Genomic DNA, 56,817 nt, shown 5'->3' on the forward strand with positions numbered 1-56,817 from the left:
CGGAATTGCTGCTGCATGCCGGCGCTGGTCTGGCTGGCGATTTCCGAGGATTGGTCGGCGGTGGCGCGGGCGTCCTGCACCGAGGATTTCACGTCGCGGATGATCGGCTGCAGCTTGTCGAGGAAGCGGTTGAACCAGCCGGCCAGCTCGCCCAGTTCGTCCTTGCCGGCGTAGTCCAGACGCTTGGTCAGGTCGCCTTCGCCGCTGGCGATGTTGCGCAGCATGGCGGCGACGTTGAGGATCGGCCGGGTCACCCCACGGGCGGTGAGCCACATGGCGAACAGGCCGATCAGCGCGGCAATCAGGCCGAAGCCGAGTTGCGAGACGGTGCCCTGCACGCGCTGGTTGTCCAGCTCGTTCTGCAGTTCGATGGCCGGGCCGAGCAGGACGTTCTGCGGGACTTCCAGCAGCACGCCCCAGGGCTTGGAGCCTGGGATCGGTTGCAGCGGCTCGACCACGCGCAACTGGTCATCCTGGCGGAACACCTGCTCATGGTTGGCGGCAATCGCCTGCAGCAGGTCGGCGCCCTGGTTCGGGTAGACCTCCTTGAGGTTCTTGCTCAGCTTGGAGGCATCGGCGCTGTGCCCGGCCAGCAGGCCGGCGGCGCTGACGATGCTGACGCGGCCCTGGCCGTCGTACAGCTCCTGGCTGCCCTGGACGCTGATTTCCTGCAGCTTCTCCATGCTGATGTCCAGGCCCATGACGCCGATGACCTTGCCGTCCAGTTCCAGCGGGAAGGCGATGCTGGTCATCAGCATGCGCTTGGTGCCCACATCGTCGAAGTACGGGTCGAGCACGCAGGGCTGGCCGGTGGTCTTGGGGCAGGTGAACCAGGCGTTATAGGCACTGCCGCTGGGGCCGGGACTGGTGTCCTGCAGCAGCGACTCGGCCATGGCTTCGGATTCGAGGTGGCCCGGCGTGGCCTGGGACCAGTAGATGGAGAAGCGCCCGGTGTCGTTGCTGCCCAGCTCGCCCTGGCCGGCGAAGAGCTTGTCCTTGCCGTCCAGCGCGTCGGGTTCGAAGGCGACGTAGAGGCCCAGCAGTTCCGGGTTGCCTTCCAGGGCGGTCTTCACCTGGCGGGTCAGGTCCTCGCGCAGGTCATAGGCGTCGAGGAAGCGCTTCTGCGCCTGGTCGCGGAGGAACAGAACTTGCCGCGAGAAGCCCTTGCCGTACTGGTAGGCATCCATGATGTAGCGCTGGATGCGCATGGCCTGCACTTCGCCGCGCGATTGCAGGCGCGCCTTGGCGGCCTCGTCGAGCATCTGCGTGCTCGATTGCTTGACCAGCGCGGTGCTGGTTTGTGTGCGGTAGACGGAAAGGCCGGAAAGCAGAGACACGACGCCGAGCAGGCACAGGCCGGCGAGCAACGTGATCTTCCACTGGATGGAGAGACGGCGCAGCAGCATGGAGGGGAATCCTTGTTTGAACTAAGCCCTGGGATGCCCTGGATATCGGCCTTTCCCGGAGTTTCTTGACTCGTGACGGGGCGAAACGCCAGAAAACAGGCGATTCTGGCGTGCCTGGCCGACGGGCGGCAGAAAGCTGGGCAAAATGCGTGCGCAACGCGCTGAAAATCTCGCTGGCCGGCTGCGGAAACGTCTTGATTCGACAGGGCTTTTGACACCCCGCCAGGTGTTTGGCAGAGTGCCCGCCTTTTGCCCGCGCCCCGGCGCGGAGCGCTTACGAGGAGTGGTGAAATGAATGCGGTGCTGATTGCCATTGGCCTGATGCTGGTGCTGAGCCTGTGTCGCGTGCACGTGGTGATTGCGCTGATCGCCGGCGCCGTTGCAGGTGGCCTGCTCGGTGGGTTGGGCATGGACGGCACGCTGACGGCGTTCAACGAAGGCCTGGGCGCGGGTGCGACGGTGGCGCTGTCCTACGCCATGCTGGGCGCCTTCGCCGTGGCCATCGCGCGCTCCGGCATGGCCCACGCCCTGGCCGATCGTGCCCTGGCGACGCTCGGCCGGCATGAGGGCAACGGCTCCAGTGCCTTCAAGTGGATGATGGTCGGCCTGCTGCTGGTGGTGGCGATCTCCTCGCAGAACATCCTGCCGATCCACATCGCCTTCATCCCTCTGCTGGTGCCGCCGCTGCTCTACGTGCTGACGCGTCTGCAGATCGACCGCCGGCTGATCGCCTGCGTCATCACCTTCGGCCTGATCACCCCCTACATGTTCCTGCCGGTGGGCTTCGGCAACATCTTCCTCAACCAGATCCTGCTGGCCAACGTCGCCCGCGCGGGCGTCGACGTGCAGGGTATCAACGTCACCCACGCCATGCTGATCCCGGCGCTGGGCATGGTCTGCGGCCTGCTGATCGCGGTGTTGTTCAGCTACCGGCGCAAGCGCGACTACGACCTTGAACGCATCGAGCAGGCCGAGCGGGTCGATACGCCCTACAGCAGAATGAGCCTGGTGGTGGCCGGCCTCGCCGTAGCAGCGGCCTTTGCCGTGCAGCTGCTGCTGGACTCGATGATCCTCGGCGCGCTGGTGGGCTTCCTGGTGTTTTCGCTGTCCGGCGTGGTGCGCTGGAAGGAAGCGGACGACCTGTTCACCGAAGGTATGAAGATGATGGCGATGATCGGTTTCATCATGATCGCCGCCCAGGGCTTCGCCGCGGTGATGACCGCCACCGGGCAGGTGAGCAGCCTGGTGGACAGCGCGGCCGGCTGGATCGGCAGCAGCAAGGCGCTGGGCGCCTTCATGATGCTGCTGGTGGGCCTGCTGGTGACCATGGGCATCGGCTCGTCGTTCTCCACGGTGCCGATCATCGCGGCGATCTTCGTGCCGCTGGCGGTGCACCTGGGCTTCAGCCCGCTGGCCATCGTCAGCATCGTGGGGACTGCGGGGGCCTTGGGCGATGCGGGTTCGCCGGCGTCTGACTCCACCCTGGGCCCGACTTCCGGCCTGAATGTGGACGGCCAGCACAACCACATCTGGGACACCGTGGTGCCGACTTTCCTGCACTACAACCTGCCGCTGCTGGCGTTCGGCTGGGTGGCCGCGATGGTGCTCTGAGCCGGGAGGCTGCAAGGCCCTGGCAAGAGGGCTGTGGACGATGAAAGTTGCACTCGGCGGGGCAACTGCTGACTAATGAGCAGGTTTATTCATCCACGGACCCGCTCATGTTCGAATCGAAACTGGAATACYGGACGTTCCTCGCCCTGCTGCTGGTGGTGACACTCGCCTTCGGCTGGATCCTGCTGCCGTTCTACGGGGCGGTGTTCTGGGGCACCATCCTGGCGATCATCTTCGCCCCGCTGCAACGTCGTTTGCGGGTGAAACTCAACGGCCGCAACAACCTCGCTGCGCTGATCTCCCTCTCCGTGTGCTTCCTGATCGTGATCCTGCCGGTGACCTTCATCGCCGGCGCGCTGGTGCAGGAAGGGGCGATGGTCTACCAGCGCCTGAAGTCCGGCGAGCTGAACTTCATCACCTATTACCAGCAGGCTGTAGGCGCGCTGCCGGCCTGGGCGCACCAGTGGCTGGAGCGCTTCGACCTGGCGGATCTGTCCAGCCTGCAGGAAAAGCTCTCGGCGGGGGCGATGCAGGCCAGCCAGTTGGTGGCGACCAAGGCCTTCAGCATCGGCCAGAACACCTTCGAGTTCGTCATCAGCTTCGGCATCATGCTCTACCTGCTGTTCTTCCTGCTGCGCGACGGCCCGGCCCTGGGCAAACGGATCAAGCAGGCGGTGCCGCTGAGCGGGGAGCACAAGCAGCACCTGTTCACCAAGTTCACCACGGTGATCCGCGCCACGGTGAAGGGCAACATCGCCGTCGCTGCGACCCAGGGCGCCCTGGGCGGGCTGATCTTCTGGTTCCTCGGTATCCAGGGTTCGTTGCTCTGGGGCACGCTGATGGCTTTCCTGTCGCTGCTGCCGGCGATTGGCGCGGGACTGATCTGGGTACCGGTGGCGGCCTACTTCCTGCTCACCGGCGCGATCTGGCAGGGCGTGACGCTGACGCTGTTCTGCGTGGTAGTGATCGGCCTGGTGGACAACATCCTGCGCCCGATCCTGGTCGGCAAGGACACCAAGATGCCCGACTACGTGGTGCTGATCTCCACCCTCGGCGGCATGTCGCTGTTCGGCCTCAACGGCTTCGTCATCGGCCCGCTGATCGCCGCGCTGTTCATGGCTTCGTGGGACCTGTTCACCGGCCGCGAAGGCGAAGCGCCAAAGCCGGCAGAATAGGGCAGGAGGGTAGGGCGAATAACCTGGTACAGGTTATCCGCCGTCGGCAATGAGGCGGATATCGCTGGCGCGTTATGCGCCCTACGAAAGCTCGATACCGACCAATAAAAAACCCCGCCGAAGCGGGGTTTTTTGTTGCCTGTCGACCTTAGCCGGCGATGGCTACCAGGCCGCTGTGCTGGAGGATGTCCAGCAGCGGTTGCGGGTAGACGCCGAGGAAGAAGGCGAGCAGGGCGATGGCTACCAGCATGATGCCGCCAGCGCGCTGGGCCCAGTCCAGGGGAGCGTCGTGGCGCTTCATGTTCGGCTCGACCAGGAACATGGTGACCATGACGCGCAGGTAGTAGAACAGGCCGATGGCGCTGCCCAGTACCAGGGAGCCGACCAGCCACCAGTGCTGCGACTCGACGCCGGTGGCGACGATGTAGAACTTGCCGATGAAGCCGGCGGTCAGCGGGATGCCGGCCAGGGACAGCATCATCACGGTCATCACCGCAGTCAGCACCGGACGGCGCCAGAACAGGCCGCGGTATTCGAACAGTGCGTCGGCGTCGCGGCCGCTGTACGGGGTGGACATCAGGGTGACCACGCCGAAGGCGCCCAGGGTGGTGACGACGTAGGTGGTCAGGTACACGCCGACCGCTTCCACGGCCAGACCCTTGCTCGCCACCAGGGCGATCAGCAGGTAGCCGAAGTGGGCGATGGACGAGTAGCCGAGCAGACGCTTGATGTTGCTCTGGGTCAGCGCCAGCAGGTTGCCGATCAGGATCGAGGCGATGGCGATGACCGCGATGGCGTCATGCAGCAGGCCGTTGTTCAGGGCCGCCGGGGCGATCTGGAACAGGCGCAGCAGCACGGCGAACACAGCGACCTTGGCGGTGGTGGCCAGGAAGGTGGCGACCGGCGCCGGGGCGCCTTCGTAGACGTCCGGGGTCCACAGGTGGAACGGCGCCAGGGACAGCTTGAAGCCCAGTCCGACGACCATCATGCCGACGCCGATGGACAGCAGCGGACCGTGGCTGGTGCCTTCGGCCAGCGAGGCACCGATGGCCGAGAAGCCCAGGCTGCCGGATTCGGCGTAGAGCAGGGCCATGCCGAACAGCAGGAAGGCCGAGCCGGCGGCGGACAGTACGGTGTACTTGATGCCCGCTTCCAGGGTGCGCTTGTTGAAGAAGGCGTAGGCCACCATGCCGTATACCGGCACCGACAGCAGTTCCAGGCCGATGAACAGGCCGGCCAGGTTCTGCGCGCTGACCAGTACCAGGCCGCCTGCGGTGGACAGCAGGAGCAGCAGGTAGAGTTCCTCGCGGTTGCCCGGGAAGCTTTCCATGTAGGCGTGGGCGAGGGTGGTGCAGGCCAGGGCGCCGATCAGGATCAGGGCCATGTAGAAGCAGGCGAAGTTGTCGATCACCAGCAGCGGGGTGACTTCGATCGGGGTGACTTTCAGCACCGGGATGATCGACAGCAGGGCCAGGTTCAGACCGATCACCGAGAGGGTGGCGGTCATCGAGTGGTTGCGCTTCCAGGCTACCGCGAGCATCACCACCACCAGGGTGGCGCTGGTGATGAGCAGTGGCAGGAGCGCGATGAAGTGTTGAATCGTGAAGGTCATTTCGCGCTTACCGTGCTGCCAGAGTGGAGAGGGCGGCACCCAGCCATTGCTGGACGCCGTGCATGGTTGCCGCGGAGGTATCGAGGACCGGCTGCGGGTAGACGCCGAGCACGATCAGCAGCACCGCCAGGCCGAGCACCATGGAAAGCTCGCGGAAATTCAGGCCGGCGATGGCGGTGTCGGACTTGGCCGGGCCGAAGTACGCGCGATGGATCATGATCAGCGAGTACACCGAGCCGAAGACCAGGCCGAAGGTGGCGATCACGGTGATCACCGGCACGACCTTGAAGCTGCCCAGCAGGATCAGGAATTCACCGACGAAGTTGCCGGTACCCGGCAGACCCAGCGAAGCGGTGGCGAAGAACAGCGCGACTGCCGGCAGGTACGGAATGCGCGACCACAGGCCGCCCATCTTGCGCATGTCACGGGTGTGCAGGCGCTCGTACAGCTGGCCGCAGAGGATGAACAGCGCGGCGGCGGAGAGGCCGTGGGCGATCATCTGCACGACTACACCCTGCAGCGCCTGGGGGCTGCCGGAGTAGATGCCGATCATCACGAAGCCCATGTGCGACACCGAGGAGTAGGCCACCAGGCGCTTGATGTCGGTTTGGGCGAACGACAGGAAGGCGCCGTAGAAGATGCCGATCAGACCCAGGGTCATGGCAATCGGGGCGAACTCGGCCGAGGCGTTGGGGAACAGCGGCAGGGCGAAGCGGATCAGGCCGTAGGCGGCAGTCTTCAGCAGGATACCGGCGAGGTCCACGGAACCGGCGGTCGGCGCCTGGGCGTGGGCGTCCGGCAGCCAGGAGTGCACCGGCACCACCGGCATCTTCACCGCGAAGGCGACGAAGAAGCCGAGCATCAGCAGCCATTCGGTGTGCGGCGGCAGCTGGGTCTTCAGCAGGTCGGCGTAGTTGAAGGTCAGCACGCCGGTGCTGTTGTAGTGCACGAACACCAGGCCGAGGATCGCCACCAGCATCACCAGGCCGCTGGCCTGGGTGAAGATGAAGAACTTGGTGGCGGCGTAGATGCGGGTCTTCTTGCCATCGTCCGAGCTGTGACCCCAGAGCGCGATGAGGAAGTACATCGGCACCAGCATCATTTCCCAGAAGAAGAAGAACAGGAACAGGTCGACGGCGAGGAACACGCCGATCACACCGCCCAGGATCCACAGCAGGTTCAGGTGGAAGAAGCCGATGCGGCGCTGGATCTCGTTCCACGAGCAGAGGACGGACAGCACGCCGAGCAGGCCGGTCAGCGCGACCATCAGCAGGGACAGGCCGTCCATTGCCAGGTGCACGCTGATGCCGAAGCGCTCGATCCAGGGTACCTGGAACTGCAGGGTCCACTGCGGCTCGCCACCCGGCGCCGGGGCCAGCTGGAAGTCGCCGGTGTGCCACACCCAGAGGCTCAGGGCCAGGGTGAGGACCATCGATCCCAGGGCGACCCAGCGCGGCAGGGTCTTGCTGGTGTACTCGGCGATCCAGCAAAGGAAGCCGCCGATGAAGGGGATCAGGATTAGCCAGGGCAGAATCATGTCGGGCTCAATCTCTTTCGTGAATTCATTAAGCCAGCAGCAGCGCGCCGAGGAGCAGCGCGGCGCCACCCACCAGGGTCACGGCATACCAACGCAGGCGGCCGTTCTCGGTGAGGCTGAGGAGTTTGTGACCACCGCGGGCGGTGAGCGGGACCAGGACCAGGGTCTTGTCGATCGGGTCCGCGGCCAGCAGGCGGCAGATCAGCAGATAGGGTTTCACGAACAGCTTGTCGTACAGCCAGTCGAAGCCCCAGGCATGCAGCCACCAGGTGCCGAAGAAGCGGCCCGGTGCGCTCTGGGCAAGAGCGCTGACGAAGCGGCGCTTGCCGAGGAACAGCAGGCCGGCCAGCAGGATGCCGGCGATGGCGATGGCGCCCGAGGCGATTTCCAGGCTGTGCTTGGCTTCACCACCGGCGTGACCGGCGCTTTCCGGCAGGACGCCAGCCAGCGGCGGAGTGATCAGCGCGCCGATGAAGGTGGAGAGCACGATCAGGATGCCCAGCGGCAGCCAGTGGCTGACGCCATGGCCGGCGTGCGCTTCGGTCTTCGCTTCGCCGTGGAAGGCGATGAAGATCAGGCGGAAGGTATACAGCGAGGTCATGAACGCACCGACCAGACCGGCGATCAGCAGGTTCTGGTGACCGCTGGCGAAGGCTTCCCAGAGGATCTCGTCCTTGGAGTAGAAGCCGGCGGTCAGGAAGGGCAGGGCGGACAGCGCCGCGCCACCGACCACGAAGCTTGCGTAGGCCAGCGGCAGCTTCTTCCACAGGCCACCCATCTTGAAGATGTTCTGCTCGTGGTGGCAGGCGACGATCACCGCACCCGAAGCAAGGAACAGCAGGGCCTTGAAGAAGGCGTGGGTCATCAGGTGGAAGATCGCCCCACCCCAGGCGCCAACGCCCAGGGCCAGGAACATGTAGCCGATCTGGCTCATGGTCGAGTAGGCGAGGATGCGCTTGATGTCGGTCTGCACCAGGGCGGCAAAGCCGGCCAGCACCAGGGTCACGGCACCGATGACGCCGACCAGTTCCAGGACGTTCGGAGCCAGCTCGAACAGGCCGTGGCAACGGGCGATCAGGTAGACGCCCGCGGTCACCATGGTGGCGGCGTGGATCAGCGCGGAGACCGGAGTCGGGCCGGCCATCGCGTCGGCCAGCCAGGTCTGCAGCGGCAGCTGGGCGGATTTGCCGACGGCGCCGCCGAGCAGCATCAGGGTCGCCAGGTTGATCCACAGGTCGCCCTTGGCGAAGTGCTGCGGAGCCAGGACCAGCAGCTCCTGGATGTTCAGCGTGCCCAGGTGCTGGAACAGGATGAACATGCCGATGGCGAAGAACACGTCACCCACGCGGGTCACGATGAAGGCCTTCAGCGCTGCGTTGCCGTTCGGTACGTGGTTGTAATAGAAACCGATCAGCAGGTAGGAGCAGAGGCCCACACCTTCCCAGCCGAAGTACATGAACAGCAGGTTATCGCCCAGCACCAGGAACAGCATGCTGGCGATGAACAGGTTGGTGTAGGCGAAGAACCGCGAGTAGCCGGTTTCACCGCGCATGTACCAGGAGGCGAACAGGTGGATCAGGAAGCCGACGCCGGTGACCACGCCGAGCATGGTGACCGACAGGCCGTCCAGGTACAGGGTGAAGTTGGTCTTGAAGTCGCCAACGCTCATCCATTGCCACAGCACCAGGCTGTAGGCGCCACCTTCGGGCGGGTTGCTGTGGAAGCTCCAGATCGCCCAGAAGGCGGAGAGGGCCGCCAGGCCCACGGAGCCGACACCCACCAGTGCCGAGAGATTTTCCGACCACTTGCCACGGGAGAACGAGAGCAGCAGGAAGCCGACCAGGGGGAACAGGAAAGTAAGGGGCAGCAGGTTCATCCGCGCATCTCGCTGGCAGCGTCGATATCCAGGGTGTGGAAGCGGCGATACAGCTGGAGCAGGATCGCCAGGCCAATGCTGGCCTCGGCTGCAGCCAGGCTGAGCACCAGGATGAACATCACCTGGCCGTCGGGCTGGGCCCAGCGGCTACCGGCGACCACGAAGGCGAGGGCGGCGGCGTTCATCATCACTTCCAGGCTCATCAGTACGAACAGGATGTTGCGTCGTACCATCAGGCCCACCAGGCCGAAGCAGAACAGCACACCGGCGAGCGCCAGTCCGTGTTCGAGAGGGATAGTGTTCATGCAGTTAGTCCTTCGCTTCGTGGCGGCCGAGGTGGTAGGCGGCGACCAGTGCTGCCAGCAGCAGCATCGAGGCCAGTTCGACGACCAGCAGGTACGGGCCGAATAGGCTGATGCCCACGGCCTTGGCGTCCACGGTGGTGTGGCCGATGCCGGCACCGCTCGGGGTGCGCGAGAGCATCCACAGCAGCTCGATCAGCAGCACGGCAGCCAGGGCGCCGGGGCCGATCCAGACGCCGGGCTTGAGCCACTTGCGTTCCTGTTCGGTGATGGCCGGACCGAGGTTCAGCATCATCACCACGAAGACGAACAGCACCATGATCGCGCCGGCGTAGACGATGATTTCCAGGGCACCGGCGAACGGAGCGCCGAGGCTGAAGAAGGTCATCGAGACTGCGAGCAGCGAAATCACGAGGTAGAGCAGGGCATGCACCGGATTGCTGTTGGTGATGACCCGGAAGGTTGCCAGCACGGCGACGCCGGCGGCGAAGTAGAAAGCGAATTCCACGCGACGTCTCCTTACGGCAGCAGGCTCTTGACGTTGATCGGTTCGGCCTCGTTCTGCGCGGCGCCTTTCGGCTTGCCGGCGATGGCCATGCCGGCAACGCGGTAGAAGTTGTAGTCCGGGTTCTTGCCGGGGCCGGAGATCAGCAGGTCTTCCTTCTCGTAGACCAGGTCCTGGCGCTTGAACTCGCCCATCTCGAAATCCGGAGTCAGCTGGATCGCGGTGGTCGGGCAGGCTTCTTCGCACAGGCCGCAGAAGATGCAGCGGGAGAAGTTGATGCGGAAGAACTCGGGGTACCAGCGGCCGTCTTCAGCTTCTGCTTTCTGCAGGGCGATGCAGCCCACCGGGCAGGCCACGGCGCAGAGGTTGCAGGCTACACAGCGCTCCTCGCCATCGGGGTCGCGGGTGAGCACGATGCGGCCACGGTAGCGCGGCGGCAGGTACACGGGCTCTTCCGGATACTGCAGGGTGTCACGCTTGCGGAAGGCGTGACCGAAGATCATCACCAGGCTGCGCAGCTGGGTGTAGGTGCCGTGCACCACGTCGAAAATGTACTTGATCATGGTCCTACTCCTTACTGGCTGGCCAGCACGACAGCGCCGGTCACCAGCAGGTTGATCAGGGTCAGCGGGAGGCAGAACTTCCAGCTGAAGGCCATCACCTGGTCATAGCGCGGGCGAGGGATCGAGGCCCGCAGCAAAATGAACATCATGATGAAGAAGCCGGTTTTCAGGGCGAACCAGAAGAACGGAATCTGCGGCAGGATGCCGAAGGGACCGTGCCAGCCGCCGAAGAACAGGGTTGCCAGCAGCGCGGACACCAGCACGATGCCGATGTACTCGCCGACGAAGAACATGCCCCATTTCATGCCGGCATACTCGATGTGGTAACCATCGGCCAGTTCCTGCTCGGCTTCGGGCTGGTCGAACGGGTGACGGTGAGTCACGGCGACGCCGGCGACGAAGAAGGTCATGAAGCCGAAGAACTGCGGAATGATGAACCACACGTGCTGGGCCTGGTACTCGACGATGTCGCGCAGGCTGAACGAGCCGACCTGGGCAACGATGCCCATCAGCGACAGGGCCAGGAACACCTCGTAGGAGATGGTCTGGGCCGAGGCGCGCAGCGCACCGAGCAGGGCGAACTTGTTGTTGCTCGCCCAGCCGGCGAACAGCACCGCGTACACGGTCAGGCCGGCCATGGCGAAGAAGAACAGGATGCCGATGTTCAGGTCCGCCACACCCCAGTTCGGGGTGATCGGGATGACCGCGAAGGCCACCAGCAGCGCACCCATGGCGATCATGGGGGCGAGGGTGAAGATCATCTTGTCGGCGAACGGCGGGGTCCAGTCTTCCTTGAAGAACATCTTCAGCATGTCGGCGCCGAGCTGGAAGGCACCGAAGGGGCCGACCCGGTTCGGACCGTAGCGGTCCTGCCAGAGGCCGAGCAGACGACGCTCGACCCAGCTGAGCAGCGCGCCGCAGACGACCACGGCGAGCAGGATGACGATGGCCTTGATGACTTCGATGATGATGTCGACGACGGCGGGGGTCAGCCAGCTCATGCTCATCAAACTCATTGCGCAGCCTCCTGCAGACCTTCAGCGACGGCGCCGATGACCCCGGCGGGAATGCCTTGCAGACCGATCGGCAGGGCGACCAGGCCGACACCGAGCTCTTCGCTCACGCGCAGCGGCAGGCGCAGTTCCTGGCCCTTGACGGTCAGGCGGATGATCGCGCCTTCGTTGACGCCCAGACGGTCAGCCTCGGCCTTGGCCAGGGTGACGTAGGTCTGCGGGATGCGCTCCTGCACCGGGGCGGCTTTCGAGGAGTTTTCCTCGCTGCCGAACAGGTGATAGAAGGGCACCACCTTGAACTGGCTGGCGGCGGTGTGGAACGGCGCGGGAATCTCGCTGAACCACAGGGCCTCGCCTTTGGCCTCGATCAGGCGCACGCCCGGATCGCCGGCACGCAGGTGGCCACCGACTTCGTCCTGGAACTTGTTCCAAGCCTGCGGCGAGTTCCAGCCCGGGGACCAGGCAAACGGAATCTGCTGACGCGATTCGGCGCTGCCGGCGTAGCCTTCCATGGAGAAGGCGAAGGCCGAGTCGATGTCCTGCGGCTGACGCGGCTCGCTGACATTGATGTTGGCGCGCATGGCGGTACGGCCGGAGTAGCGGTGCGGTTCGCGCGCCAGCTTCAGGCCCTTGATGCGGAACGCGGCATTCGGCGCGGCTTCACGGATGCCGGCCAGTTGCGGCTTGGCAGCGACGACGGCGTCGATCACGTGGTCCAGCTGGGTCCAGTCGACACGCTTGCCTTCGAGGGTGCTGTGCAGGGCGTGCAGCCAGCGCCAGCCTTCGCGAACCAGGTTGTCGGCGTTGTAGTAGGTCGGGTCGTAGACCTGGAAGAAGCGCTGGGCGCGGCCTTCCTGGCTGACCAGGGTGCCATCGCCTTCGGCGAAGCTGGCGGCCGGCAGCAGGACGGTAGCCTTGGCGCTGGTGGCGGTCTGCTGGTGATCGGCGACGACGACGATCTTCGCGGCGGCCAGGGCGGCGTCGACAGCGGCAGCGTCGGCGCGGCGATACAGGTCGTTCTCCAGGATCACCACGGCATCGGCGGCGCCGGAGGTCAGCTGCTCCAGGGCGGCTTCGACGGAATTGCCGCCGAAGAGGGCCAGGCCCAGGCTGTTGGCTTCCGGGACGACCAGGCTCAGGGAGCCGTTCTTCTCGCGGTTCTTCAGCGCGCTGGCGATGTTGGCCGCGGCTTCGATCAGGGCGTTGCTGCCCAGCGAGGTGCCGGAAATCACCAGCGGGCGCTTGGCGGCAACCAGGGCATCGGCGATGCGCTGGGCGAGGGCGGCGGCTTCGGCGTCGAGGCCGGCCACGGCCGGAGCGCTCGAATCGATGGCGTGGGCCACGGCGAAGCCCAGGCGCGCCAGGTCTTCGGTAGCGGCGTGCACGCACTCGGCAGCGACGTCGTCCAGGCGGGTTTCATCGAGGCTGGCGATGAACAGCGGGTTCATTTCGTGCTGGGCGATGGTCTTTACCGCAGCGTCGAGCCACGGCTGGATCTTCATCGCGGCGGCCATGTCCTCGCCCTTGCCCTTCACCGACTGGCGCAGGGCCAGGGCGATACGGGCAGCGGTCTGGGTCAGGTCTTCGCCGAGCACGAATACCGCATCGTGGTCTTCGATGTCACGGATGGTCGGCACCGGCAGCGGGCCGTCCTGCATGACTTTCAGCACCAGTTGCAGGCGTTGCAGCTCGTCAGCGGAGATGCCGCTGTAGAAGTTCTGCGCGCCGACCAGTGCGGACAGGGCGTAGTTGCTTTCCAGGCTGGCGCGCGGCGAACCGATGCCGATGACCTTGCGGCCTTTCAGCAGGGCAGCGGTCTGGTCCAGGGCGCCGTCCAGCGAAAGCTTCTGCTTGCTCAGCATCAGCTGCGGCTGACGCGGGCGGTCTTCGCGGTTGACGTAGCCGTAGCCGAAGCGGCCGCGGTCGCAGAGGAAGTAGTGGTTCACCGAGCCGTTGTAGCGGTTCTCGATGCGGCGGATTTCACCGTAACGCTCGCCGGGGCTGATGTTGCAGCCACTGGAGCAGCCATGGCAGATGCTCGGGGCGAACTGCATGTCCCACTTGCGGTTGTAGCGCTCGGAGTGGGTCTTGTCGGTAAACACGCCGGTCGGGCAGACCTCGGTCAGGTTGCCGGAGAATTCGCTCTCCAGCACACCGTCTTCGATACGGCCGAAGTAGACGTTGTCGTGCGCGCCGTAGACGCCCAGGTCGGTGCCGCCGGCGTAGTCCTTGTAGTAGCGGACGCAGCGGTAGCAGGCGATGCAGCGGTTCATCTCGTGGGCGATGAACGGGCCGAGCTCCTGGTTCTGGTGGGTGCGCTTGGTGAAGCGGTACCGGCGCTGGTTGTGGCCGGTCATCACCGTCATGTCCTGCAGGTGGCAGTGACCGCCTTCCTCGCAGACCGGGCAGTCGTGCGGGTGGTTGGTCATCAGCCATTCGACGACGCTGGCACGGAACTGCTTGGCCTCTTCGTCTTCGATGGAAATCCAGGTGTTGTCGGTGGCGGGTGTCATGCAGGACATGACGAGGCGACCGCGGGTGTCGTTCTCGTCGGCGTATTGCTTGACTGCACACTGGCGGCAGGCGCCGACGCTACCGAGCGCCGGGTGCCAGCAGAAGTAGGGGATGTCGAGACCGAGGGAGAGGCAGGCCTGCAACAGGTTGTCCGCTCCGTCGACTTCTAACGTCTTGCCGTCTACGTGGATCGTGGCCATGGGTCTAAGTCTTCGTTGGCCCGTTGTCAGCGGGCGTGGCTAATAGAAATCACGGTTTCATCGGGCCGGCGGCACGCCGCGGCACTACAACGAAACAACGCCGGGCGCAGTGCCCGGCGAACAAAGCATCAAGCGCCGACGGTCTGCGGTGCTTGTACGGCCTGAGCCTGGCGGGAAATGCCCGCTTCGAACTCGGGACGGAAATACTTCAGTGCGCTGCCCAGCGGCTCGACGGCACCCGGTGCGTGGGCACAGAAGGTCTTGCCGGGGCCGAGGAAGTTGACCAGTTGCTCGAGGGTTTCCAGGTCGCCCTGGGCGCCTTCGCCTTTCTCCAGTGCGCGCAGGACCTTGACGCTCCACGGCAGGCCGTCGCGGCACGGAGTGCACCAGCCGCAGGATTCGCGGGCGAAGAACTCTTCCATGTTGCGCAGCAGGGAAACCATGTTGACGCTGTCGTCCACCGCCATGGCCAGACCGGTACCCATACGGGTGCCGACCTTGGCGACGCCGCCGGCGTAGAACAGCGCGTCCAGGTGTTCCGGCAGGAGGAAGCCGGTACCGGCGCCGCCCGGCTGCCAGGCCTTGAGCTTGTAGCCGTCGCGCATGCCGCCGGCGTAGTCCTCGAACAGCTCGCGGGCCGGCAGGCCGAACGGCAGTTCCCAGATGCCGGGGTTCTTCACCTTGCCGGAGAAGCCCATGAGCTTGGTGCCCATGTCTTCGCTGCCCGGACGGGCGAGGCCCTTGTACCAGTCGACGCCGTGCTCGACGATCGCCGGCACGTTGCACAGGGTCTCGACGTTGTTCACGCAGGTCGGCTTGCCCCAGACGCCGACGGCGGCGGGGAAGGGCGGCTTGGAGCGCGGGTTGGCGCGGCGGCCTTCCAGCGAGTTGATCAGCGCGGTCTCTTCGCCACAAATGTAGCGACCGGCGCCGGTGTGTACGAACAGCTCGAAATCGAAACCGCTGCCGAGGATGTTCTTGCCCAGCAGGCCGGCGGCCTTGGCTTCATCGATGGCACGGTTCAGGTTGCGGGCCGCGTCGACGTACTCGCCGCGCAGGAAGATGTAGCCACGGTAGGCCTTGAGGGCGCGCGCGGAGATCAGCATGCCTTCCACCAGCAGGTGCGGCAGCTGCTCCATGAGCATGCGGTCCTTCCAGGTGTTGGGCTCCATCTCGTCCGCGTTGCACAGCAGGTAGCGGATGTTGAGAGATTCGTCCTTGGGCATCAGGCCCCACTTCACGCCGGTGGGGAAGCCCGCACCGCCGCGGCCCTTGAGGCCGGAGTCCTTGACGGTCTGGACGATGTCGTCAGTGGACATCTGCGCCAGCGCCTTGCGCGCGGCGGCGTAGCCATTCTTCGACTGGTACTCCTCCAGCCAGACCGGAGCGCCGTCGTCACGCAGGCGCCAGGTCAGCGGGTGGGTTTCAGGCGCGCGCGCGGTGCGGTTGGGCGTGCCGTAGGAGGTGAGGCGACTCATGCGTAGGCCTCCAGCAGTTTGGCGACGCCGTCGGGACGCAGGTCACCGAAGGTGTCGTCATCGATCATCATCGCCGGGGCCTTGTCGCAGTTGCCCAGGCAGCACACCGGCAGCAGGGTGAAGCGGCCGTCGGTGGTGGTCTGGCCGAGGCCGATGCCCAGCTGTTTCTGGATCTCGCCAACCACGGACTCGTGGCCGCCGATGTAGCAGACCATGCTGTCGCAGACGCGGATGATGTGGCGGCCGACCGGCTGGCGGAAGATCTGGCTATAGAAGGTAGCCACGCCTTCGACGTCGCTGTCGGGAATGCCGAGGAGGTCGGCAATCGCTGGGATGGCGCCGTCCGGCACCCAGCCGCGCTGCTTCTGGACGATCTTCAGGGCTTCGATGGACGCCGCGCGGGAGTCCTCGTAGTGATGCATTTCGTGCTCGATGGCCGAGCGCTCGGTTTCGCTGAGTTCGAAACGATCAGTCTGGATAAGGGTACTCATGATCAGCGGTCCACGTCGGCCATAACGAAGTCGATACTGCCCAGATAGGCGATCAGGTCAGCGATCATGCTGCCGTTGATCACCGACGGAATCTGCTGCAGGTGCGGGAAGCTGGGCGTCCGGATGCGGGTCCGGTAGCTCATGGTGCTGCCATCGCTCGTCAGGTAGTAGCTGTTGATGCCCTTGGTCGCTTCCACCATCTGGAAGGCTTCGTTGGCCGGCATGACCGGGCCCCAGGAAACCTGCAGGAAGTGGGTGATCAGGGTTTCGATGTGCTGCAGCGTGCGCTCTTTGGGCGGCGGCGTGGTCAGCGGGTGGTCGGCCTTGTACGGGCCTTCGGGCATGTTCTTCAGGCACTGCTCGATGATGCGCAGGCTCTGGCGCATCTCGCCCATCTTGACCATGCAGCGGTCGTAGGCGTCGCCGTTGGCCGCCAGCGGTACTTCGAACTCGAAGTTCTCGTAGCCGGAGTAGGGGCGGGCCTTGCGCAGGTCGAAATCACAGCCGGTGGCGCGCAGGCCGGCACCGGTGGTGCCCCACTCCAGCGCTTCCTTGGTGTTGTACGCGGCAACGCCGATGGTACGACCACGCAGGATGCTGTTCTTCAGGGCGGCGGTTTCGTACTCGTCCAGGCGCTTGGGCATCCAGTCGAGGAACTCGCGGACCAGCTTGTCCCAGCCGCGCGGCAGGTCGTGGGCGACGCCACCGATACGGTACCAGGCCGGGTGCAGGCGGAAGCCGGTGATGGCTTCGACGACCTTGTAGGCGCGCTGGCGGTCGGTGAAGGTGAAGAACACCGGGGTCATCGCGCCCACGTCCTGGATGTAGGTACCCAGGTAGAGGAGGTGGTTCAGGATGCGGAAGAACTCCGACATCATGATGCGGATGACATCGACGCGCTGCGGCACCTTGATGCCGGCGAGTTTCTCGACCGAGAGCACGTACGGCAGGTTGTTCATCACGCCGCCGAGGTAGTCGATACGGTCGGTGTACGGAATGAAGCTGTGCCAGGACTGACGCTCGGCCATCTTCTCGGCGCCACGGTGGTGGTAGCCGATTTCCGGAACGCAATCGAGGATCTCTTCGCCGTCCAGTTGCAGGATGATGCGGAACGCACCGTGCGCGGACGGGTGGTTCGGGCCGAGGTTGAGGAACATGAAGTCCTCGTTCTCGCCGTGGCGCTTCATGCCCCAGTCTTCGGGCTTGAAGCGCAGCGCTTCCTGCTCGAGGTCCTGCTTGGCGGCGGACAGTGCGTAGGGGTCGAACTCGGTGGCGCGCGCCGGGTAGTCCTTGCGCAGCGGGTGACCTTCCCAGGTCGGCGGCATCAGCATGCGGGTCAGGTGCGGGTGACCATTGAAGGTGACCCCGTACATGTCCCAGACCTCACGCTCGTACCAGTTGGCGTTCGGCCAGATACGGGTGGCGGTGGGCACGTTGAGGTCGCCTTCGGACAAGGCCACCTTGATCATCACGTCACTATTACGCTCGAGCGACATCAGGTGGTAGAACACGCTGAAGTCGGCGCCCGGCAGGCCGCGACGGTGGGTGCGCAGGCGCTCGTCGACACCGTGCAGGTCATAGAGCATGACGTACGGCTTGGGCACATTGCGCAGGAAGGTAAGGACGTCGATCAGGCGCTCACGGGCAACCCAGAGCACCGGCATGCCGGTGCGGGTAGCCTGGACGGTGAAGGTCTCGGCGCCAAAGCGGGAATTCAGTTCGACGACGATATCTTGGTCGTCTGCCTTGTAAGGCGGGATGTACAGAGCGGAGTCTGCATTCATAGTCTTTAAGTCACTCGGTCAACGGTGGAGTGAAAACGGGCCTCTCGTGGAGGGCCGGATCACACTTCGTCGGGGCTGCGCAGGTTGGTGACCGCAATGCGCTGTTCGCGCTTGAGATCCTTCTGGGCAGGCATGTCGGCGCGATAGACGCCTTGATCGCCTACAACCCAGGACAACGGACGACGCTCCTGGCCGATGGATTCCTGCAGCAGCATCAGGCCTTGCAGGAACGCCTCCGGACGGGGCGGGCAGCCGGGAATGTACACGTCCACGGGGAGGAACTTGTCGACCCCCTGAACGACCGAGTAGATGTCGTACATACCGCCGGAATTGGCGCACGACCCCATCGAGATCACCCACTTGGGCTCCAGCATCTGCTCGTACAGGCGCTGGATGACCGGAGCCATCTTGATGAAGCAGGTGCCGGCGATGACCATGAAGTCAGCCTGGCGCGGCGATGCACGGATCACTTCGGCGCCGAAACGGGCGATGTCGTGCGGCGCGGTGAACGCCGTGGTCATCTCCACGTAGCAGCAGGACAGCCCGAAGTTGTACGGCCACAGGGAGTTCTTGCGACCCCAGTTGACTGCACCGTTGAGAACATCCTCGAGCTTGCCCATGAAGATGTTCTTGTGGACCTGCCCTTCGATGAGCGGGTCTTCTACCGTTTCGCGTTCGCCGATCGGGTATTGATCATTGGGCGCATCCGGATCGATCCGGGTAAGTTTGTATTGCATCGCCAAAGCCTCATTGTTTTAGCTTCGCCTGCCGTGCGCGACGTGCCGCCGGCGCCCAATCGAGCGCGCCGATACGCCACAGGTAGACAAGACCTGCCAACAGAATTGCTATGAAAATGGTTGCCTCGATCAGACCTGCCCAACCGCTTTCACGGACGGACACGGACCAGGCGAAGAGGAAGAGGGCTTCGACGTCGAAGATCACGAAGAGCATCGCGACCAGATAGAATTTTGCCGACAGGCGCAGGCGGGCGCTGCCGGTAGGAACGATCCCGGATTCGAACGGTTCGTTTTTGCTGCGACCAAATGCCTTACTGCCAAGGAGGCTGGAAACCCCTAGCATGAAGGCGAGCAGCCCTAGCACTCCTAAAAGGAAGGCGGCGAGTCCCCAGTGTTGAGCTGCAAGTTCAGCTGGATTGGGCATGCCGATACTCCTTCCTACAAATAACGATTGTCTTGGGTTTCGGGCGCAACGCCCGACTACTGCGAACCCGACAACTCAAGGATAGTGAGCTAAGGGTTCAGGTCATCTTTCCAATTTTATGCCCAAAGCCTTCAGCAAGTAAATTTTTCCAACACAAACAGATGCTTCTATTTCGGGCAAAAGGCTTTTGCATTTCCCGTAGCGCCCTGTTTGCGGGGCTCTGGATGCCTAGTGTGACGGCACTTCGGCTTTGGTCGAATAGTACTTTCGAGGTATTTGACCGCAATAAATCGGCATCATATAAATGATAAGTATTATCATTTGCAGTGTCGTATATCCGTAACTTTACTACATATAAGCGCCGGGCCTTTTATTTCGAAGCGGGGGCGACGTCGAATTATCCCTCTGTGAACTCGTTGGTCGCCCCTCGGCTGGAGTGGTTCACTTTCCCTTCCGAATCCACGCCCAAAGCATCTCGCAACGCACCGGCTCGGCGCCGGAATCATCCAGCAGGGTTACCTGCACCAGCGCTTCGCCGCGGTCCTCCTCCTGCATAGCGCGGCGCTGTTCCGGTGCCAGAGTGGCGATGGCACGCAGGCTGCCACTGGCGCGGCGCAGGTAGTCCACCTTGAGGGTCTTGATCAGCGGCAGCTTGTGGTCGGGCAGGTTCATCCCGACCATGCAGCCGCTGGCGGATTCGGCCAGCAGCGCCATGGCCGCGGCGTGGACGCCGCCGATGTGATTGCGGGCGCGGCGGTGGTTGGCCAGGCTCATGCGCACTTCATCGCTGGCGAGCCTCTGGATGCGCACGCCAGCCGTGCCGGCGAAACGCACCTGGGAGCAGAACAAACGGCTCAGCAGTGGCTCGTGAAGGCCGCGCGGCAGGCGCTGGATGAGGTGGGCGGCGAAGGCGAGGCGGTTGCGCTTGGGTTTATCGCTCACGGGGGCATTCCGTTCATATAAAGGAAGCCCGAGGCTGGCATGCCGAGGCGGATCTGCCCTTGGCGGGCGGGGAAGGGCTGGCTGGCGGTTCGGCCAAGCCCCATTTCTCCAGGCAGAAAAAACAAAACCCCGGCCAAGGCCGGGGTTTCGTGGTGCCTGCCGGTCCCGAAGGGCCGGTGAGCCAGTTCTTAGTGGAACTGGTTCATGGTGTTGTCTTTACCCGAGGCTTTCAGAGCGGCTTCGCCAGCGAAGTACTCTTTGTGGTTGTCGCCGATGTCCGAGCCAGCCATGTTCTGGTGCTTGACGCAGGCGATGCCCTGACGCAGTTCCTGACGCTGAACGCCCTTCACGTAGGCCAGCATGCCCTGGTCGGCGAAGTAGCCCTTGGCCAGGTTGTCGGTGGACAGCGCTGCGGTGTGGTAGGTCGGCAGGGTGATCAGGTGGTGGAAGATGCCGGCGTGGGCCGAGCCGTCACGCTGGAAGGTGCGGATCTTCTCGTCAGCGATCTGGGCCAGTTCGGTTTCGTCGTACTCGACGCTCATCAGCTTGGCGCGGTCGTAGGCGGAAACGTCCTTGCCTTCGGCGACGAACGCATCGAACACCTGCTGGCGGAAGTTCAGGGTCCAGTTGAACGACGGGCTGTTGTTGTAAACCAGCTTGGCGTTCGGGATGACCTGACGGATGCGGTCAACCATGCCCTTGATCTGGCCAACGTGCGGCTTCTCGGTTTCGATCCACAGCAGGTCGGCGCCGTTCTGCAGCGAGGTGATGCAGTCCAGGACGCAGCGGTCTTCACCGGTGCCCTTGCGGAACTGGAACAGGTTGGAAGCCAGGCGCTTGGGACGCAGCAGCTTGCCGCCGCGGTTGATCACCACGTCGCCGTTCTGCAGTTCGGCAGCGGAAACTTCTTCGCAGTCCAGGAAGGAGTTGTACTGGTCGCCCAGGTCGCCCGGCTCTTTGGTCACGGCGATCTGCTTGGTCAGGCCGGCACCCAGGGAGTCGGTACGGGCGACGATCACGCCGTCGTCAACGCCCAGTTCGAGGAATGCGTAGCGAACAGCGTTGATCTTGGCGAGGAAGTCTTCGTGCGGAACGGTCACTTTGCCGTCCTGGTGGCCGCACTGCTTCTCGTCGGAAACCTGGTTCTCGATCTGGATGCAGCAGGCACCGGCCTCGATCATTTTCTTGGCCAGCAGGTAGGTTGCTTCCGGGTTACCGAAGCCGGCGTCGATGTCGGCGATGATCGGTACTACGTGGGTTTCGTAGCCATCGATCTGAGCCTGGATTTCGTCCTGCTTGACCTTGTCGCCGGCAGCGCGAGCGCTGTCCAGGGCGGTGAAGAGCAGGTCCAGTTCGCGGGCGTCAGCCTGGCGCAGGAAGGTGTAGAGCTCTWCGATCAGGCCGGAAACGGCGGTTTTCTCGTGCATGGACTGGTCGGGCAGCGGGCCGAAGTCGGAGCGCAGCGCGGCAACCATCCAGCCGGACAGGTAGAGGTAGCGCTTGTTGGTGGTCTTCAGGTGCTTCTTGATCGAGATCAGCTTCTGCTGACCGATGAAGCCGTGCCAGCAGCCCAGGGACTGGGTGTAGACGGAAGCGTCGGCGTCATACTCGGCCATGTCCTTGCGCATGATGGCCGCAGTGTACTTGGCGATGTCCAGACCAGTCTTGAAGCGGTTCTGAGCGCGCATGCGGGCAACCGACTCGGGGTTGATAGCGCTCCAGCTGTTACCGGTTTTCTCTTTCAGAGCGGCAACGGCCTTGATGTCGTTTTGATAAGCGGACATGGTCAATCCTTCAAAGTATGTGTGTGGTTGAGCACCGACTACCCAATCAAAACCCGTATCTGCACGGAATTGACTGCGGGTTGCTCGCCGCGGGATGGCGATGGTGCGACCGAAAGAAGGAGTGACGCTGGAGGAGTGGGGTAGAGCGGCGTACAGACTGGTGACTACAGCGGTGACATCCAGAATCGCTTKCCGGCTCGTGGCAGCCGTTGGGCGATGGTGGACGGCTGAATCCGTCACTTCGTACTGTTGCTAAGGCTTGCTTCCCCGTCCCTCAGGACAACCTCTTGCCAGTCGCAACCTCGTCGATCCGCCTTGTGGGCTTAACAACACGGACCGGCGCGACGGGTGGGCCGCTGGCGCGATCCGGAGGGGGTTCAGACCCTCTGGTTAGCGGGAGCGAGGCCATCATGCCCTTTCAAACGAGCGTTCGTCAAACGTTTTGTAGTGTTTTTTTTGGACTACTACACGAAGGTCTAACGAGGACTGGCGAGTCACCTACGGAAGGATTAGTCGAGCACTTCGACCTTCACCCGCAGGCTGCTGTCGCTGCGTCCCTGGGTGCTGTACTGGCGGGCGAGACCGCTCTGGGTGCTCTGGTTGCTCTCGCTGGTGCCGCCCACTTCGATCCATTGGCCGAGCGGGCCGCTGACGCTGGTTTGCGCCGAGCTGGTGTTCATCGCGCCCTGGTAGCTTTCATTGAAGCGGTCGTTGCGGGTGCTCAGGGTGATGTGCACGAGATTGCCGGTGAGGCTGGCCGTTACGTACATGCCCTGGTTGGCGTCGCGATACTGGGTCTGGCTGTAGACCTGGCCGTAGGGGCCGATGCCGGCGTCGGTCACCGGGCGGCTTTGGCCGACCTGGATGAAGGCCGGCGAGCCTTCGGTGGCACGAACCTGCTGGGTGCCGCCGCCGCGGCTGTTGGTGGAGCGGTTGATGATACGTACCTGGTCGCGGCCGTTGACTTCGCCGCGGCCGGTCTGGATCTCGACGTTGCCGGCGCTGACCGAGCCGTTCACCGAATAGCCGCTCTGGCTGCCCTGGTTGCCATCGAGGGTGTCGACGCTGATCAGCAGCTGGTGGGGGCGGGTATCGAGCTGGTTGAGCACCTGCTGCAGCTCGCGGATCTTCGCCTGCTCGGCGTTCACCACCAACTGGTTGCCGTAGGCGCTGACGCGGCCTTCGTTGCCCAGCACCTGCTGGGCGATCGGCAGCACGTCTTCGGCGGTGCGGTAGTTCAGCGGGATGACTTCGGTGCGCGGCTGCGCCACGGCGCTGAGGCTGAGGCAGCAGGCGACGAGCAGGGCGAGGGGCTGGCGAGTCAAATCAGGAAGCTCCGCAGGTTCGGGTCGAGGGCGCTGGTGTTCCAGGTCTGCTCGAATTGCGCGATCAGCTGGCGGACCCGCCCGGCGTTGTTGTAGTGCGCGTAGCCGGCGTATTCGGCGGGCTCGGGGCGCAGTAGCAGGCCGCAGTCGTCGGCGAGCAGGAAGGCGTGTTCCTCGCTTGGATAATCCGGGTTGATCCTGCGGATCTGGCAGTAGCTGGACAGCCGGCGGCTGAGGTTCAGCAGGCGATGGCCTTCCTTCACTGCGCGGGTACTGTCGCGCACCAGGATCATCAGGCGATTGCGCGGATTGCCCAACAGCAATTGCGTGCAGGCTTCCTGGATGCTGCTGTGGTGATACAGCCAGGGCTCCAGGTCGGGGGTGTAGAGGTAGAGCGTGCGGCGGGCCTGCTGGATCAGCGCCAGGGCGTGGGCGCGGGCATCGTCAGGCTTGTTGAAGCGCTGCAGCTCATCACCCTGGCCGAGCACGAAGGGTGCGGGTTCCAGGATGGCGGGCGGCAGCGCTTCGCTGGGCGGGTTGTGGACGGCAAAACGCCCCGGTGACTGAAACTCTATGTCCGGCAGTTCTACCGGGAGGTCGTCTTGTTCCGGGGCGTTTTCCATGTCGCTCCTTGTCAGTCGCTGCTCAGGCGCTCTCGCGCACCATGTCGACGTGGGGGAGGCCGGCGTCGAGGAATTCGCCGCTGGCCACCTGGAAGCCTAGCCGCTCGTAGAAGGGAATGGCGTAGACCTGGGCGGTCAGCAACTGGCGTTGCAGGCCCTGGCTCTCCGCCTGCTCGATCGCGGCGCGCATCAGCAGGTCGCCGACCTTCAGGCCGCGCCAGTCCTTGAGGACCGACACCCGGCCGATGTGCCCGTCCGGCAGGAGGCGGGCGGTACCGATGGCGTAGTCGCCTTCGAAGGCCAGGAAATGCACGGCTTCGACATCCTCGGCGTCCCATTCGAGTTCCGGCGGGACCGATTGCTCGGCGATGAAGACCGCCTCGCGAATGCGCCGCAGATCGGCATTATCCTTCTGCCAGTCCGCGACGCGAACCCTGATCTTGCTACTCATCGGCAAACTCCAGACTGCCCTGTTTGATCAGTTCTCCGATGAGCTTACGCCCATCGTCGTCGGCCAGCCATTGGCCGAGATTCCCTTCATGCAGCGACTCCGCCGAGCACACCAGCTTGAGCAGGTCGCGCAGTTTTTCCGGCAGGACCACGGTCTGGCCGCTGGCGAACAGCAGCAGGCCGACGTCCACTTCGCTCCAGGCCATGCGGGCGCTGGGGTTGCGGATCAGTACTTCGCCGTCTTCGATGGCGGCGGTCAGGTCGTCTTCCTCGATTTCCTCGCCGGCCACCAGTTCCGGGTAGCGCGGCTCGGTCATGAACTGGCCGAACCAGGTGAGCAGCAGGCGCTCGTCGCTCATGTGCTCCTGCAGCAGGTTCTTCAGGCGATCGAGGGCGTCGCGCTGGATCTGGTGCTGGTCGAAGTCGCCTTTCATCGCTGCCATGCCGGCATCGCTGTAGCGCTCCTCGTCGGAGAGGAACTGGGCGAGGAAGTCGGTGAAGTGGGTCAGTACTTCGGCGGCGCTGGGCGCGCGGAAGCCGACCGAGTAGGTCATGCAGTCGTCTTCGGCGATGCCGTAGTGGGCCACACGCGGCGGCAGATAGAGCATGTCGCCGGGTTCCAGCACCCAGTCGGCGCTCTCTTCGAATTCGGCGAGGATGCGCAGGTCGGCGTGGGGCAGCATCGGGCTGCTGGCGTCGCAGGTCTGGCCGACTTTCCAGCGGCGGCGGCCGTGGCCCTGCAGCAGGAACACGTCGTAGTTGTCGAAGTGCGGACCAACGCCGCCGCCGGGGGCTGCGTAGCTGATCATCACGTCGTCGATACGCCAGCTGGGCAGGAACTTGAAGTGTTCCAGCAGTTCGGCGACTTCCGGGATGAACTGGTCGACGGCCTGCACCAGCAGGGTCCAGTCGCGCTCGGGCATCTGGCTGAAGGTGTCTTCCTGGAACGGGCCGCGGCGCAGCTCCCACGGGCTGTCGCCGTGTTCGAGGACGATGCGCGATTCGATCATCTCTTCCAGGGCGAGGCCAGCCAGTTCGTCAGGGTCCAGCGGGCTCTTGAAGTCGGGGATGGCCTGGCGCACCAGCAGAGGCTTTTTCTGCCAGTAGTCGCGGAGGAATTCTTCGGCGCTGATGCCGCCCAAAAGCTGAAGAGGAATAGCAGGATTCATCGTTAAGTCCTTGAAACAAAAACGCCCGGCACAGCCGGGCGTGCAAAGTCAGGGCGAATCTCAGATGCGCTTGGCCTGGGCGACAGCGTTACCGATGTAGTTCGCGGGGGTCAGTTTCTTCAGCTCGGCCTTGGCTTCTGCCGGCATGGCGAGGCCTTCGATGAACACCTGCAGGGCTTCGGCGCTGATGCCTTTGCCGCGGGTCAGTTCCTTGAGCTTCTCGTAGGGGTTCTCGATGCCGTAGCGGCGCATGACGGTCTGTACCGGCTCGGCCAGGACTTCCCAGCAGGCGTCCAGGTCGTCGGCGATGCGCGCGGCGTTCAGCTCCAGCTTGCCGATGCCCTTGAGGCTGGCTTCGTAGGCGATGACGCTGTGGGCGAAGCCGACGCCCAGGTTGCGCAGCACGGTGGAGTCGGTCAGGTCGCGCTGCCAGCGGGAGATCGGCAGCTTGCTGGCCAGGTGCTGAAGCAGGGCGTTGGCGATACCCAGGTTGCCTTCGGAGTTCTCGAAGTCGATCGGGTTGACCTTGTGCGGCATGGTCGAGGAGCCGATTTCGCCAGCGACGGTCTTCTGCTTGAAGTAACCCAGGGAGATGTAGCCCCAGATGTCGCGGTCGAAGTCGATGAGGATGGTGTTGAAGCGCGCTACGGCGTCGAACAGTTCGGCGATGTAGTCGTGCGGCTCGATCTGGGTGGTGTAGGGGTTCCAGTTCAGGCCGAGGTCGCCTTCGATGAATTCGCGGGCGTTGGCTTCCCAGTCCACTTGCGGGTAGGCCGACAGGTGGGCGTTGTAGTTGCCCACGGCGCCGTTGATCTTGCCGAGCAGCTCGACCGAAGCGACCTGCTTGATCTGGCGCTCCAGGCGGTAGACGACGTTGGCCAGTTCCTTGCCCAGGGTGGTCGGGGAGGCCGGCTGGCCGTGGGTGCGCGAGAGCATCGGCACGTCGGCGAACTTCACCGCGAGCTCGCGGATGGAGTCGGCGATCTGGCGCATCAGCGGCAGCAGCACGGTGTCACGGCCTTCGCGCAGCATCAGGGCGTGGGACAGGTTGTTGATGTCCTCGGAGGTGCAGGCGAAGTGGATGAACTCGCTGACCTTGGCCAGTTCCGGCAGCTTGGCGGCTTGTTCCTTGAGCAGGTATTCCACGGCCTTGACGTCGTGGTTGGTGGTGCGCTCGATGTCCTTGATGCGCTGCGCGTGCTCCAGCTGGAAGTCGTCGGCCAGCTGGTTGAGCAGGGCGTTGGCTTCGGCGGAGAAGGGCGCGACTTCAGGGACGCCGGCGTGGGCGGCGAGACGCTGGAGCCAGCGAACCTCCACCAGGACGCGGAAACGGATCAGGCCGTATTCGCTGAAAATCGGACGCAGGGCGCTGGTCTTGCTGCCGTAACGGCCGTCAACGGGGGATACCGCGGTAAGGGAGGAAAGCTGCATGGGGCGTTCTCGTAGCTGTCGGTCAACGAAAAGGGCGCACATCATACATGAATGGCGCGAACCGGTCGCCCTTGCGGCGACCGCATGAGCATGTTTCAGCCGCGCAGCAGGGGGCGCAGTTCGTTGAGCATTTTCTTCCGGCTGAACAGCATCTGCCAGCGGTTGCCGCCGAGCTGTCGCCACAGGCGCGCGGAGCGGATGCCGGCCAGCAGCAGGGCGCGGATGCGCGCGGCGTTGGCGTTGATCTGCAGGTGACGCATGTCGCCGTGCACCTGGATGCGCTGGCGGAAGGTGCTCAGGGTGTCCTGGTAGAGGCCGGCGCAGGAGGCGATGACGTTCTCGTGGACCAGGCCGAAGTGCTGCACCTGCTGTTGGATCTGATCCAGGCGGGTGCCCATGATGTCGAGCATGTCGGGGCGCTTGTTCAGCTGGCGTTCCAGGCCGATCAGCGACAGAGCGTAGCGCAGCGGCTCGCGCTGCAGGCTGTTGGGGTCGCGCTCCAGGGCGCTGACCAGTGCGCGGAAGCCCTCGCGCAGGTTGGCGGTGTCGCCGCCGTAGACATCAAGGGAGGTCTTCGGATCGCGCACCAGCAGGCTGCCGAGCATGCAGCCCAGCGGCGCTTCGGGGACTTGCCCGGTGCGGGCCAGGCGGTCTACCAGGGCGGCGGCTTCGAAGACGCCGGAGAGGGCGATGATCTGGTCGTGCAGATCGCTCATGGACGGTCCTTAGCGAACGCGGGTTCAGCGGATTCGATGACGCCGCCGCCGAGGCAGATTTCGCCGTCATAGAAGACGACGGACTGGCCCGGGGTGACGGCGCGCTGCGGCTCTTCGAAGACGGCGCGGTAGCCGTTCTCGGTACGCTCCAGCACGCAATCCTGGTCGGCCTGGCGGTAGCGCACCTTGGCGCGCAGCGCCTTGGGCTGCTCGAGGTCGATGGGGTTGACCCAGTAGATGTGCGAGGCGTGCAGGGCGCGGGAGAACAGCCACGGGTGATCGTTGCCCTGGCCGACGACCAGGACGTTGCGCACCAGATCCTTCTCCAGTACGTACCAGGGGCTGTCGTCGGCGTTCTTCAGGCCGCCGATGCCCAGGCCCTGGCGCTGGCCGATGGTGTGGTACATCAGGCCGACATGCTGGCCGATGATGGTGCCGTCGGTGGTCTCGATGTTGCCCGGCTGGGCCGGCAGGTACTGCTTGAGGAAGTCGCTGAAGCGGCGTTCGCCGATGAAGCAGATGCCGGTAGAGTCCTTCTTCTTCGCGGTGGCGAGGCCGTATTTCTCGGCGATGGCGCGGACTTCGGGCTTCTCCAGTTCGCCGACCGGGAACAGGGTCTTGCCGATCTGCTCGCCGCCCACGGCGTGGAGGAAGTAGCTCTGGTCCTTGTTCGGGTCGAGGCCCTTGAGCAGTTCGCTGCGGCCGTCGATGTCGCGGCGGCGCACGTAGTGACCGGTGGCGATCAGGTCGGCGCCCAGGGCGACGGCGTAGTCGAGGAAGGCTTTGAACTTGATTTCGCGGTTGCAGAGGATGTCCGGGTTCGGCGTGCGGCCGGCCTTGTATTCCTCGAGGAAGTGCTCGAAGACGTTGTCCCAGTATTCCGCGGCGAAGTTGGCGGTGTGCAGCTTGATGCCGATGCGGTCGCAGACGGCCTGGGCGTCGGCCAGGTCGGTCATGGCGGTGCAATATTCGGTGCCGTCGTCCTCTTCCCAGTTCTTCATGAACAGGCCTTCCACCTGGTAACCCTGTTCCTTGAGGAGGAGGGCTGAGACGGAGGAGTCCACGCCGCCGGACATGCCGACGATGACGCGGGTGTTCTGGGGGCTTTTCAGCGAGGAAGAGGTGAAATCAGACATGGTGGCGCATCACGGGTGCAGGTAAAGGCGGGGATTCTACCAGAGCCGAGCGGCAGAGGCTCGGAGCAGGTTCAGTCACGGATCAGGGCGAGGGGGAAGCTTTCGCCTGACAGGTAATCGTCGATGCAACGCAGCACCAGGTGGCTGCGCCAGCGATCGGGTTGTGCGGCCAGCTCTTCGCGGGTCATCCAGCGGGCGCCGAGAATGCCGTCGTCCAGCGCGCGCTCGGGGTGGTGGCGCAGCGGGCGGGCGGCGAAGCATACGCGCTGATAGGTCACGCCGTTGCTCGGTGCGGTGTACAGATAGATGCCGGTGACAGCAGTCAGCTCCACGTCCCAGCCGGTTTCCTCGAGGGTTTCGCGCACGGCGGCCTCGGGCAGGGTTTCGTTGGCTTCCAGGTGGCCGGCGGGTTGGTTGAAGACCTGCTTTTTGTCAGCGGACATTTCTTCCACCAGCAGGAAGCGGCCCTGGTCTTCGATGATGGTGGCGACGGTGACGTGTGCTAGCCAGCGCATGGTTGCGGTCTCGTGGGGGTGAAAGGGTGCGGCGCGAGTTTAACGTGGTGGGGCGCAGAAAGCAGAACCCCCGGGAAGGCCCGGGGGTTCTGGTGTCACACGAAGTGGCTTACGTCAGTGCGTCGATCGCGGCGTTGAAGGTCGCGCTCGGGCGCATGACCTTGCTGGTCAGCTCCGCGTCGGAACGGTAGTAGCCACCGATTTCCGCCGGCTTGCCCTGTACGCCGTTGAGTTCGGCGACGATGGCCGCTTCCTTCTCGGTCAGGGTCTTGGCCAGGGCGGCGAAGTGAGCCTTCAGCTCGGCGTCGTCGTTCTGCTCGGCCAGGGCCTGGGCCCAGTACATSGCCAGGTAGAAGTGGCTGCCGCGGTTGTCGATSTCRCCGAYCTTGCGCGACGGCGACTTGTTGTTGTCGAGCAGCTTGCCGGTGGCGATGTCCAGGGTCTTGCCCAGCACCTTGGCCTTGGCGTTGTCGGTCTTGATGCCTTCTTCCTCGAAGGAGACCGCCAGGGCCAGGAACTCGCCCAGGGAATCCCAGCGCAGGTAGTTCTCTTCCACCAGCTGCTGTACGTGTTTCGGAGCCGAGCCGCCGGCACCGGTTTCGTACATGCCGCCGCCCGCCATCAGCGGAACGATGGAGAGCATCTTGGCCGAGGTGCCCAGTTCCATGATCGGGAACAGGTCGGTCAGGTAGTCGCGCAGGACGTTGCCGGTCACCGAGATGGTGTCCAGGCCGCGCAGCTGACGCTCCATGCTGGTGCGGATGGCTTCGTTGTAACCCTTGACGCTGATGTCCAGGCCGGTCAGATCGTGGTCTTTCAGGTACAGCTCGACCTTCTTGCGCAGCTCGTTATCGTGGGCGCGTTCCGGGTCCAGCCAGAAGATGGCCGGGGTGTTGGAGGCGCGGGCACGGGTGACGGCCAGCTTGACCCAGTCACGGATCGGGGCGTCCTTGGTCTGGCAGGCGCGCCAGATGTCGCCGGCCTGTACTTCGTGCTGCATCAGGACCTTGCCGTCGGCATCGACGACGCGCATTACGCCGTCAGCTTCCAGTTCGAAGGTCTTGTCGTGGGAGCCGTATTCCTCGGCCTTCTGCGCCATCAGGCCGACGTTCGGTACGCTGCCCATGGTGGTCGGGTCGAACGCGCCGTTGGTTTTGCAGAAGTTGATCATTTCCTGGTAGATGCGGGCGTAGGTGCTTTCCGGCATTACCGCTTTGGTGTCTTTCTGCTTGCCGTCCTTGCCCCACATCTGACCCGAGTTGCGGATCATGGCCGGCATGGAGGCGTCGACGATCACGTCGCTGGGGATGTGCAGGTTGGTGATGCCCTTGACCGAGTCGACCATCGCCATTTCCGGGCGGTGGCTGTACACCTCGTGGATGTCGTGCAGGATTTCTTCCTGCTGCGAGGCCGGCAGCGACTTGATCTTGTCGTAGACGCTGGAGATGCCGTTGTTCGGGTTCACACCGAGCTCTTCGAACAGCTCGCCGTACTTCTCGAACACGTCCTTGTAGTAGACGGTGACAGCGTGGCCGAAGACGATCGGGTGGGAGATCTTCATCATGGTGGCCTTGACGTGCAGGGACCACATGACGCCGGTTTCCTTGCAGTCCTGCAGGGTCTTCTCGAAGAAGGCGCGCAGTTTGCTGCAGCTCATGAACATGCTGTCGAGGACTTCTCCGTCCTGCATCTTCAGGGTCTTCTTGGTCTCGACCTTGCCGTCCTTGCCGACGAACTCGATGCGGACTTCACCGGCTTTCGGGATGGTGACCGACTGCTCGCTGGAGAAGAAGTCGCCGCCGCGCATGTAGTCGGCGTGGGAGCGCGAAGCCATGCTCCACTTGCCCATGCTGTGCGGGTGCTTGCGGGCGTAGGCTTTTACGGCGGCCGGGGCGCGGCGGTCGGAGTTGCCTTCGCGCAGGACCGGGTTCACGGCGCTGCCCAGGACCTTGGCGTAGCGGGCGCGGGTGTCTTTCTCGGCGTCGGTCTGCGGGTCTTCCGGGAAGTCCGGAACGGCGTAGCCCAGCTTCTGCAGCTCGGCGATGGCGCCCTTGAGTTGCGGTACCGAAGCGGAAATGTTCGGCAGCTTGATGATGTTGGCTTTGGCGTCGGTGGCCAGTACGGCCAGGTAGGCCAGATCGTCTTCGATCGCCTTGTCGCCGAGCTGGTCAGCGAAGGAGGCCAGGATACGGCCCGAAAGAGAGATGTCGCGGGTCTCGACGTCGATGCCGGCGGAGGCGGCAAAGGCTTTTACGATAGGAAGAAGCGAATAGGTGGCAAGGGCGGGTGCTTCGTCGGTGAAGGTGTAGGTGATCTTCGAGCGGATGGACATCTCGTTCTAACTCTCTTCTTTGCTGGGCGCGCACAGAGTCTCGAATCGCGTTGGTACACGCTTGCGGTCAGCGAAGTGGTTGACCGACCTTCGAGATTTGCCGCGGGGATATTGGGGCGCCAGTAGAGCGTTGTACGGCGGGATCCTGGTGAGGACGTGCGCCGCTGCGAGGAGAGAGTCTGGTCCCAGACTGCTCGGACCTCGATGACCATTAAGTCATGCCGGCCAGTATACCACCCTAAAGGCAGGGTGATGCGTGCGCCTTTTTTAGACTAAGGAATGATGTAGTTCGATGATCGACTTGTGAGCTACCCTCTGTGGCTGCAATCGGTTTCAACCAAAAAGCGGAGTTCAGCATGGGATACCAAAAGATCCAGGTGCCGGCCGGTGACAAAATCACCGTCAACGCCGATATGTCCTTGAATGTACCGAAGAACCCGATCATCCCCTTCATCGAGGGCGATGGCATTGGCGTGGATATCAGCCCGGTCATGATCAAGGTCGTCGACGCTGCCGTCGAGAAAGCCTACAAGGGCGACCGCAAGATCGCATGGATGGAAGTCTACGCCGGCGAGAAAGCCACCCAGGTCTACGACCAGGACACCTGGCTGCCCCAGGAGACCCTGGATGCCGTTCGCGATTACGTCGTGTCCATCAAGGGCCCGCTGACCACCCCGGTGGGCGGTGGCATCCGCTCGCTGAACGTAGCCCTGCGCCAGCAGCTCGACCTTTACGTCTGCCTGCGCCCTGTGCGCTGGTTCGAGGGCGTCCCCAGCCCGGTGAAGAAGCCCGGCGACGTGGACATGGTGATCTTCCGTGAGAACTCCGAAGACATCTATGCCGGCGTCGAGTGGAAGGCCGGCTCGCCCGAAGCGCAGAAAGTCATCAAGTTCCTCACCGAGGAAATGGGCGTCAAGAAGATCCGCTTCACCAACGACTGCGGCATCGGCATCAAGCCGGTCTCCCAGGAAGGCACCAAGCGCCTGGTGCGCAAGGCCCTGCAGTACGCCGTGGACAATGACCGCAGCTCGGTCACCATCGTCCACAAGGGCAACATCATGAAATTCACCGAGGGCGCGTTCAAGGACTGGGGCTACGAAGTGGCCCGTGACGAGTTCGGCGCCCAGTTGCTCGACGGCGGCCCGTGGATGCAGTTCAAGAACCCGGCTACCGGCAAGAATATCGTGGTGAAGGACGTGATCGCCGATGCCATGCTACAGCAGATCCTGCTGCGCCCGGCCGAGTACGACGTGATCGCCACGCTCAACCTGAACGGTGACTACTTGTCCGACGCCCTGGCGGCGGAAGTGGGCGGTATCGGCATCGCACCCGGCGCCAACCTGTCCGACTCGGTGGCGATGTTCGAGGCGACCCACGGCACCGCGCCCAAGTACGCCGGCCTGGACAAGGTCAACCCAGGCTCGGTGATCCTCTCCGCCGAGATGATGCTGCGCCACATGGGCTGGCCGGAAGCGGCCGACCTGATCATCGACGGGGTGAATGGCGCCATCGCTGCCAAGACCGTGACCTACGACTTCGAGCGCCTGATGGATGGCGCCAAGCTGCTGTCGTGCTCCGAGTTCGGCGACGCGATCATCGCCAAGATGTAACCGGGTACGTCGCGCATGAAAAAGGCCGACATACTGCCGGCCTTTTTCGTTGTGTCTGATCCGTGGGAATCAGGCTTCCGCCGTGAGGTTATGTACCTCGCTGCTCGTGGCAGTCTGTGCGGGTTGGGTGGACGCATTGGCGTTGACGGCCTGGATGTTTACWGCATGCAACCCCTTCGGACCTTGCAGGATCTCGAAGCTGACGGGCTGGCCGGCCTTGAGTGTCTTGTAGCCATCCATCTGGATTGCCGAGTAGTGAGCAAACAGGTCTTCGTCTCGGCCGTCAGCCAGGATGAAACCGTAGCCCTTGGCGTTGTTGAACCACTTGACCTTACCGCTGAGCATGCTGATATCCCTCTGCAAAGGACTCCATTGCTGGAGTATCATCCACTACTATTCCGTTACAGTCTTTTTATAGAGACCGGCGTCCGGAACTCCTGATACCCTCCGGGGGGTATCCTTTGGTTGTAACACCCTTTCGCCGTTAGTCAAGGCGGCGTCGTCCGGGCCTGAGAGCCGTTTCAAACTCCAGTCGGCCCCCACTCATTCACCCACTCGCAAAGCTTTATTCCAGCATGCATGCAAGTAGCCAGATTCGACTAACATTCAATCAGGACCGCCCGGATCCATTGGAGGACGAAGGCGCGGGACTCGCGGTCGAGGAGGCCAAGCCGGCCCTGAAGCCACCGTCCCTGTATCGGGTCATCATGTTCAACGATGATTACACCCCGATGGATTTCGTGGTTGAGGTGCTCGAGGTGTACTTCAACATGAACCGTGAGCAGGCAACCAAGGTCATGTTGACTGTGCATACCCAAGGCAAGGCGAATTGCGGGAGCTTTACCCGCGATGTCGCGGAAACCAAAGCCATGCAGGTCAATCAATATGCGAGGGAGAGCCAACATCCACTGTTGTGCGAAATTGAGATAGAAGGTTGATGCGGATGTTTGGGAGCGAGGTGAAATCATGTTGAATCGAGAGCTCGAAGTCACCCTCAATCTCGCCTTCAAGGAGGCGCGGGCGAAGCGGCATGAGTTCATGACCGTTGAGCACTTGCTGTTGGCGCTTCTTGATAACGAAGCGGCCGCGACGGTCCTGAGGGCGTGCGGTGCGAATCTGGACAAGCTGCGGCGCGACCTGCAGGAGTTCATCGATTCCACTACGCCGCTGATCCCCCAGCACGACGAGGATCGCGAGACCCAGCCAACCCTGGGCTTCCAGCGCGTCCTGCAGCGTGCGGTATTCCACGTGCAGAGTTCCGGCAAGCGCGAAGTCACCGGCGCCAATGTGCTGGTCGCAATCTTCAGCGAGCAGGAAAGCCAGGCGGTGTTCCTGCTCAAGCAGCAGAGCGTTGCGCGGATCGACGTGGTCAACTACATCGCCCATGGCATCTCCAAGGTGCCGGGGCATGCCGAGCATCAGGAAAGCGAACAGGAGATGCAGGACGAGGAGGGTGGCGAGTCTTCCACCTCCAACCATCCCCTGGATGCCTACGCCAGCAACCTGAACGACCTGGCGCGCCAGGGTCGTATCGACCCGCTGGTCGGTCGCGAGTCCGAGGTTGAGCGCGTCGCGCAGATCCTCGCTCGTCGGCGCAAGAACAACCCGCTGCTGGTCGGCGAGGCCGGCGTGGGCAAGACCGCCATCGCCGAAGGGCTGGCCAAGCGCATCGTCGACGGCCAGGTGCCGGACCTGCTGTCCGACAGCGTCGTCTATTCCCTGGATCTGGGCGCGCTGCTGGCGGGCACCAAGTACCGCGGCGACTTCGAGAAGCGCTTCAAGGCGCTGCTCAACGAGCTGCGCAAGCGCCCGCATGCGGTGCTGTTCATCGACGAAATCCACACCATCATCGGTGCCGGTGCTGCGTCGGGCGGGGTTATGGATGCGTCCAACCTGCTCAAGCCGCTGCTGTCGTCCGGTGAAATTCGCTGCATCGGCTCGACGACCTTCCAGGAATTCCGCGGCATCTTCGAGAAGGATCGCGCGCTGGCCCGACGCTTCCAGAAGGTCGACGTCACCGAGCCGTCCGTCGAGGACACCTTCGGCATCCTCAAGGGTCTGAAGCCGCGCTTCGAGCAGCACCACCACATCGAGTACAGCGATGAAGCGCTGCGCGCCGCCGCCGAGCTGGCCGCCCGCTACATCAATGATCGGCACATGCCGGACAAGGCCATCGACGTGATCGACGAGGCCGGTGCCTATCAGCGCCTGCAGCCGGAAGAGAAGCGCGTGAAGCGCATCGAAGTGCCGCAGGTCGAGGACATCGTCGCGAAAATCGCGCGGATCCCGCCCAAGCACGTCTCCAGTTCCGACAAGGAGCTGCTGCGCAACCTGGAGCGCGACCTGAAGCTGACCGTATTCGGTCAGGCGGCGGCCATCGAGTCGCTGTCCACCGCGATCAAGCTGTCGCGCGCCGGCCTCAAGTCGCCGGACAAGCCGGTCGGCTCCTTCCTGTTCTCCGGTCCGACCGGGGTGGGCAAGACCGAGGTGGCACGTCAGCTGGCCAAGGCGTTGGGGGTTGAGCTGGTGCGCTTCGACATGTCCGAGTACATGGAGCGGCATACCGTGTCCCGTCTGATCGGTGCGCCTCCGGGCTACGTCGGTTTCGACCAGGGCGGCCTGCTGACCGAGGCGATCACCAAGACGCCGCACTGCGTGCTGCTGCTGGATGAGATCGAGAAGGCGCACCCGGAAGTCTTCAACCTGCTGCTGCAGGTGATGGACCACGGCACCCTGACCGACAACAACGGGCGCAAGGCGGATTTCCGCAACGTCATCCTGATCATGACCACCAACGCTGGCGCGGAAACCGCGGCGCGGGCCTCCATCGGCTTCACGCAGCAGGACCACTCCACCGATGCCATGGAAGTGATCAAGAAGAGCTTCACTCCGGAGTTCCGCAACCGTCTGGACACCATCATCCAGTTCGGCCGCCTGAGTCACGAGACCATCAAGAGCATCGTCGACAAGTTCCTCACCGAGCTGCAGGCGCAGCTGGAGGACAAGCACGTGCAGATCGAGGTCAGCGACACTGCGCGCGGTTGGCTGGCGGACAAGGGCTACGATCCGCAGATGGGCGCTCGCCCGATGGCGCGGCTCATCCAGGACAAGATCAAGCGGCCGCTGGCCGAAGAGATCCTGTTCGGCGAGCTGGCCGAGCACGGTGGTGTGGCCCATGTGGACCTGAAGGATGGCGAACTGGCCTTCGAGTTCGAGGTGATCGCCGCAGAACCGGCCTGACGCTCATAAATCAGGCGCAAACGAAAACGCCCGGCAGTGCCGGGCGTTTTTCTGTGTGCCGGTTTCTACCGGCACCTACCGTCTGTCAGCGAGCGCGGTAGGTGATGCGACCCTTGGAGAGGTCGTAGGGCGTCAGTTCAACGCGAACTTTGTCGCCGGTCAGGATGCGGATGTAATTCTTGCGCATCTTCCCGGAGATGTGCGCGGTAACGACGTGCCCGTTCTCCAACTCCACGCGGAACATGGTGTTGGGCAGGGTGTCGACGACAGTGCCTTCCATTTCGAAGCTGTCTTCTTTCGACATGCAGTAGAACCCTCGGTATCTAAGATTGCCTGAAGTGTTTCAGGCCATTAAAAAAGGCACATAGTGTGCCTGAAATTGCCCCGCAACGCCAATGGGTGTTTTCGCTTCAGCTCAGTGCCACCCAGCGCTGGTTCACGAAAAGCTCGATGGGGCGGTATTGGGTCTTGTAGTTCATCTTCCGGCAGTTCTTGATCCAGTAACCCAGATAGACGGCGTGCAGGCCCAGGCGCTCGGTCTCGGCGACCTGCCAGAGAATGGCGAAGCGCCCGAGGCTGCGGCGCTCCTCGTCCGGGTCGTAGAAGGTATAGACGGCGGACAGGCCGTWGGSCAGGACGTCGGTGACTGCCACGGCCAGCAGGCGGCCCTGCAGGCGGAACTCGAAGAAGCAGCTGAACGGCAGGTCGCGCACCAGGAAGGTGGCGAACTGGTCGCGGCTGGGCGGATACATGTCCCCATCGGCATGGCGCTGCTCGATGTAGCGCATGTATAGGGCGTAGTACTCCTCGGTGAAGGCGGGGCGCTTGCGGATCACTTCCAGGTCGGCATTGCGCTTGATGATGCGCTTCTGCTGGCGGCTGGGCTGGAAGCCGGCGGCCGGGATGCGCGCAGGAATGCAGGCGGTGCAGTGCTGGCAGTGCGGCCGGTAGAGGTGTTCGCCGCTGCGCCGGAAGCCGACCTCGGACAGCGAGGCATACAACTGTGCGTCCATGGGCTGGCTGGGATCTAGGAACAGGGTGGTCGCCTGTTCTTCGGGCAGATAGCTGCACGGATGCGGTTGTGTGGCGTAAAACTTCAGGCGGGCGAGCTCGGTCATCTTCAACCCCTGCGAGGTCCCTCAGGCAAGTTTAAGACAGGCTGGGCAGGTCCGCTTGCGAAGTCCAGTCCTGCGAGGGTGTTTCGTCGAGATGACGGCGCAGGTAGCTGGCGAATTCGCCGCGGGAAATGGCGCGGGCGCCGAAGCTGTGCAGGTGCTGTGTCGGCATCTGGCAGTCGATCAGCACGAAGCCGGCGGCCTTCAGGCGCTGCACCAGGCCGACGAAGGCGACCTTGGATGCGTTGTCGGCGCGGCTGAACATGGATTCGCCGAAGAACAGGCGGCCAATGGTCAATCCATAGAGCCCGCCGACCAGCTCATCGCCCAGCCAGGCTTCCGCGGAGTGGGCGATGCCCAGGCGGTGCAGCTGGCAGTAAGCGTCCTGCATCGGCGTGGTGATCCAGGTGCCGTCGGCATAGTCGCGCGGGCCGGCGCAGCCCTGGATGACCTGGGTGAAGGCCTGGTCGATGGTGACCCGGTATTGCTGCTGACGGATGAACTTGGCGAGGCTGCGGGAGACATGCAGCTCGTCGGGGAACAGTACGGTGCGTGGGTCGGGCGACCACCAGAGGATCGGCTGGCCATCCTGGTACCAGGGGAAGCAGCCATGGCGGTAGGCCTGGATCAACCGCTGCGGATTGAGGTCGCCACCGGCCGCAAGCAGGCCGTTGGGCTCATGCAGAGCCTTTTCCAGGGGTGGAAAGTCGAAATTGCTGCGGGAAAGCCACTTGAGCATAGGGAGGAGGGGAGGGCGAGCCTCCCCTTTGGCCGATCAGTTGTCGTCGAGGAACTTTTCAGCGTCCAGCGCGGCCATGCAGCCGGCGCCGGCCGAGGTGATCGCCTGGCGGTAGACGTGGTCGGCCACGTCGCCGGCAGCGAAGACGCCGTCGATGCTGGTCAGGGTCGCGTTGCCTTCGGCGCCGCCCTTGATCTTCAGGTAGCCGTCATGCATCTCCAGCTGGCCCTTGAACAGGTCGGTGTTGGGCTTGTGGCCGATGGCGATGAACACGCCGGACAGGTCAAGCTGGCGAGTCTCGCCGCTTTCAGCGTCCTTCAGGCGAACGCCAATCACGCCCATGTTGTCGCCCAGGACTTCGTCCAGAGTGGTGTTCCAGTGCAGGCGCACGTTGCCGTTCTTCGCCTTCTCGAACAGCTTGTCCTGGAGGATCTTCTCCGAACGCAGCTTGTCGCGGCGGTGGATCAGGTGGACTTCCTTGGCGATGTTCGACAGGTACAGCGCTTCTTCCACGGCAGTGTTGCCGCCGCCGACCACGCAGACCACCTGGTTGCGGTAGAAGAAGCCGTCACAGGTCGCGCAGGCGGAAACGCCCTTGCCCATGAAGGCCTCTTCCGACGACATGCCCAGGTACTGGGCAGAGGCGCCGGTGGCGATGATCAGTGCGTCGCAGGTGTAGGTGCTGCTGTCGCCTTTGAGGGTGAAGGGCTTCTGCTGCAACTCGGCGGTGTGGATGTGGTCGTAGACGATCTCGGTATCGAAACGCTTGGCGTGCTGCTCCATGCGCTGCATCAGGGCCGGACCGGTCAGGCCTTCCACGTCGCCGGGCCAGTTGTCGACTTCGGTGGTGGTGGTCAGCTGGCCGCCGGGCTGGATGCCGGTGATGACAACAGGCTTGAGGTTGGCGCGCGCGGCGTACACGGCCGCGGTGTAGCCCGCGGGGCCGGAGCCCAGGATGATCAGGCGCGAATGCTTGACTTCACTCATAAAAAGACTCCATAAGCCTTTGTCACGTAAGAAAATGCATGCTCCAATTGAGCAGCCGCAAAGCGGTGTTGGGCTATGCTACACCGAACGCCGGAAAGCCGGCAAAAGCGCAGTCGAGCACGGCCGGGCTCGCTGGCATCGGCCGGCCAAAGCCGTACAATAGGCCCGTTTCGCGGCCCAACGACTCTCGAAAAGCGCGCTTAGCGCAGGAATAGAAGCGTTTTGAAGGACACCACAGCAAGCCATGCCGCCGCCTGGCGTCAGCAATTGCACTACCGTCTGAAGGAAGGGGCCCTGATCGCGCTCGGCGCGCTCTGCCTTTACCTGTGGATGGCGCTGCTCACCTACGATTCCTCCGATCCGGGCTGGAGCCACTCCAGCCACGTCGAGCAGGTGCAGAACGCGGCTGGCCGCCTGGGCGCGCTCAGCGCCGACATCCTGTTCATGGTGCTGGGCTACTTCGCCTACCTGTTCCCGTTGCTGCTGGCCGTGAAGACCTACCAGGTCTTCCGCAAGCGCCACATGCCCTGGGAGTGGAGCGGCTGGCTGTTTTCCTGGCGCCTGATCGGCCTGGTGTTCCTGGTGCTGTCCGGCTCGGCGCTGGCCTATATCCATTTCCACACCACCGGCAGCCACATGCCGGCCACGGCCGGCGGCGCGCTGGGCGAGAGCCTGGGCCAGCTGGGCATCAATGCGTTGAACGTGCAGGGCAGCACGCTGTTGTTCCTGGCGCTGTTCCTGTTCGGCATGACGGTGTTCGCCGACCTGTCCTGGTTCAAGGTGATGGACGTCACCGGCAAGATCACCCTCGACCTGTTCGAACTCATCCATAACGCCACCAACCGCTGGTGGAGCGCCCGCAGCGAGCACAAGCAACTGGTCGCCCAGCTGCGCGAAGTAGACGAGCGCGTGGCCGAAGTTGCCGGGCCCATCGTTGCCGACCGCCGCGAGCAGGCCAAGGTCAAGGAACGCCTGATCGAGCGCGAGGAAGCGCTGGTCAAGAGCGTGCAGGAGCGCGAGAAGCGCGTGGCGCCGAAGATCGACGTCCCGCCGCCGCCCACCAAACCGGCCGAGCCGAGCAAGCGCGTGCTGAAAGAGAAGCAGGCGCCGCTGTTCGTCGATACGGCCGTGGAAGGCACGCTGCCGCCGCTGTCGATCCTCGACCCGGCTTCCGAGAAGAAACAGAGCTACTCGCCGGAATCCCTGGAGGCCATGTCGCGCCTGCTGGAGATCAAGCTCAAGGAGTTCGGTGTCGAAGTCATTGTCGAGTCCGTGCATCCGGGCCCGGTGATCACCCGTTTCGAGATCCAGCCGGCTGCCGGCGTGAAGGTCAGCCGCATTTCCAACCTGGCCAAGGACCTGGCGCGTTCGCTGGCGGTGATCAGCGTGCGCGTGGTGGAAGTCATCCCCGGCAAGACCACCGTCGGCATCGAGATTCCCAACGAAGACCGGCAGATGGTGCGCTTCTCCGAAGTGCTGATGACGCCGGAATACGACGAACACAAGTCCACCGTGCCGCTGGCCCTGGGCCATGACATCGGCGGCAATCCGGTCATCACTGACCTGGCGAAGATGCCGCACCTGCTGGTGGCCGGTACCACCGGTTCCGGTAAGTCGGTGGGCGTGAACGCCATGCTGCTGTCGATCCTGTTCAAATCCACGCCGGAAGAGGCGCGGCTGATCATGATCGACCCGAAGATGCTGGAACTGTCGATCTACGAAGGCATTCCGCACCTGCTCTGCCCGGTGGTCACCGACATGAAGGAGGCCGCCAACGCGCTGCGCTGGAGCGTCGCCGAGATGGAACGCCGCTACAAGCTGATGGCGGCCATGGGCGTGCGTAACCTCGCCGGCTTCAACCGCAAGGTGAAGGACGCGGAGGAGGCCGGCACGCCGCTGACCGACCCGCTGTACCGTCGCGAGAGCATGGAAGACGAAGCGCCGCTGCTGCAGACCCTGCCGACCATCGTGGTAGTGGTCGACGAATTTGCCGACATGATGATGATCGTCGGCAAGAAGGTTGAAGAACTGATCGCCCGTATCGCCCAGAAAGCGCGTGCGGCGGGCATCCACCTGATCCTGGCAACCCAGCGTCCATCCGTGGACGTGATCACCGGCCTGATCAAGGCGAACATCCCGACCCGTATCGCCTTCCAGGTGTCCAGCAAGATCGACTCGCGCACCATCCTGGATCAGGGTGGCGCCGAGCAACTGCTGGGCCACGGTGACATGCTCTACCTGCCGCCGGGCACCGGCCTGCCGATTCGCGTCCATGGCGCTTTCGTCTCCGACGATGAGGTACACCGCGTCGTCGAGGCGTGGAAGCTGCGTGGTGCACCGAACTACATCGAGGACATCCTCGCCGGCGCCGAAGAAGGCGGTGGCGGGTCGTTCGAAGGTGGCGGTGGCGGCGAAGGCGGCGAGGGCAGCGAGGATGATCCGCTCTACGACGAGGCCGTGCGCTTCGTCACCGAAAGCCGCCGGGCCTCCATCTCTGCCGTACAGCGCAAGCTGAAGATCGGCTACAACCGCGCCGCGCGGATGATCGAGGCGATGGAGATGGCCGGCGTGGTCACCCCGATGAATACCAATGGCTCGCGCGAAGTAATGGCGCCGGCCCCGATCCGTGATTGATTCGACTTCGAGGATTTCGATGCGTCTGATCCGCCTGTTGTTCGTAGCTGCACTGGCTGTTGCCGGCGTCCAGGCCCATGCCGACGAGGCTGCCGCCCAGCGCCTGAGCGGGATGCTCACCAAGGCCCAGACCATGACTGCGCGCTTTTCCCAGCTGACCCTGGACGGCAGTGGTACCCGTCTGCAGGAAACCGCCGGCAACCTGGCGCTGAAGCGTCCGGGCCTGTTCCGCTGGCACACCGATGCACCGAATGAGCAGCTGCTGATCTCCAATGGCGAGAAGATCTGGCTGTACGACCCGGACCTGGAGCAGGTGACCATCCAGAAGCTCGACCAGCGCCTGACCCAGACCCCGGCGCTGCTGCTCTCCGGCGATGTGTCGAAGATCGGCCAGAGCTTCGACATCAGCGCCAAGGATGGTGGCAATGTGGTCGATTTCACCCTCAAGCCGAAGTCCAAGGACACCCTGTTCGACAGCCTGCGGATTTCCTTCCGCAGCGGCGTGGTGAACGACATGCAGCTGATCGACAGCGTCGGCCAGCGTACCAACATCCTGTTCTTCGACGTGAAGATGAACGAGGCGATGGACGCCAAGCAGTTCGTCTTCGAAGTGCCCAAGGGCGTCGACGTCATCCAGGAATGATCGGCGCCCGGCGCCTGCTTTAAGTAATAGGTAAGACAGTGGATCTGTTCCGCTCCGCCCCCGTTTCCCAGCCCCTGGCCGCGCGCCTGCGCGCGACCAGCCTGGACGAGTACGTCGGCCAGGAGCACCTGCTCGCCCGCGGCAAGCCGCTGCGCGAAGCCCTGGAGCAGGGGGCGCTGCACTCGATGATCTTCTGGGGCCCGCCCGGTGTCGGCAAGACCACCCTGGCGAAGCTGCTGGCCCAGGTCACCGACGCGCACTTCGAGACCATCTCGGCGGTGCTTTCCGGCGTGAAGGAAATCCGCCAGTCGGTGGAAGTCGCCAAGCAGCACGCCGCGCAGTACGGCCGCCGGACCATCCTCTTCGTCGATGAAGTGCACCGCTTCAACAAGAGCCAGCAGGATGCCTTCCTGCCCTATGTGGAAGACGGCACACTGATCTTCATCGGCGCGACCACCGAGAACCCGTCCTTCGAGCTGAACAACGCGCTGCTTTCCCGTGCCCGTGTCTATGTGCTGAAAAGCCTCGACGAAGCGGCCCTGCGCCGGCTGGTCGAGCGTGCTCTGACCGAAGAGAAGGGCTTGGGCAAGCGCAACCTGAGCCTGCCCGACGACAGTTTCGCCATCCTCATGGCCGCTGCCGACGGTGATGGCCGGCGTCTGCTCAACCTGCTGGAGAACGCTTCGGATCTTGCCGAGGACAACAGCGAAATCAGCGCCGAGCTGCTGCAGAACCTGCTGGGCGACTCGCGCCGGCGTTTCGACAAGGGCGGCGAAGCCTTCTACGACCAGATCAGCGCGCTGCACAAGTCGGTGCGCGGTTCCAGTCCCGACGGCGCGCTTTACTGGTATTCGCGCATGCTCGATGGCGGCTGCGATCCGTTGTACATCGCCCGTCGCGTAGTGCGCATGGCCAGCGAGGACATCGGCAACGCCGATCCGCGCGCCCTGACCCTGTGCCTGCACGCCTGGGACGTACAGGAGCGCCTCGGTAGTCCCGAGGGTGAGCTGGCGATTGCGCAGGCTATCGTTTACCTGGCTTGCGCGCCGAAGAGTAATGCCGTCTACAACGCCTACAACACGGCGCGCCGGGATGTGGCGGAGAGCGGTTCGCTGGAAGTGCCGCTGCATTTGCGCAACGCACCGACCAAGCTGATGAAGAACCTGGGTTATGGCGACGAGTACCGCTATGCCCATGATGAGCCGGATGCCTATGCGGCTGGAGAAGACTACTTCCCCGAGTCGATGGAACCGCGCCAGTATTACCAACCCGTGCCGCGCGGGCTCGAACTGAAGATTGGCGAGAAGCTGCGCCACCTGGCCAGCCTCGACAAGGCCAGTGCCCGCCGTCGCAGAAAATCCTGAAGTGGCGCCCGCGAGCGCCGCCTGACACTAGACACGAGAACACACCATGCTCGATTCCAAACTGGTTCGTACCCAGCCGCAGGAAGTGGCCGAACGCCTGGCCGCCCGTGGCTTCACCCTGGACGTGGCGCGCATCGAAGCGCTGGAGAGCCAGCGTAAATCCGTGCAGACCCGCACCGAGACCCTGCAGGCCGAGCGCAACTCGCGCTCCAAGGCCATCGGTCAGGCCATGAAGAATGGTGAGGATGTCGCGCCGCYGAAGGCCGAGGTCAACCGCATGGCCGAGGAGCTGGATTCCGGCAAGCGCGAGCTGGACGCCATCCAGGTCGAGCTGGACAGCCTGCTGCTGAACATCCCGAACCTGCCGCACGAGTCCGTGCCGGTTGGCGCCGATGAGGAAGACAACGTCGAAGTCCGTCGCTGGGGCACCCCGCGCGCCTTCGATTTCGAAATCAAGGACCACGTCGCCCTGGGCGAGCAGCACGGCTGGCTCGACTTCGAGACCGCCGCGCGGCTGTCCGGCGCCCGCTTCGCCCTGATGCGCGGCCCGATCGCCCGCCTGCACCGCGCCCTGGCGCAGTTCATGATCGACCTGCACACCCGCGAGCACGGCTACGAAGAGGCCTACACCCCGTACCTGGTGCAGGCTCCGGCGCTGCAAGGCACCGGCCAGCTGCCGAAGTTCGAGGAAGACCTGTTCAAGATCCAGCGCGAAGACGAAGCGGATCTGTACCTGATCCCGACCGCCGAAGTCTCGCTGACCAACATCGTTGCCGGGCAGATCCTCGATGCGAAGGAACTGCCGATGAAGTTCGTCGCCCACACTCCCTGCTTCCGCAGCGAGGCCGGTGCGTCGGGCCGTGACACCCGCGGCATGATCCGCCAGCACCAGTTCGACAAGGTCGAGATGGTGCAGATCGTCGAGCCGTCGAAATCCTGGGAAGCCCTGGAAAGCCTGGTTGGCAACGCCGAGAAGGTCCTCCAGGCCCTGGAGCTGCCATACCGCGCCCTGGCGCTGTGCACTGGCGACATGGGCTTCGGCGCCGCCAAGACCTATGACCTGGAAGTCTGGGTACCGAGCCAGGACAAGTACCGCGAGATTTCCTCCTGCTCCAACTGCGGCGACTTCCAGGCCCGCCGCATGCAGGCGCGCTACCGCAACCCGGAAACCGGCAAGCCGGAGCTGGTGCACACTCTCAACGGCTCGGGCCTGGCCGTGGGCCGCACCCTGGTCGCCGTGCTGGAGAACTACCAGCAGGCCGACGGTTCGATCCGTGTACCCGATGTGCTCAAGCCGTATATGGCGGGCATCGAGGTAATCGGCTGAGATGGACTTCCTGCCGCTGTTCCACATCCTGCGCGGACGTCGCGCGCTACTGGTCGGCGGCGGTGATGTCGCACTGCGCAAGGCGCGCCTGCTGAGCGACGCAGGTGCAGTGCTGCGCGTCGTGGCTCCGGAGGTGCATTCCGAGCTGCGCGAGCTGGTCGAGGAGGGCGCGGGCGAACTGCTGCTGCGCCCTTACGCCCAGGGTGATCTGCAGGATTGCGTTCTGGTCATCGCTGCCACGGATGACGAGCCGCTCAATGCTCAGGTGTCCCGCGACGCCAACGAGCGTGGCGTGCCGGTCAATGTGGTCGATGCGCCGGTCCTGTGCAGCGTGATTTTTCCGGCCATCGTCGATCGTTCGCCGCTGGTGGTCGCAGTTTCCAGCGGCGGCGACGCGCCGGTGCTGGCCCGCCTGCTGCGCGCCAAACTGGAAACCTGGATTCCCGCGACCTACGGCCAGTTGGCCGGCCTTGCCAGCCGCTTCCGCGAACGCGTGAAGCAGCGTCTGCCGGACCTGCAGCAGCGTCGCAAATTCTGGGAGGAAGTGTTCCAGGGTCCGGTCGCCGAGCGCATGCTCGCCGGCCAGCCGAGCGAAGCCGAGCGCCTGCTGGCGGACAAGCTGGAAGCGCCGCAGGCCGAGTCCCGCGGTGAGGTCTATCTGGTCGGCGCCGGTCCGGGTGATCCTGACCTGCTGACGTTCCGCGCCCTGCGCCTGATGCAGCAGGCCGACGTGGTGCTCTACGACCGCCTCGTTGCGCCGGCCATTCTTGAGCTGTGCCGCCGCGATGCGGACCGACTCTATGTCGGCAAGCGTCGCGCGGACCACGCCGTGCCGCAGGACGAAATCAATCGCAAGCTGGTCGAACTGGCCCTGCAAGGCAAGCGCGTGCTGCGCCTGAAGGGCGGCGATCCGTTCATCTTCGGCCGCGGTGGCGAGGAGATCGACGAGCTGGCGGCCAATGGCATTCCCTTCCAGGTTGTGCCGGGGATCACCGCAGCCAGTGGCTGCGCGGCTTACGCCGGGATTCCGCTGACCCATCGCGATTACGCGCAGTCCGTACGTTTCGTGACTGGCCATCTGAAAGACGGCAGCACCGACCTGCCGTGGAACGATCTGGTTGCCCCCGGGCAGACCCTGGTGTTCTACATGGGCCTGGTCGGCCTGCCGGTCATTTGCGAGCAACTGGTGCGCCACGGTCGTTCTGCCGATACACCGGCGGCTCTCGTGCAGCAGGGCACCACGGTGCATCAACGCGTGTTCACCGGCACCCTGGCTAATCTGCCGGAGCTTGTGGCCGAGCACGAAGTGCATGCACCGACCCTGGTGATTGTCGGGGAAGTGGTGCAGTTGCGCGAAAAACTGGCGTGGTTCGAGGGGCAGCAGTGAGAGCCTTGCGCGTTGCGATTCTGGGTGCTGCCTGCGCCTTGGGTTGCTTCGCCGTGCCGGTTTCGGCGGCCAGTTTCGACTGCAAGAAGGCCAAGCAGGCTGACGAGAAAGCCATCTGCGCGGATCGCCAACTGTCCGAGATGGATGTGCAGGTGGCGACGACCTACCGCCTGCTGCGCGGCCTGTTTGCCATGGGCATGCGCGGCAACCTGGGCGACTCCCAGCTCGCCTGGCTGGAACAGCGCCGTGCCTGCGGCGCCAACAAGGCCTGCCTCAGGCAGCGTTACCAGGAACGCCTGGATGCACTGCAGAAGGTCTACGACGGCATCGACAAGCCGATCTGACCGACTTTCGTAGGAGCGAGCTTGCTCGCGAACCGGTTGATGCGGGAGCTCCCGAGGAAGCCCGTTCGCGAGCAAGCTCGCTCCTACAGATTCAGCGGGTTGCCGCCCTACCGAGATGGTTCAGAGCCTGTGGTAGGAGCGGATTTATCCGCGATTTCCGGCGCTGCGGATGGCTATCGCGGACGGAGTCCGCTCCTACGTCACGTCAGGCTTTACGCGCGATGCCTTGACCCGGCAGATGCTCCCGCCCGTGCGCCCCGGTGAAGTCCTGCAGCGGCCCCAGCGGTACGATGCCGGTCGGGTTGATGGTGCGGTGGCTGGCGTAGTAGTGGTTCTTGATGTGCTGGAAGTCCACGGTCCCGGCAACGCCCTCAAGCTGATACAGCTCGCGCAGCCAGCCGGACAGGTTCGGGTAGTCCGCCAGGCGCCGCAGGTTGCACTTGAAGTGACCGTGGTAGACCGCATCGAAGCGAATCAGCGTGGTAAACAGGCGCACGTCGGCTTCGGTGAGGTATTCACCGGTCAGGTAGCGCTGCTTGTCCAGGCGTTCTTCCAGCCAGTCCAGTTCATTGAACAGTGTCTTGAAGGCCTCTTCGTAGGCCTCCTGCGTCGTCGCGAAACCGGCGCGGTACACGCCGTTGTTCACGGCCGGGTAGATGCGCTCGTTCAGCTCGTCGATCTGTGCGCGCAGCGGCTCGGGGTAGAGGTCCAGCGTGTTGCCGGTGATGCCATCGAAGGCGCTGTTGAACATGCGGATGATCTCCGCCGATTCGTTGCTGACGATGCGCTGCTCGTGCTTGTCCCACAGCAGCGGCACGGTCACGCGGCCGGTGTAGTTCGCATCGTCTTTGGTATAGCGCTGGTGAAGGAAGGTCAGGCCGTCGAGCTTGTCGCCGGTGGAGCCGAGCGCCTTGTCGAAGGTCCAGCCGTTCTCCAGCATCAGCCAGCTGACCACCGAGACGTCGATCAACGATTCCAGGCCCTTGAGCTGGCGGTAGATCAGCGTGCGGTGGGCCCAGGGGCAGGCCAGGGATACATAGAGGTGATAGCGGCCGGCTTCGGCACGGAAGCCGCCCTCGCCGGTGGGGCCAGGCTGGCCGTCGGCGGTGATCCAGTTGCGGCGCTGCGCGTTTTCGCGCTGGAAGCGGCCGTCCTTGCTGGTGTCATACCACTGGTCATGCCAGCGGCCATCGATCAACTGTCCCATCTCAGTGCTCCAGAAAACGGGGGAGATGGGACCAGTCTATCGGCTGTGGCTCGATTGTTTAGCGCAAAAACAGGATTCCAGGTATCGATTAAATCGATCTGTTGCGCGCAGCCCAGCGCCTGTCGGCCTCTGCGAAGGCTTCTTCGCGCGGCAGCCCCGTGGCGCGCAGGGCAAGGGCCATGGTCGCGCGGACGGCCAGTTCGCCGTAGGCATCTTCGACTTCACCGCGCCAGAAGGCGGCCAGGTGTGCAGGGACCAGGGTTTCCGGCTTGACGTGGCGCAGCGGCGACAGCGCCGGCCATTCCTCGTCCCAGCCTTCGCCGTCGCGGCAGCCGTAGAGGTGGGCGGTAGCGTCGGGGTTCACCTCGATCTCGCCGCCTTCGCCCTTGATGACGATGGCGTAGTCACCGAGCAGGCGGCTGCCCTCGCGGTGAACTTCCTGATAGCCAGGGTGGAAGATGCTCTGCAGCACGCAGGTGGCGCCCAGCGGGTTCAGCAGGCGCACAGCGGAGTGCATGGGAGAGCGCAGGCCCAGGGTGTTGCGCAGGTCGATCATGTGCTGCAGGCGTGGCATCCAGTCCACCAGTGGGGCGAAGGCGATGCCCTGGGCATCCAGCGCATCACTGACGGAACTCCAGTCGCGGCACAGCGGCAGGCCGAGTTGCTCCAGCAACTGCTCGGTGTAGACCCGGCCAGCGGTGTGCGCGCCGCCGCCGTGCAGCAGGATGCGCGTGCCGCTGCCGCCGAGGCACTTGGCGGCCAGCAGATACCAGGGCAGGTGGCGCTTCTTGCCGGCGTAGCTGGGCCAGTCGAGGTCCACGGCAATCTTCGGGGTTTGCAGGCGTTGGCGAACAGCCTCGGTAAAGCCGGCGAGTTCCTCGGCGCTTTCCTCCTTGTGCCGCAGCAGCATCAGGAAGGCGCCCAGCTGCGCTTCCTCGACCTTGTCATCGAGGATCATGCCAAGGGCTTCGCGAGCTTCCTCGCGGGTCAGGCCGCGCGCGCCGCGCTTGCCCTTGCCGAGGATGCGCACGAACTGCGCGAAGGGATGTTCTTCCGGGGTCTGCAGGACTAGCGGGACGGCGGTCATAGGCAATTGGTCGGCTTCGGCAGGCCGGCAAGCTTGGCGGCAAGCTTGGCCGGGGTGCCCTTGAACAGGAGGTTTAGGTGCAGGCTGCTGCCCTTTTCCGTGCCCAGCTTCAGGGCCACGTACTTGATCAGCGGGCGATTGGCCGGCGACAGCTGGAATTCGCCGTAGAACTCGCGCAGCAGCAGGAGGATTTCCCAGTGCTCGGGCGTCAGGTGGATGCCTTCGTTGTGCGCCAGAGCCTCGGCGGCCGCATCGCTCCAGTCGTTGAGATCGACCAGGTAGCCATCCTTGTCCAGCGGCAGGGTTTGGCCGTTGACCAGTAGGGTGCTCATAGCCAGGCGTTCACCTTGTCGAAGCGGGTGGTGAGTTCGACGAAGCCGGGGTAATCCACGGCAATGACGCGGGTGGGTAGCTCATCCAGGCCGCGCGCCTGCAGGTCCTCCTGCAGGGCGAACAGGGCGTTGCCAACGGGTAGCGCCAGCAGTTCCTGTGCGGGCTTGCTGCCTGGCTGCAGGGCATAGGCGGCTTCGCCGGTCAGCAGGATGGCGTCGTCGTCGCCGAGCAGCAGCAGGCAGTTGTCGAAGCGCCCGTCGTTGAACGGGGAGTGCGAGAGCAGGTGGAGGGTAGCCATCAGATCGTGATCACCTGGTCGTGGGTTTGCAGCAAGTCGCGCAGGGCCGCCCGGTCCAGGGCTTGTGCCGGCAGTGTCAAGTTGGCGGCATCCAGGCCGCGCTCGGCCAGGCTGTGGGAGCCGGCGTAGAGCGACTCCACACCGAACAGCGGCAGCGCCTGCAGATTGGCCTGCAGGTCCTTCTGCTCGATGCTGACGGGGCGCTGGCCAGGGGCGAGTTGGAACACGCCATCATCGAGGAACAGCAGCGAGATCGGCAGATCGAAGGCGCCGCCGGCCAGTGCGATGTCCAGCGCTTCGCGGGCGCCTGGGCCGGCCCAGGGTGCCTGGCGGCTGATGATCAGCAGAGACTTGGCCATCAGTCGCCTCCGAAGCAGACGAGCCGGTCTGCCAGTTGTACGGCTTCATGCAGTTGCCCGAGACCGGAAAGGTCCCACGGCGCGGCAAGGTTCGCAGCAGGGCGGGAGTAGCGGTTGGCTTCGTCTGCGTTCAGTACGCCACGGCGCAAGGCAGCAGCGATGCAGACCACGCCGTCCAGTTGATTATCGGCAACGAAGCGCGTCCAGGCGGCGGCGACGTCCAGTTCGTCCTGTCCGGAGACAGCGTTGGCCGAGGCGCTGTGCACGCCGTCCTGGTAGAAGAACAGCCGGGAGATTTCATGGCCACCGGCCAACGCTGCCTCGGCGAAGCGCAGGGCACGTCGGGCTGCGGGGGAATGCGGCGCAGAAAATAGGGCGATGACGAATTTCATGCTGGGACTGACTGTAACCATGTACCGCCGAATGATACGGCAACGCGGTTTCTTTGCCCTGCCGGAAATGAAAAAAGCCCGTCGAGACGGGCTTTTTTCTGGGCGGCGCGTGGATCAGTCGTCGCTGCCCATGATGCCGAAGATCTGCAGCAGGCTGATGAACAGGTTGTAGATCGATACATACAGGCTGATGGTGGCCATGATGTAGTTGCGTTCACCGCCGTGGATGATCGCGCTGGTCTGGAACAGGATCATCGCCGAGGAGAACAGCACGAAGCCGGCGCTGATCGCCAGTTGCAGGCCGCTGATCTGGAAGAAGAACGAGACCAGTACGGCGCCCAGCAGCACGAAGAAGCCTGCGGTGATGAAGCCGGACAGGAAGCTCATGTCCTTGCGGGTGGTCAGCACGTAGGCGGACAGGCCGAAGAACACCAGGGCGGTCATGAAGAACGCGGACGAGATCACGCCTGCGCCGTTGGCCATGCCCAGGTACATGTTCAGGATCGGGCCGAGGGTGTAGCCCATGAAGCCGGTGAGGGCGAAGGTGCTGACCAGGCCCCAGGCGCTGTTGCGCAGCTTCACGGTGAGGAAGAACAGGCCGTAGAAGCCCAGCAGCACCACGAAGAAGCTGGGGTAGGGCAGGCGCATCTGCTGCGAGGCGAAAGCCACCAGGCCGCTGAAGGCCAGGGTCAGGGCCAGCAGGCCATAGGTATTGCGCAGGACGCCGCTGACCTCTTTCTGCTCCACGGCTGTGGAGTCGAGATATTGCCGTTCTTGCATGTCGAGACACTCCTGTTTAAGCGGGATACGGATCCATGACCGTAGTGGAGCCCATCATAACAGAGGGAAAAAGCGCGCAGAATCATCAGAGTTTGACAGTGTGTTGCGATCCGGTAATATTGCCGCCCGCTCAATGTGGAAGCGTGGCCGAGTGGTTTAAGGCAACGGTCTTGAAAACCGTCGACGGGCAACTGTCCTAGAGTTCGAATCTCTACGCTTCCGCCACTATTGCAACGTTGAAAGCCCCGCCATGCGGGGCTTTCGCGTTTTCGGCGAGAAGGTCTTGTCCATTAATCATCGAGCATCTGTCCATCACGATCTGTTCGATTGCTTTGCGTAAGTTGAACGGCGTCAGAAAAGTCATCAATCCCGATAGATGATTCTGTAGGACGTTGATCCGCTCAGTTAAACTTCAAGTACCACTCTCCGGAAAACCCTGAATGAACCAAGTCGAAGATCTCGAACGGCAGATGCGCGAAGCGCTGGGTGTCGCTCCGAAAAAAGTGAAGACCACCCGTGAGGCAAGCAATCCGATGCGGGGCTACCTGATTGTCCTCAGCGTACGCGGGCCCAGTGGGCCGGCCTTTCGCTTCGAGCATCGCTCGCGCTCGTTGAGCCGCACCGAGGCCATCCTGGAAGCGGAGAAGGCAGCGCGTGCAGAGGGTTACAAGCCCTGGGCGCTGCTGGATGCGGTCGAGGCCTGAGTGCATCGATCAGGTAGAAACGCTTTGCCTGGTCGAGAGTTGAAAGTGCCTTATCTGTTCTTTGTTGTATGACTGTCTGAAGCTTTTATCCGTCCGGTTGGACGTCGGCAGTGCTGCAATCGTTTTTTTCTTTTCTTTCGATACTCCCCTGCAGATAGCAGAAATTTCCTGCACGCCCGTGCTAGACGAGTTGTGAGAAAACCCTCGTGGCCCGCCTCTCTGCATTCTGATTCTCTGACGCTTGCATTTTGACGAAGCGCTTCCAAGCTAGGTCGTAGAGCTGCTTTCTGTTAAGGTTCGGCAATTGTCCGAAGCTCCTGCCGGGTCTTCGTCATTCCATTTGCCTTCAAGGGGTGCTGCGTGATTAAGGTGCTGGTGGTCGATGATCACGATCTGGTGCGCACCGGAATTACCCGCATGCTGGCCGATATCGACGGTCTGCAGGTCGTTGGCCAGGCCGACTCCGGCGAGCGCGGCTTGCAGCTGGCGCGCGAGCTCAAGCCCGACGTCGTGCTGATGGATGTGAAGATGCCGGGTATCGGCGGGCTGGAAGCGACCCGCAAGCTGCTGCGCAGCCAGCCGGATGTGCGTGTAGTGGTAGTCACCGTCTGCGAGGAAGATCCCTTCCCGACCCGCCTGATGCAGGCCGGTGCAGCCGGTTATCTCACCAAGGGCGCAGCGCTGGAGGAGATGGTCCAGGCCATCCGCCAGGTATTCGCCGGCCAGCGCTACATCAGCCCGCAGATTGCGCAGAGCCTGGCGCTCAAGTCCTTCGAGCCGGAAAAGAACGCATCACCGTTCGACACCCTGTCCGAGCGCGAGATCCAGATCGCACTGATGATCGCCAACTGCCACAAGGTGCAGAGCATCTCCGACAAGCTCTGCCTTTCGCCCAAGACCGTGAACACCTACCGCTACCGCATCTTCGAGAAACTCTCGATCACCAGCGACGTCGAACTGGCGCTGCTGGCCGTCCGGCACGGCATGGTCGACGCCAGCAACTGACCATGGCGCAGTTCGATTCGGCGGCCTTCCTGGCCACCTGCAGCGGGCGGCCGGGTGTTTACCGCATGTTCGATGCGGACGCCAAGCTGCTCTATGTTGGCAAGGCCAAGGACCTCAAGAAACGTCTCTCCAGCTATTTCCGCAAGAGCGGTCTGGCGCCGAAGACGGCTGCGCTGGTGGCGAAGATCGCCCAGGTCGAGACCACCATCACTTCCAACGAGACCGAGGCGCTGCTGCTGGAGCAGACGCTGATCAAGGAATGGCGGCCGCCGTACAACATCCTGCTGCGCGACGATAAGTCGTACCCCTATGTCTTCCTTTCCAGCGAAGACGCGTATCCGCGCCTGACCATCCACCGTGGAGCGAAAAAGACCAAAGGGCGTTATTTCGGGCCTTACCCGAGTGCCGGCGCTATCCGTGAAAGTCTGGCGCTGCTGCAGAAGGCCTTTTTCGTCCGCCAGTGCGAGGACAGCTATTACCGCAACCGTACGCGCCCCTGCCTGCAATACCAGATCAAGCGCTGCAAGGCGCCCTGCGTCGGGCTGGTGAGCGAGGAGGAGTATGCCGAAGACGTACGCCACTCGATCATGTTCCTCGAAGGCCGCAGCAACGTGCTGGCCGAGGAGCTCTCCACCAGCATGGAAGAGGCGGCGATGCGCCTGGACTTCGAGAAGGCTGCGGAACTGCGTGATCAGGTGCAGATACTGCGCCGCGTGCAGGACCAGCAGAGCATGGAGTTCGGCACCGGCAACGTCGATGTGGTTGCGGCCATCGTTACTCCGGGTGGCGCCTGCGTACACCTGATCAGCGTGCGCGGCGGGCGGGTGCTGGGTAGCAAGAACTTCTTCCCGCAGGTGGCGATCGAGGAGGAGGTGGGCGACATCCTGCTGGCCTTCCTCGGTCAGTACTACCTCAGTCATCACGAGCGCGATCTGCCGAACGAGTTGATCGTCAATGCCGTACACGAGGACTTCCCGATCCTGGCTGCCGCCATCGAGGAGTCCCGTGGCCGGCTGCTGGAAATCAGTCATCGTGTGCGCAGCACCCGCGCACGCTGGCAGCAGCTTGCCGTGACCAACGCAGAGCAGGCTCTGGCGGCGCGCCTCGCCAATCGCCAGCACATGGCGGCGCGTTTCGATGCGCTGGGTGAGGCGCTCGACCTGCCAGAAGCGCCGCAGCGGCTGGAATGCTTCGACATCAGTCACTCCAGCGGCGAGGCCACGGTCGCGTCCTGCGTGGTCTTCGGGCCGGAAGGCGCGCTGAAGTCGGACTATCGTCGCTTCAATATCGAAGGCATCACCGGCGGCGACGATTACGCCGCCATGCACCAGGCGCTGACCCGCCGATTCAGCCGGCTAAAGGAAGGCGAGGGCAAGATGCCCGACATCCTCCTGGTCGACGGCGGCAAGGGGCAGCTGGCGATGGCCCAGGAAGTGCTCCAGGAGCTGGCGGTCGTTGGCCTGACCCTGCTCGGCGTCGCCAAGGGCGTGACCCGCAAGCCCGGCCTGGAAACCCTCTATTTAAACGACGCCGAACACGAATTCACCCTGCCCGCCGACTCGCCTGCGCTGCACCTGATCCAGCAGATCCGCGACGAGGCACACCGCTTCGCCATTACCGGCCACCGCGCGCGTCGCGGAAAAGCCCGCCGCACCTCGACCCTGGAAGACGTGGCGGGTGTAGGCCCCAAGCGTCGCCGCGATCTGCTCAAGCATTTCGGTGGGTTGCAGGAGTTGGGCAGAGCCAGTATCGATGAAATTGCCAAGGCCCCCGGTATCAGCAAAAAGCTGGCAGAGCAGATTTATGCTGCACTGCACAGCGAGTAGAATGCCGGCTCAACTCGCAGACCTTCCGACCCGATGAATATCCCGAACCTGCTTACTCTGCTCCGCGTAGTGCTCATCCCGATCTTCATCCTGCTGTTCTATCTCCCGTTTCCGTCCAGCCACCTGGCGGCGAGCTCGGTGTTTGCCCTGGCGGCAGCGACGGATTGGCTGGATGGCTACCTCGCACGCCGTCTGGGGCAGAGCACGCCGTTCGGCGCCTTCCTCGATCCAGTGGCAGACAAGCTGATGGTCGCCACGGCCCTGGTGCTGCTGGTGGAAGAGCACGCGAACCTGTGGCTGACACTGCCGGCGGCGATCATCATCGGTCGCGAGATTGTCGTTTCCGCACTGCGTGAGTGGATGGCGGAAATCGGGGCGAGGGCGCATGTGGCGGTTTCAAGCCTGGGCAAATGGAAGACCGCTGCGCAGATGCTGGCGCTGGTCATCCTGCTGGCCAATCCGCCGCTGATGACCTTCTGGGTGCTGGTTGGTTATGCACTGTTGATCGTGGCTGCCATTCTCACGTTGTGGTCGATGCTGCACTATCTGGTAGCGGCCTGGCCGCACCTGAATACTTCCCCGAAAGAGAAATAAGTATTTTTGAATCAAGGAGTTGACAGGCATTTCTGAATCGTTAGAATGGCGCCCGTCAACACGACAAAGCGGGAATAGCTCAGTTGGTAGAGCACGACCTTGCCAAGGTCGGGGTCGCGAGTTCGAGTCTCGTTTCCCGCTCCAGATTTTGATGATTCGCCTTGAGTCATCCGTGTCATGGCTGAGTAGCAGAGTGGTTATGCACCGGATTGCAAATCCGTGAACGCCGGTTCGATTCCGACCTCAGCCTCCAATAGAAAAGCCCTGTAAATCGAAGATTTACAGGGCTTTTTCTTTAGCTGCTCAATAGCGAAATGCGAGTTCCAACAACTTGCGCGCAAGGTTGGCGGCTGTATATAGTCCAGCCCCTTCGGGTTCCCAGGAGCCTGGATGACGCGACAACGCGCTGCCGCCCGGATGGCGAAATCGGTAGACGCAGGAGACTTAAAATCTCTCGCCCTTTGGGCGTGCCGGTTCGATTCCGGCTCCGGGCACCACTTATTCTTTCCGAGCGTTTCCAAGACGTAACGGAAATTCAGACTAGCCGGGGCTTTCCCCGGCTTTTTTGTGCCCAAAAGACCCGGCCGTTTCGTTGAAAGCCCAGAGTTTTGTGAGTAGATTTGTGAGTAAGAATCCATCTTTCTCATCGTTCTACTCACGAGCGGCGTTCGAAAAGGCGCCGGTCGTGGCACCTGGGGCGCGCCGTGCCACTTACCGATACCGCTGCTCGCACAGCTAAACCAAGGGAAAAACTCTACCGCGTCTCAGACACGCTTGGCTTGAGCCTTGAGGTCACGCCCAACGGAAGCAAGCTATGGCGCTTTCGATATCGCTTTGCCGGCAAGCCCAAAATGATCAGTCTCGGCGCCTATCCGTCGATAACCCTGGCCAGGGCGCGAGAGCTGCGTGACGCGGCACGATCACAGGTAGCTTCTGGGGTTGACCCTTCTCAGCACAAACAAGCTCAGAAGCGTGYGATTGAGGCTGCCACCTACACTTTCGAGATGCTCGCCGACGAGTGGCACGCTTACAGCGCACCTCGCTGGGCGGATGCCACTGTGCAGAAAGCCCGGGCCTACCTCGACAAAGACATCGTCCCGGCAATTGGCAAACGTCCTCCTACAGAGATCAGCAGGCCTGATTTGGTTGATCTGGTGAGGAGAGTGGAAGGCCGCGGAGCAATGAATGTCG

The 56,817-nt window shown here is 63.6% G+C and carries 53 protein-coding genes and 4 tRNA genes (1 of these 57 only partly in view); 20 read left to right on the plus strand and 37 right to left on the minus strand.

Annotation, left to right across the window (positions count from 1 at the left end):
* A partial coding sequence (locus tag QO207_RS23840) for a methyl-accepting chemotaxis protein (RefSeq protein WP_301534752.1) occupies positions 1 to 1,406 on the minus strand: 1,406 nt, incomplete at its 3' end.
* A gap of 291 nt (positions 1,407 to 1,697) precedes the next feature.
* Between QO207_RS23840 and QO207_RS23845 the strand changes: the two genes are divergently transcribed.
* Both QO207_RS23845 and QO207_RS23850 read left to right on the plus strand, forming a co-directional pair.
* Complete coding sequence (locus QO207_RS23845; RefSeq protein WP_301534753.1) at positions 1,698 to 3,017, plus strand: Na+/H+ antiporter family protein; 1,320 nt, start codon at positions 1,698 to 1,700, stop codon at positions 3,015 to 3,017.
* A gap of 107 nt (positions 3,018 to 3,124) precedes the next feature.
* On the plus strand, positions 3,125 to 4,192 hold the full coding sequence (locus tag QO207_RS23850; protein WP_301534754.1) for an AI-2E family transporter: 1,068 nt from the start codon (positions 3,125 to 3,127) through the stop codon (positions 4,190 to 4,192).
* A 148-nt stretch (positions 4,193 to 4,340) separates the two neighbouring features.
* Here the strand turns inward: QO207_RS23850 and nuoN are convergent, their stop codons facing one another.
* From nuoN to QO207_RS23970, 24 genes are all read right to left on the minus strand, one after another.
* Positions 4,341 to 5,804 carry an NADH-quinone oxidoreductase subunit NuoN gene (gene nuoN, locus QO207_RS23855; RefSeq protein ID WP_301534755.1) on the minus strand — a complete coding sequence of 488 codons (1,464 nt, stop codon included), beginning with the start codon at positions 5,802 to 5,804 and terminating at the stop codon, positions 4,341 to 4,343.
* Positions 5,805 to 5,811: 7 nt separating this feature from the next.
* Positions 5,812 to 7,341: an NADH-quinone oxidoreductase subunit M gene (gene nuoM / locus QO207_RS23860; protein ID WP_081520494.1), complete on the minus strand. Its 1,530-nt coding sequence runs from the start codon at positions 7,339 to 7,341 to the stop codon at positions 5,812 to 5,814.
* A 28-nt stretch (positions 7,342 to 7,369) separates the two neighbouring features.
* Entirely contained in the window at positions 7,370 to 9,217 is a 1,848-nt protein-coding gene (gene nuoL, locus QO207_RS23865) for an NADH-quinone oxidoreductase subunit L (protein ID WP_301534756.1), read from the minus strand.
* A complete protein-coding gene (gene nuoK / locus QO207_RS23870) occupies positions 9,214 to 9,522 on the minus strand; it encodes an NADH-quinone oxidoreductase subunit NuoK (RefSeq protein ID WP_024765121.1) in 309 nt (102 codons plus the stop codon). Before nuoK ends, nuoL begins: the two co-directional genes overlap by 4 nt.
* A 4-nt stretch (positions 9,523 to 9,526) precedes the next feature.
* Complete coding sequence (nuoJ, locus tag QO207_RS23875) at positions 9,527 to 10,027, minus strand: NADH-quinone oxidoreductase subunit J (protein ID WP_301534757.1); 501 nt, start codon at positions 10,025 to 10,027, stop codon at positions 9,527 to 9,529.
* Between the two features lie 11 nt (positions 10,028 to 10,038).
* Positions 10,039 to 10,587 carry an NADH-quinone oxidoreductase subunit NuoI gene (gene nuoI / locus QO207_RS23880; protein WP_192296196.1) on the minus strand — a complete coding sequence of 183 codons (549 nt, stop codon included), beginning with the start codon at positions 10,585 to 10,587 and terminating at the stop codon, positions 10,039 to 10,041.
* A gap of 11 nt (positions 10,588 to 10,598) precedes the next feature.
* On the minus strand, positions 10,599 to 11,588 hold the full coding sequence (gene nuoH / locus QO207_RS23885) for an NADH-quinone oxidoreductase subunit NuoH (protein ID WP_301534827.1): 990 nt from the start codon (positions 11,586 to 11,588) through the stop codon (positions 10,599 to 10,601).
* An 11-nt stretch (positions 11,589 to 11,599) separates the two neighbouring features.
* Positions 11,600 to 14,314: an NADH-quinone oxidoreductase subunit NuoG gene (gene nuoG / locus QO207_RS23890; protein ID WP_301534758.1), complete on the minus strand. Its 2,715-nt coding sequence runs from the start codon at positions 14,312 to 14,314 to the stop codon at positions 11,600 to 11,602.
* Positions 14,315 to 14,442: 128 nt separating this feature from the next.
* Positions 14,443 to 15,792 (minus strand): NADH-quinone oxidoreductase subunit NuoF, encoded by a 1,350-nt coding sequence (gene nuoF, locus QO207_RS23895; protein ID WP_301534759.1) that lies wholly within the window; start codon positions 15,790 to 15,792, stop codon positions 14,443 to 14,445.
* Positions 15,789 to 16,289 carry an NADH-quinone oxidoreductase subunit NuoE gene (gene nuoE / locus QO207_RS23900; RefSeq protein ID WP_301534828.1) on the minus strand — a complete coding sequence of 167 codons (501 nt, stop codon included), beginning with the start codon at positions 16,287 to 16,289 and terminating at the stop codon, positions 15,789 to 15,791. The genes nuoF and nuoE overlap by 4 nt, the downstream gene beginning before the upstream one ends.
* On the minus strand, positions 16,286 to 18,067 hold the full coding sequence (gene nuoC / locus QO207_RS23905) for an NADH-quinone oxidoreductase subunit C/D (protein WP_301534760.1): 1,782 nt from the start codon (positions 18,065 to 18,067) through the stop codon (positions 16,286 to 16,288). Before nuoC ends, nuoE begins: the two co-directional genes overlap by 4 nt.
* Positions 18,068 to 18,126: 59 nt before the next feature.
* Positions 18,127 to 18,804 (minus strand): NADH-quinone oxidoreductase subunit B family protein, encoded by a 678-nt coding sequence (locus QO207_RS23910; protein WP_045214755.1) that lies wholly within the window; start codon positions 18,802 to 18,804, stop codon positions 18,127 to 18,129.
* Between the two features lie 10 nt (positions 18,805 to 18,814).
* On the minus strand, positions 18,815 to 19,228 hold the full coding sequence (locus QO207_RS23915) for an NADH-quinone oxidoreductase subunit A (protein ID WP_017517108.1): 414 nt from the start codon (positions 19,226 to 19,228) through the stop codon (positions 18,815 to 18,817).
* Between the two features lie 441 nt (positions 19,229 to 19,669).
* A complete protein-coding gene (locus tag QO207_RS23920) occupies positions 19,670 to 20,170 on the minus strand; it encodes a DUF4442 domain-containing protein (RefSeq protein ID WP_301534761.1) in 501 nt (166 codons plus the stop codon).
* Between the two features lie 188 nt (positions 20,171 to 20,358).
* Positions 20,359 to 21,954 carry an isocitrate lyase gene (locus QO207_RS23925; RefSeq protein WP_301534762.1) on the minus strand — a complete coding sequence of 532 codons (1,596 nt, stop codon included), beginning with the start codon at positions 21,952 to 21,954 and terminating at the stop codon, positions 20,359 to 20,361.
* Positions 21,955 to 22,463: 509 nt separating this feature from the next.
* Positions 22,464 to 23,258, minus strand: coding sequence for a secretin N-terminal domain-containing protein (locus tag QO207_RS23930; protein ID WP_301534829.1), 795 nt, complete (start codon positions 23,256 to 23,258; stop codon positions 22,464 to 22,466).
* 17 nt (positions 23,259 to 23,275) lie between these two features.
* A complete protein-coding gene (locus tag QO207_RS23935) occupies positions 23,276 to 23,902 on the minus strand; it encodes a histone acetyltransferase HPA2 (protein WP_301534763.1) in 627 nt (208 codons plus the stop codon).
* A 22-nt stretch (positions 23,903 to 23,924) separates the two neighbouring features.
* Positions 23,925 to 24,353, minus strand: a complete 429-nt coding sequence (locus QO207_RS23940; RefSeq protein ID WP_017517103.1) for a GNAT family N-acetyltransferase — start codon at positions 24,351 to 24,353, stop codon at positions 23,925 to 23,927.
* Complete coding sequence (locus QO207_RS23945; protein WP_138215500.1) at positions 24,346 to 25,521, minus strand: cupin domain-containing protein; 1,176 nt, start codon at positions 25,519 to 25,521, stop codon at positions 24,346 to 24,348. The genes QO207_RS23940 and QO207_RS23945 overlap by 8 nt, the downstream gene beginning before the upstream one ends.
* A gap of 60 nt (positions 25,522 to 25,581) precedes the next feature.
* Positions 25,582 to 26,952, minus strand: a complete 1,371-nt coding sequence (gene purB, locus QO207_RS23950) for an adenylosuccinate lyase (RefSeq protein ID WP_301534764.1) — start codon at positions 26,950 to 26,952, stop codon at positions 25,582 to 25,584.
* A gap of 95 nt (positions 26,953 to 27,047) precedes the next feature.
* Positions 27,048 to 27,668, minus strand: a complete 621-nt coding sequence (gene hflD / locus QO207_RS23955) for a high frequency lysogenization protein HflD (protein ID WP_301534765.1) — start codon at positions 27,666 to 27,668, stop codon at positions 27,048 to 27,050.
* Entirely contained in the window at positions 27,665 to 28,804 is a 1,140-nt protein-coding gene (mnmA, locus tag QO207_RS23960; protein WP_301534766.1) for a tRNA 2-thiouridine(34) synthase MnmA, read from the minus strand. Before mnmA ends, hflD begins: the two co-directional genes overlap by 4 nt.
* A gap of 71 nt (positions 28,805 to 28,875) precedes the next feature.
* Positions 28,876 to 29,319 carry an NUDIX hydrolase gene (locus tag QO207_RS23965; protein WP_301534767.1) on the minus strand — a complete coding sequence of 148 codons (444 nt, stop codon included), beginning with the start codon at positions 29,317 to 29,319 and terminating at the stop codon, positions 28,876 to 28,878.
* 109 nt (positions 29,320 to 29,428) lie between these two features.
* Positions 29,429 to 31,651 (minus strand): NADP-dependent isocitrate dehydrogenase, encoded by a 2,223-nt coding sequence (locus QO207_RS23970; RefSeq protein ID WP_301534768.1) that lies wholly within the window; start codon positions 31,649 to 31,651, stop codon positions 29,429 to 29,431.
* A gap of 356 nt (positions 31,652 to 32,007) precedes the next feature.
* Here QO207_RS23970 and icd point away from each other — a divergent pair, with 356 nt between their 5' ends.
* Positions 32,008 to 33,261 carry an NADP-dependent isocitrate dehydrogenase gene (gene icd / locus QO207_RS23975; protein WP_184597021.1) on the plus strand — a complete coding sequence of 418 codons (1,254 nt, stop codon included), beginning with the start codon at positions 32,008 to 32,010 and terminating at the stop codon, positions 33,259 to 33,261.
* 69 nt (positions 33,262 to 33,330) lie between these two features.
* Here the strand turns inward: icd and cspD are convergent, their stop codons facing one another.
* Positions 33,331 to 33,606 carry a cold shock domain-containing protein CspD gene (gene cspD / locus QO207_RS23980; RefSeq protein ID WP_301534769.1) on the minus strand — a complete coding sequence of 92 codons (276 nt, stop codon included), beginning with the start codon at positions 33,604 to 33,606 and terminating at the stop codon, positions 33,331 to 33,333.
* Positions 33,607 to 33,836: 230 nt separating this feature from the next.
* On the opposite strand from cspD, the gene clpS reads away from it, so the two are divergent.
* Both clpS and clpA read left to right on the plus strand, forming a co-directional pair.
* Entirely contained in the window at positions 33,837 to 34,199 is a 363-nt protein-coding gene (gene clpS / locus QO207_RS23985) for an ATP-dependent Clp protease adapter ClpS (RefSeq protein ID WP_301534770.1), read from the plus strand.
* Positions 34,200 to 34,227: 28 nt separating this feature from the next.
* On the plus strand, positions 34,228 to 36,501 hold the full coding sequence (gene clpA / locus QO207_RS23990; RefSeq protein WP_301534771.1) for an ATP-dependent Clp protease ATP-binding subunit ClpA: 2,274 nt from the start codon (positions 34,228 to 34,230) through the stop codon (positions 36,499 to 36,501).
* Between the two features lie 85 nt (positions 36,502 to 36,586).
* On the opposite strand, the gene infA is transcribed toward clpA, so the two are convergent.
* The 4 genes from infA to trxB form a co-directional block, all read right to left on the minus strand.
* Complete coding sequence (gene infA, locus QO207_RS23995; protein WP_002553999.1) at positions 36,587 to 36,805, minus strand: translation initiation factor IF-1; 219 nt, start codon at positions 36,803 to 36,805, stop codon at positions 36,587 to 36,589.
* Positions 36,806 to 36,911: 106 nt separating this feature from the next.
* A complete protein-coding gene (locus QO207_RS24000; protein ID WP_301534772.1) occupies positions 36,912 to 37,619 on the minus strand; it encodes an arginyltransferase in 708 nt (235 codons plus the stop codon).
* A 31-nt stretch (positions 37,620 to 37,650) separates the two neighbouring features.
* Positions 37,651 to 38,355 carry a leucyl/phenylalanyl-tRNA--protein transferase gene (gene aat / locus QO207_RS24005; RefSeq protein WP_301534773.1) on the minus strand — a complete coding sequence of 235 codons (705 nt, stop codon included), beginning with the start codon at positions 38,353 to 38,355 and terminating at the stop codon, positions 37,651 to 37,653.
* Between the two features lie 36 nt (positions 38,356 to 38,391).
* On the minus strand, positions 38,392 to 39,342 hold the full coding sequence (trxB, locus tag QO207_RS24010; protein WP_301534774.1) for a thioredoxin-disulfide reductase: 951 nt from the start codon (positions 39,340 to 39,342) through the stop codon (positions 38,392 to 38,394).
* A gap of 222 nt (positions 39,343 to 39,564) precedes the next feature.
* Here trxB and ftsK point away from each other — a divergent pair, with 222 nt between their 5' ends.
* Genes ftsK through QO207_RS24040 form a run of 6 tightly spaced genes read left to right on the plus strand, consistent with a single transcriptional unit; the run spans position 39,565 to position 47,041 of the window.
* Positions 39,565 to 41,976 carry a DNA translocase FtsK gene (ftsK, locus tag QO207_RS24015; protein ID WP_301534775.1) on the plus strand — a complete coding sequence of 804 codons (2,412 nt, stop codon included), beginning with the start codon at positions 39,565 to 39,567 and terminating at the stop codon, positions 41,974 to 41,976.
* A gap of 19 nt (positions 41,977 to 41,995) precedes the next feature.
* A complete protein-coding gene (gene lolA / locus QO207_RS24020) occupies positions 41,996 to 42,619 on the plus strand; it encodes an outer membrane lipoprotein chaperone LolA (protein ID WP_301534776.1) in 624 nt (207 codons plus the stop codon).
* Between the two features lie 38 nt (positions 42,620 to 42,657).
* Positions 42,658 to 43,983 carry a replication-associated recombination protein A gene (locus tag QO207_RS24025; protein WP_301534777.1) on the plus strand — a complete coding sequence of 442 codons (1,326 nt, stop codon included), beginning with the start codon at positions 42,658 to 42,660 and terminating at the stop codon, positions 43,981 to 43,983.
* Positions 43,984 to 44,029: 46 nt separating this feature from the next.
* Positions 44,030 to 45,310: a serine--tRNA ligase gene (serS, locus tag QO207_RS24030; RefSeq protein ID WP_301534778.1), complete on the plus strand. Its 1,281-nt coding sequence runs from the start codon at positions 44,030 to 44,032 to the stop codon at positions 45,308 to 45,310.
* A 1-nt stretch (position 45,311) separates the two neighbouring features.
* Positions 45,312 to 46,697 carry a siroheme synthase CysG gene (cysG, locus tag QO207_RS24035; protein ID WP_301534779.1) on the plus strand — a complete coding sequence of 462 codons (1,386 nt, stop codon included), beginning with the start codon at positions 45,312 to 45,314 and terminating at the stop codon, positions 46,695 to 46,697.
* A complete protein-coding gene (locus tag QO207_RS24040; protein ID WP_301534780.1) occupies positions 46,694 to 47,041 on the plus strand; it encodes a lysozyme inhibitor LprI family protein in 348 nt (115 codons plus the stop codon). The genes cysG and QO207_RS24040 overlap by 4 nt, the downstream gene beginning before the upstream one ends.
* A 205-nt stretch (positions 47,042 to 47,246) precedes the next feature.
* On the opposite strand, the gene QO207_RS24045 is transcribed toward QO207_RS24040, so the two are convergent.
* The 7 genes from QO207_RS24045 to QO207_RS24075 form a co-directional block, all read right to left on the minus strand.
* Positions 47,247 to 48,248, minus strand: a complete 1,002-nt coding sequence (locus tag QO207_RS24045; RefSeq protein WP_301534781.1) for a glutathione S-transferase family protein — start codon at positions 48,246 to 48,248, stop codon at positions 47,247 to 47,249.
* 88 nt (positions 48,249 to 48,336) lie between these two features.
* Complete coding sequence (locus tag QO207_RS24050; protein ID WP_301534782.1) at positions 48,337 to 49,335, minus strand: glycosyl transferase family protein; 999 nt, start codon at positions 49,333 to 49,335, stop codon at positions 48,337 to 48,339.
* Complete coding sequence (locus QO207_RS24055; RefSeq protein ID WP_301534783.1) at positions 49,332 to 49,667, minus strand: TusE/DsrC/DsvC family sulfur relay protein; 336 nt, start codon at positions 49,665 to 49,667, stop codon at positions 49,332 to 49,334. Before QO207_RS24055 ends, QO207_RS24050 begins: the two co-directional genes overlap by 4 nt.
* Positions 49,664 to 49,966 (minus strand): sulfurtransferase complex subunit TusB, encoded by a 303-nt coding sequence (gene tusB / locus QO207_RS24060; protein ID WP_301534784.1) that lies wholly within the window; start codon positions 49,964 to 49,966, stop codon positions 49,664 to 49,666. Before tusB ends, QO207_RS24055 begins: the two co-directional genes overlap by 4 nt.
* The gene (gene tusC, locus QO207_RS24065) at positions 49,966 to 50,325 is read right to left on the minus strand and encodes a sulfurtransferase complex subunit TusC (RefSeq protein ID WP_301534785.1); all 360 of its coding nucleotides are present in this window, start codon (positions 50,323 to 50,325) and stop codon (positions 49,966 to 49,968) included. Before tusC ends, tusB begins: the two co-directional genes overlap by 1 nt.
* Positions 50,325 to 50,717 (minus strand): sulfurtransferase complex subunit TusD, encoded by a 393-nt coding sequence (gene tusD / locus QO207_RS24070; RefSeq protein WP_301534786.1) that lies wholly within the window; start codon positions 50,715 to 50,717, stop codon positions 50,325 to 50,327. The genes tusC and tusD overlap by 1 nt, the downstream gene beginning before the upstream one ends.
* A gap of 114 nt (positions 50,718 to 50,831) precedes the next feature.
* On the minus strand, positions 50,832 to 51,497 hold the full coding sequence (locus QO207_RS24075; RefSeq protein WP_301534787.1) for a Bax inhibitor-1/YccA family protein: 666 nt from the start codon (positions 51,495 to 51,497) through the stop codon (positions 50,832 to 50,834).
* Between the two features lie 137 nt (positions 51,498 to 51,634).
* Between QO207_RS24075 and QO207_RS24080 the strand changes: the two genes are divergently transcribed.
* The 9 genes from QO207_RS24080 to QO207_RS24120 all read left to right on the plus strand — a co-directional run.
* Positions 51,635 to 51,722: transfer RNA gene (locus tag QO207_RS24080), tRNA-Ser, on the plus strand.
* A gap of 245 nt (positions 51,723 to 51,967) precedes the next feature.
* Positions 51,968 to 52,201 carry a hypothetical protein gene (locus QO207_RS24085; RefSeq protein ID WP_367620487.1) on the plus strand — a complete coding sequence of 78 codons (234 nt, stop codon included), beginning with the start codon at positions 51,968 to 51,970 and terminating at the stop codon, positions 52,199 to 52,201.
* A gap of 360 nt (positions 52,202 to 52,561) precedes the next feature.
* Complete coding sequence (gene uvrY / locus QO207_RS24090) at positions 52,562 to 53,206, plus strand: UvrY/SirA/GacA family response regulator transcription factor (RefSeq protein WP_301534789.1); 645 nt, start codon at positions 52,562 to 52,564, stop codon at positions 53,204 to 53,206.
* A 2-nt stretch (positions 53,207 to 53,208) separates the two neighbouring features.
* Complete coding sequence (gene uvrC, locus QO207_RS24095; protein ID WP_301534790.1) at positions 53,209 to 55,032, plus strand: excinuclease ABC subunit UvrC; 1,824 nt, start codon at positions 53,209 to 53,211, stop codon at positions 55,030 to 55,032.
* A 33-nt stretch (positions 55,033 to 55,065) separates the two neighbouring features.
* Positions 55,066 to 55,626 carry a CDP-diacylglycerol--glycerol-3-phosphate 3-phosphatidyltransferase gene (gene pgsA, locus QO207_RS24100; RefSeq protein ID WP_301534791.1) on the plus strand — a complete coding sequence of 187 codons (561 nt, stop codon included), beginning with the start codon at positions 55,066 to 55,068 and terminating at the stop codon, positions 55,624 to 55,626.
* Positions 55,627 to 55,694: 68 nt separating this feature from the next.
* A tRNA-Gly gene (locus tag QO207_RS24105) sits at positions 55,695 to 55,770 on the plus strand.
* Between the two features lie 35 nt (positions 55,771 to 55,805).
* Positions 55,806 to 55,879 (plus strand) — tRNA-Cys (locus tag QO207_RS24110).
* A gap of 158 nt (positions 55,880 to 56,037) precedes the next feature.
* A tRNA-Leu gene (locus QO207_RS24115) sits at positions 56,038 to 56,123 on the plus strand.
* Positions 56,124 to 56,330: 207 nt separating this feature from the next.
* Positions 56,331 to 56,817, plus strand: partial view of an integrase arm-type DNA-binding domain-containing protein gene (locus QO207_RS24120; RefSeq protein ID WP_301534792.1) — the 5' portion only. 713 nt of this gene lie beyond the right edge of the window; 487 of the gene's 1,200 nt are visible here — the first part of the coding sequence; the start codon lies at positions 56,331 to 56,333; its stop codon lies beyond the right edge, outside the window.

This window comes from Pseudomonas sp. CAN1, from assembly GCF_030462585.1.
Classification (GTDB): Bacteria; Pseudomonadota; Gammaproteobacteria; order Pseudomonadales; family Pseudomonadaceae; genus Pseudomonas.

Coding starts and splice junctions, on each gene's coding strand:
- QO207_RS23845 (WP_301534753.1), top strand. CDS start 1,698: ATGAATGCGGTGCTGATTGCCATTGGCCTGATGCTGGTGCTGAGCCTG.
- nuoN (WP_301534755.1), bottom strand. CDS start 5,804: ATGACCTTCACGATTCAACACTTCATCGCGCTCCTGCCACTGCTCATC.
- nuoM (WP_081520494.1), bottom strand. CDS start 7,341: ATGATTCTGCCCTGGCTAATCCTGATCCCCTTCATCGGCGGCTTCCTT.
- nuoL (WP_301534756.1), bottom strand. CDS start 9,217: ATGAACCTGCTGCCCCTTACTTTCCTGTTCCCCCTGGTCGGCTTCCTG.
- nuoK (WP_024765121.1), bottom strand. CDS start 9,522: ATGAACACTATCCCTCTCGAACACGGACTGGCGCTCGCCGGTGTGCTG.
- nuoI (WP_192296196.1), bottom strand. CDS start 10,587: ATGATCAAGTACATTTTCGACGTGGTGCACGGCACCTACACCCAGCTG.
- nuoH (WP_301534827.1), bottom strand. CDS start 11,588: ATGAGCTGGCTGACCCCCGCCGTCGTCGACATCATCATCGAAGTCATC.
- nuoG (WP_301534758.1), bottom strand. CDS start 14,314: ATGGCCACGATCCACGTAGACGGCAAGACGTTAGAAGTCGACGGAGCG.
- nuoF (WP_301534759.1), bottom strand. CDS start 15,792: ATGAGTCGCCTCACCTCCTACGGCACGCCCAACCGCACCGCGCGCGCG.
- nuoC (WP_301534760.1), bottom strand. CDS start 18,067: ATGAATGCAGACTCCGCTCTGTACATCCCGCCTTACAAGGCAGACGAC.
- QO207_RS23910 (WP_045214755.1), bottom strand. CDS start 18,804: ATGCAATACAAACTTACCCGGATCGATCCGGATGCGCCCAATGATCAA.
- QO207_RS23915 (WP_017517108.1), bottom strand. CDS start 19,228: ATGCCCAATCCAGCTGAACTTGCAGCTCAACACTGGGGACTCGCCGCC.
- QO207_RS23935 (WP_301534763.1), bottom strand. CDS start 23,902: ATGGAAAACGCCCCGGAACAAGACGACCTCCCGGTAGAACTGCCGGAC.
- QO207_RS23940 (WP_017517103.1), bottom strand. CDS start 24,353: ATGAGTAGCAAGATCAGGGTTCGCGTCGCGGACTGGCAGAAGGATAAT.
- QO207_RS23945 (WP_138215500.1), bottom strand. CDS start 25,521: ATGAATCCTGCTATTCCTCTTCAGCTTTTGGGCGGCATCAGCGCCGAA.
- purB (WP_301534764.1), bottom strand. CDS start 26,952: ATGCAGCTTTCCTCCCTTACCGCGGTATCCCCCGTTGACGGCCGTTAC.
- hflD (WP_301534765.1), bottom strand. CDS start 27,668: ATGAGCGATCTGCACGACCAGATCATCGCCCTCTCCGGCGTCTTCGAA.
- mnmA (WP_301534766.1), bottom strand. CDS start 28,804: ATGTCTGATTTCACCTCTTCCTCGCTGAAAAGCCCCCAGAACACCCGC.
- QO207_RS23965 (WP_301534767.1), bottom strand. CDS start 29,319: ATGCGCTGGCTAGCACACGTCACCGTCGCCACCATCATCGAAGACCAG.
- icd (WP_184597021.1), top strand. CDS start 32,008: ATGGGATACCAAAAGATCCAGGTGCCGGCCGGTGACAAAATCACCGTC.
- clpS (WP_301534770.1), top strand. CDS start 33,837: ATGCATGCAAGTAGCCAGATTCGACTAACATTCAATCAGGACCGCCCG.
- clpA (WP_301534771.1), top strand. CDS start 34,228: ATGTTGAATCGAGAGCTCGAAGTCACCCTCAATCTCGCCTTCAAGGAG.
- infA (WP_002553999.1), bottom strand. CDS start 36,805: ATGTCGAAAGAAGACAGCTTCGAAATGGAAGGCACTGTCGTCGACACC.
- aat (WP_301534773.1), bottom strand. CDS start 38,355: ATGCTCAAGTGGCTTTCCCGCAGCAATTTCGACTTTCCACCCCTGGAA.
- trxB (WP_301534774.1), bottom strand. CDS start 39,342: ATGAGTGAAGTCAAGCATTCGCGCCTGATCATCCTGGGCTCCGGCCCC.
- lolA (WP_301534776.1), top strand. CDS start 41,996: ATGCGTCTGATCCGCCTGTTGTTCGTAGCTGCACTGGCTGTTGCCGGC.
- cysG (WP_301534779.1), top strand. CDS start 45,312: ATGGACTTCCTGCCGCTGTTCCACATCCTGCGCGGACGTCGCGCGCTA.
- QO207_RS24045 (WP_301534781.1), bottom strand. CDS start 48,248: ATGGGACAGTTGATCGATGGCCGCTGGCATGACCAGTGGTATGACACC.
- QO207_RS24050 (WP_301534782.1), bottom strand. CDS start 49,335: ATGACCGCCGTCCCGCTAGTCCTGCAGACCCCGGAAGAACATCCCTTC.
- QO207_RS24055 (WP_301534783.1), bottom strand. CDS start 49,667: ATGAGCACCCTACTGGTCAACGGCCAAACCCTGCCGCTGGACAAGGAT.
- tusB (WP_301534784.1), bottom strand. CDS start 49,966: ATGGCTACCCTCCACCTGCTCTCGCACTCCCCGTTCAACGACGGGCGC.
- tusC (WP_301534785.1), bottom strand. CDS start 50,325: ATGGCCAAGTCTCTGCTGATCATCAGCCGCCAGGCACCCTGGGCCGGC.
- tusD (WP_301534786.1), bottom strand. CDS start 50,717: ATGAAATTCGTCATCGCCCTATTTTCTGCGCCGCATTCCCCCGCAGCC.
- QO207_RS24075 (WP_301534787.1), bottom strand. CDS start 51,497: ATGCAAGAACGGCAATATCTCGACTCCACAGCCGTGGAGCAGAAAGAG.
- QO207_RS24085 (WP_367620487.1), top strand. CDS start 51,968: ATGCGCGAAGCGCTGGGTGTCGCTCCGAAAAAAGTGAAGACCACCCGT.
- uvrC (WP_301534790.1), top strand. CDS start 53,209: ATGGCGCAGTTCGATTCGGCGGCCTTCCTGGCCACCTGCAGCGGGCGG.
- pgsA (WP_301534791.1), top strand. CDS start 55,066: ATGAATATCCCGAACCTGCTTACTCTGCTCCGCGTAGTGCTCATCCCG.